Raw genomic sequence first — 55,372 nt, 5'->3', positions numbered from 1 at the left:
GGTGACGACCTTGCCGATGCCGCCGGAGCGGCGGCTGTCGAACATCACGCCGTTGCCGCGTCAGGCCTTCCTGCTGCTCTCGCTGGAGGGATTTTCGGAAGAGGAAGTCGGCTACATCCTCGGTACCGACGTGGCCGAGACGCGGCGGCTTGCAGACGCGGCAGGCCGCGAGATGGCCGCCGAGATCGCCACCGACGTGTTGATCATCGAGGACGAGACCTTCATCGCCATGGACCTCGAGAGCCTGGTCAAGAATCTCGGCCACAATGTCGTCGGCGTCGCGCGCACGCATGCCGATGCGGTGGCGCTGGCCAAGAACAAGCGGCCCGGCCTGATCCTCGCCGACATCCAGCTCGCCGACGGCTCGTCGGGTCTCGACGCCGTCAACGAGCTGCTGCGCACGTTCGAAGTGCCGGTGGTGTTCATCACCGCGTACCCGGAGCGCTTCCTGACCGGCGAGCGCCCGGAGCCGGCCTTCCTGATCTCAAAACCGTTCCAGCCCGCGATGGTTTCGGCGGTGGCGAGCCAGGCGCTGTTCTTCCAGCGCAACTCGCGCAACCGCACACCGAAGGCGCCGGCGGCTTAATAGGGCTGGCCATTTGGCGAAACGATCCGATCCGGCGTGCTGCAAGGCACGCCGGATTTTTCGTGTCGCTTGACGTGCGTCGGCTTCGCCGCTCATACCTCCTGCATTGATCTCAGCCGGAGATGTGCCCATGGACCAGCAACTCCTCGATCGCCTCGCCATCCGCGATCTCGTCGAGAACTGGGCGGTGTGGCGCGATGCCGGCGACTGGGAGCGCTTTGCCACGGTCTGGCACGAAGAGGGCTGGATGTCCGCCACCTGGTTTCAGGGGCCGGCGCGGGATTTCATGCGCGTCAGCCAGGAGGGATTTGCCAGGGGCGTTCGCATCCTGCATTTCCTCGGCGGCACCAGCATCGACCTCGCGGGCGAGCGGGCCATCGCGCAGACCAAGATGACGATTTCGCAGCGCGCCCTGGTGCATGACGTGCTGTGCGACGTCGTCTGCACCGGACGCTTCTACGATTTCCTGGAGAAGCGGCAAGACCAATCAGGAATTGGGAAGTGGGGCATCGTCCGCCGCCAGCCGATCTACGAGAAGGACCGGATCGACCCGGTCGATCCCGCCGTTACCCTCCGCCTCGACCAACAGGCGCTCGCTGCGCTCCCCGAAGGCTATCGCCACCTCGCCTACATGCAGGAGCTGATCGGCTACAAGGTCAAGCGCGACATGCCGGGCCTGATCGGCCCCGAGGTCGAGAAGCTCTATGGCGAAGGGCGGCAGTGGCTGGCGGGGAAGTGACCCCCAGAAAAAAAGTAAGGCGCGACTGGCATCACCACAGTCGCGCCCTACGTCACCGGCTTATGGGGCAGGGGGGAATAGCCGGCTGTTGAGACGACTCATTTCCGCGCGAGTCGTTCCACCACGCGCGGAATATTTTGTGCACGTTGTCGCATTTGTCGCACACGGTTAAGTGATCGTAACTGCTGAGAACCCCTGATCCTTCCCCGGCGTTGTTCCCGTGATCGCCATGGGGCGAGGGACCGACAGCCATGTCTCAGATTCATAAGGTATTTTTGAGTGCCGTCGCCGTTGCTGCGACGCTCGGTGCCGTGCAACTGGCCTCGGGCCATGATCTGGCGGACCGCTGGCAGGCGGTCGCCGACAAGGCCGACAAGCCCAGCCACAACGTCAATCGTACCGGCAAGGCCGACCGGCTCGCCGAGATCAAGCAGGCAGGAGTTCCGACCCGCACCGTCTCGATGCGGCTGAACGACCTCGCCGACACCTCGGTGCTGCTGCGGGTCCCCGCCGTGATCGAAACCGGCAATGCCAAGCCGCCGGTGCTGCTGAACCAGAAGAAAGTGCGCAACCGGCCGACGATCGCCTGCGAGCCGATGGTCAGCTCCCTGACCGAGGTCGCAAAGCTGCTCCAGCCCGGCCGCTGCGTGACCTGATCCGCCTAGGCACTGGAGAGATCGTCCTCCCGCCGGGAGGGCGATTCTTCACGTCCACTTGATCCCCCCTGCGCTCGCGTTATATCCCGGGTTTCTTCCCCTTCGTATTGACCGGGTAAACGCATGACGACGTCAGACACGGCTGTGCATACGCAGCCCTTCCAGGCCGAGGTTTCCGAGCTTCTGCACCTCATGGTGCACTCCGTCTATTCCGAGACCGACATCTTCCTGCGCGAGCTCGTCTCCAACGCCTCGGACGCGTGCGACAAGCTGCGCTATGAGGCGATCGCAACCCCTTCGCTGCTCGGCGAGGGCGACGCGCTCAAGATCCGCATCATCCCGAACAAGACAGCCGGGACGCTCACGATCGCCGACAACGGCATCGGCATGGAGCGGCAGGAGCTGATCGACCATCTCGGCACCATCGCCCGCTCCGGCACCAAGGCGTTCGTGTCGAAGCTGAAGGAGGCCAAGGACGGCCTTGGCCTGATCGGCCAGTTCGGCGTCGGCTTCTATTCCGCCTTCATGGTCGCCGATAAGATCGCCGTGATCAGCCGCCGCGCCGGCGAGAGCGACGTCTGGACCTGGACGTCCTCCGGCGGCTCCGGCTTCGAGATCGCCCGTGCCGGCGACGAGGAGGCGGGGCGACTGACGCGCGGCACGGAGATCGTCCTGCATCTGAAGGACGACGCCAAGAAATATCTCGAGACCTTTGAGATCGAGCGCATCATCGGTGCCTATTCCGACAACATCCTGTTCCCGATCGAGCTGGTGCCGGAAGAAGGCGAGCCCCGCCAGATCAATTCAGCCAGCGCGCTGTGGCAGCGCTCGAAATCCGAGCTGACCGCGGAGGACTACAAGAAGGCCTATCAGCAGATCGCCTCCGCCTTCGACGATCCCGCGATGACGCTGCATTACCGCGCCGAAGGCCGCTACTCCTACGCGGTGCTGCTGTTCGCGCCCTCGACCAAGCCGTTCGATTTGTTCGAGCCGAACCGCAAGGGCCGGGTGAAGCTCTACGTCCGCCGTGTCTTCATCACCGACGATGCCGATCTGTTGCCGGGCTATCTGCGCTTCATCCGCGGTGTCGTCGACAGCGAGGATCTCCCGCTCAACATCTCCCGCGAGATGCTGCAGAACAATCCGCAGCTGGCACAGATCCGGAAAGCCGTGGCGACCCGGGTCGTGTCGGAGCTCGAAAGCCTGGCCGAGAAGGATCCGGAGAACTTTGCGAAGATCTGGGACGCCTTCGGTGCGGTGCTCAAGGAAGGCATTTACGAGGACTTCGAGCGCCGCGAAAAGCTGCTGGCACTGTCGCGCTTCACCACGACGTCAGGCGAGAAGCGGTCGCTGAAGCAGGTTATCGCCGACTTCAAGCCGAACCAGACCGAGATCTATTATCTCGTCGGCGACAGCATCGAGCGGCTGAAATCCAATCCGCGGCTTGAGGCTGCGACCGCGCGCGGCATCGAGGTGCTGCTGCTGTCCGATCCCGTCGATGCGTTCTGGACCTCGATGCCGTCGGAGTTCGACGGCAAGCCGCTGAAGTCACTCAGCCAGGGCGATCTCAATCTCGACCTGATTCCGCGCGTCGACGACAAGGACGAGGCAAAGAAGGACGAGCCCGAGGCGGATGAAGCGGCCACCATCGCCGTGATCAAGGCCGCGCTCGGCGAACGTGTCAGCGACGTCAAGGCCTCGACGCGCCTCACCAGCTCGGCCTCCTGCCTCGTCGCCGACAGCCAGGGCCCGAGCCGCGAGCTCGAGCGCATCCTGTCGCAGCAGAACCGCGGCATGAAGACCAAGCCGATCCTGGAGATCAATCTGCGTCATCCGATGGTGGGCGCGATCGCCAAGGCGCAAGCCGGCTCGAAGGCGGTCGACGATCTCAGCCTGCTCCTGCTCGAGCAGGCGCAGATCCTGGACGGTGAACTGCCGGAGGATCCCGCCGCGTTTGCGGCGAGGCTGAACCGGCTCGTGCTGCAGGGACTCGGCGCCTAGCGCCGCAGCCCGCGGCGCTCACCTTGCCGTCATCTGTCCCTAGGAACAGTCGCCTCCGGCCTGGTGTTATGCCATACGAGGCCGTCGGCATCAGATCCGCCGACGCCGTCGATTCGAGGACTAAGTCCATGCGCCTGTCGATTTTGACCCTCACCGCGATTGCCACGCTGGTCGTCGCGGCGGATGCTAGCGCCCAGACCTATGATCCGCGCTACCCGGTGTGCATGCACGTTTACACGCCCGGCGGCGGCTTCGGCGGTGGCGGCGGCGATTATTTCGACTGCTCCTTCACCTCGCTGCCGCAGTGCCGTGCGACCGCGTCGGGCCGCTCGGCCAGCTGCGACGTCAATCCCTACTACGCCTTCGACCAGCCGCAGCCGCGCCGGCGTCACAAGAAACAGCAATAGCGATCTGCGATGCAACGCACCGGAACACAGTTTATGCGCTTCTCGTTCGGCCTGATCCTGACCGCCGGCGCACTGCTCACGCCCGCGTCCGCGAATGCGCAGACCTTTGATCCGCGTTACCCCGTCTGCATGCACGTCTATTCAGGTGCGAACGGGGGAGGTGGGGAGTGGTACGACTGCTCCTTCACCTCGTTGCCGCAGTGCCGCGCCACCGCGATGGGCCGCTCCGCAATCTGCGATCTCAACCCGTATTATCCGGTCCACGCGCCGCCGGAGCGCTTGCGCTACAGGCGTAGCGGCTAGCGTCGGGCGGACCGGCGCTTCCGCCTCGCGGGCAGTGCAGCCGTTATTCCTTCCTGGCTCCCGATAGCTCCACCACCTTGCGCCAACGGCTGGTCTCGTCCGTCAGCATGCCGCCGAACTCACTGGCGTTGCCATGCAGCGGGATGGCGCCGAGTTCGGCGATACGGGCCTTGATCCCGGAATCGGACAGCGCAGCATCGATCTCGCGATTGAGCAGGTCGACGATCTCGCGCGGCGTGTCGCGCGGAGCGCCGACGCCGTAGAACGAGCTCGTCTCAAAGCCGGGCAGCGTGTCGGAGATGGGAGGCACGTCGGGCAGGATCTCCGAGCGCTCGCGCGTGGTGATGCCGAGTGCGCGCAGCTTGCCGGCGCGCACCAGCTCGAAGGATGAGGTGACGTTGTCGAACATGCCCTGGATCTGGCCGCTCATCACATCGGTCAAGCCCGGTGCCGAGCCGCGGTAGGGCACGTGGGTGAACTGCACGCCGGCCATCGACTTGAACAATTCGCCCGAGAGGTGCAGCGAGGTGCCGATGCCGGAGGAGGCGATCGATATCTTGCCGGGGCTGGCCTTGGCATAGGCGATGAAGTCGGCGACGGTCTTGACCGGCAGGTCGTTGTTGACGACCAGCACCAGCGGAATCCGCGCGACGCCGGCGACCGGCGCGATGCTCTTGGCGAAATCATACGGCAGCGCCGGATCGAACGAGGCGTTGATCGCATTCGCGGTCGAGGTCAGCAGCAGCGTGTAACCGTCGGGTGCCGAGGTGATCACGGCCTGTGTCCCGATATTGCTGCCGGCACCCGGCTTGTTCTCGACGACGAAGGTTTGTCCAAGCCGGTCGGACAGCCGCTGGCAGAGCAGCCGCGACAGCACGTCGGTGGCGCCGCCCGGTGCATAAGGCACCACCCATTTCACGCTGTGCGAGGGATAGGAGGGGTTGCCGAGGGCAAAAGCGCGCGGCGCGGTGAGCGCGGCTGCGGCACAGGCGGCGGTCTGGAGGAAATGCCGTTTGGTGATCATGATCTGTATCCCCACTCTCGCGTTGCTATCGCAAGAATTGCGCCGCCGCGCACGCCGATCCCGCCGGCTTGGTAAAGGATCGCTAGAGTTAATCGCGTACTAACCGAGTTTTACCTTGTCTCTTAACACCTGGGCAGGGCGCGCGGGCTAAGGTGCCGGAACCAGCAGACACGTTCCGAAAGAATGAACGGCATGACGATCGGTGTCATCGAACGACCGAAAGCCGCGCGCGCGCCGTCGGCTTCGAAGATCTGGCTGAAGGCCATCGAGCTCACCGCGCGGATCGAGACGCTGCCGGGACGTCTTTTCGCCGACGTCATCGACGATTGGGCGCAGCGCCAGCCCGACCGCGTCGCGCTGATCACGGACAACGCAAGTCTCGACTACGAAGACCTGTCGAAGCGCATCAACCGCTACGCGCGCTGGGCGCGCTCGGCCGGCGTGGCCAAGGGTGACACCGTCGCGTTGATCATGCCGAACGGCATCGATTATGTCGCGGCCTGGCTCGGCATCAGCCGGATCGGCGGCGTGGCGGCGCTGCTCAACACCAAGCTGGTGGGACAGTCGCTCGCGCATTGCCTCGATGTGGCAAAGCCCTCGCATATCATCGTTGCGCATGAGCTGACAGCGCTGCTGGAGAGCGCAACGCCGCATCTGAAGACGCAGGCCAAGGTCTGGACGCATGGCGATGCCCGCTGCGAGCGCGCCATCGATGTCGCCCTCGCGGCGCTGGACGACGCTTCCCTTTCGCCGGAGGAGCGCGGTGAGGTCACCATCGACGACCGTGCGCTATTGATTTACACCTCGGGCACGACAGGCCTGCCGAAGGCCGCCAGCATCAGCCACCGCCGCATTCTCAATTGGGGCTTCTGGTTCGCCGGCCTCACCGGCGCGAGCCCGCAAGACCGGCTCTACGATTGCCTGCCGCTGTTCCACTCGGTTGGCGGCATCGTCGCGCCCTGCAGCATGCTCGCTGCCGGCGGCTCGGTGGTGATCGCGGAGAAATTCTCGGCCTCGCATTTCTGGTCCGACATCGCGCGCCACGACTGCACGCTGTTTCAATATATCGGCGAGCTCTGCCGCTATCTGCTCAAGGCGGCGCCGTCGGAATATGAGAATCGGCATCGTCTCCGCCTCGTCTGCGGCAACGGCCTGCGCGGCGACATCTGGGAGGACTTTCAGGCCCGTTTCGCCATTCCCCGTATCCTCGAATTCTATGCGGCCACGGAAGGCAATTTCTCGCTGTTCAACGTCGAGGGGCAGCCCGGCGCGATCGGGCGCATCCCGCCGCTGCTGGCGCATCGCTTCCCTGCCAATCTCGTCAAGCTCGACCCCGACAGCGGCGTGCCACTGCGCAACGCAGAGGGGTTTTGCCTCGCCTGCGCCCGCGGTGAGGCCGGCGAAGCCATCGGCCGCATCGGCACCGCCGACGAAGGCGGCGGCCGTTTCGAGGGCTACACCGACACCGGCGAGACCGAGAAGAAAGTCCTTCGCGATGTCTTTGCCCGGGGCGATGCCTGGTTCCGCACCGGCGACCTGATGCGGATCGACGACAAGGGCTTCTTCCATTTCGTTGACCGTATCGGCGACACGTTCCGCTGGAAGGGTGAGAACGTCGCGACCTCGGAGGTGAACGACGCGATGCGCGATTTCACCGGTGTGGTCGACGCCACCACCTACGGCGTCAGCGTCCCCAGCGCCGACGGCCGCGCCGGCATGAGCGCGATCGTCGTCAACGAGGGCTTTGACATTGCGGCATTGCCCGCACATCTCGCGCAGCGCCTGCCGGCCTATGCGCGCCCCGTCTTCATCCGCATCTCCGGCGAGATCGATGCGACCGAGACGTTCAAGCAGAAGAAGGGCGAGCTCGCACGGGAAGGCTTCGATCCCGCAGGGATCTCCGATCCGCTGTTCATCGCAGACCCGAAGTCCGGGGCCTATGTGGCGCTCGATACGGAGGCCCATGCGCGAATCGTGGACGGCTCGATCAGGCTGTAAATCCCATCAAAATCCGCAGATAGGTCCAATTTTATCTGAATTGTCCAAGAAGCCATTTACTTCTCTCGGGTAAACAGGCGGCCATGGGGAGGCGGCCAGCAAGAGCCGCCGCAACGCCAACGATAACAAAGCGAGCCAGCCATGTCGGTAAGGTCTAAGGTCATCGACGCGATCCAGCAGATCGCCAAAGAGCAGCACGTCACGCTTCCCGCACTCTCGGACGATCTGTCGCTGCACGAGACGGGTTTCGACTCGCTTGCCTTCGCCATCCTGGTTGCGCGTCTCGAGGATGAGACCGGCGTCGACCCCTTCACCATTTCCGAGGACGCAGCATTCCCCGCCACGGTGGGCGATTTCGTGCGGGCCTACGAAAATGTCCCCGCGTGAGATCTTTGCGCTTCGCGACCATCTCGGCGCGGAGCTGACCGGCCGTACGCTGTCGGACGCGCACAGCTGCGTGTCGCTGACCGATATCCTGACGCAGACGGTTCTGGGCGGCCGCCTGCGGGAATTGTCCGGCCGCTCCGTGCTGCTCAAATTGTCCGACCAGCTGCGGTCGGGCCTCGCCATGATCGAGCTCGACGGCATCGCCCGTCGCATGCTGCTGTGCCCGCCCGATCTCAATCCGGCGCATCTCGATGCATTGATCGCCGATGCCGGGATCGATGCCGTCGTCACCGACGAATCCGAGCGCTGGGCCGGGACTGGTGTCCCGCTCGTCGTCACCGCGCAATTGCCGCTTGAAGCCACCGCGCCGGTCAAGACCGAACGCGCGACGGAATGGCTGATGCTCACCTCCGGCACCTCGGGTGTGCCGAAGATCGCCGGCCACACGCTGGAAGCGCTGACCGGTGCGATCGTTGCCGAAGGGCCCGCGCGCGGCGCGGCGCCGGTCTGGGCGACCTTCTACGACATTCGCCGCTACGGCGGCCTGCAAATCTTCCTGCGCGCCGTCCTTTCCGGCGGCTCGATGGTGCTGTCGGATCCGCACGAGGCGCTCGGCGATCACGTCGCGCGGCTGAAGGCGCGCGGGGTTTCGCACATCTCCGGCACGCCCTCGCACTGGCGCAAGCTGCTGATGAGCGGTTCGGCCGCGCAGTTCGCCCCGGCTTACGTCCGCCTCTCCGGTGAAATCGCCGACCAGGCGGTGCTCGACGGGCTGAAGGCGGCATTCCCCAATTCCTCCGTCGGTCATGCCTATGCCTCGACCGAAGCCGGCGTCGGCTTTGCCGTCAATGACGGGCTGGAGGGCTTTCCGGCCGACTATCTCGGCAATCGCAATGGCGTCGAGATGAAAGTGGTCGACGGCTCGCTGCGTATCCGTTCGACGCGCACCGCGCATGCCTATGTCGGCCGCAATGCCGCCGCGCTCACCGACGGCGACGGATTCGTCGACAGCGGCGACATCGTCGAGCTGCGCGGCGAGCGCTATTATTTCGTCGGCCGCCGCGGCGGCATCATCAATATCGGCGGGCTGAAGGTCCACCCCGAAGAGGTCGAGGCGGTCATCAACCGCCATCCCGACGTGCGGATGTCGCGGGCCAAATCGCGCAAGAGCCCGATCACCGGTGGCATCGTGGTCGCCGACGTGATCCTCACTCAGGGCACCGATCCCGCGCGCGCGAAGGAGATCCGCGACCAGATCCTGGAGCGGTGCCGCGCGCAGCTCGCGTCCCACAAGGTGCCGGCGGTGATCCGCTTCGTCGAGGCGCTCGACGTCACCCCGGCCGGAAAACTGGCGCGCACCGATGCATAATGTCCTCGTCACCGGCGGCAGCCGCGGCATCGGCCTTGCGATCGGCAAGCGCCTCGCCGGCGCCGGATACAACGTGGTCGCGGCCGCCCGGCGTGAGAGCGAGGAGCTCAGGGCCGCGATTGCGGAGTCCGAAGGGCGCCTGCATTTCCGCGCCTGCGACCTTGCCGTGATCGACGCCATTCCGGCCTTTGCAAAGCTCGTGCGCGACGAGTTCGGCCCGACCTACGGCCTCGTCAACAATGCCGGCCTCGGCACCGAAGGCCTGCTCGCCACCATGCATAACTCGGAGATCGAGGCGCTGGTGCAGCTCAACGTGCTGTCGCCGATCATCCTCACCAAATATGTCGCGCGGCAGATGATGGCCGACGGCGCCGGCCGCATCATCAACATCTCCTCGATCATCGCGACCACCGGCTATAACGGCTTGTCCGTCTATGGCGCGACCAAGGCGGCCGCCACCGGCTTCACCCGCTCGCTGGCTCGCGAGGTCGGCAAGCTCGGCATCACCGTGAACGCGATCGCTCCGGGCTTCATCGACACCGAGCTCACGCACAACCTGTCCGACGAGGCCCGCAAGCGCATCGCCAGCCGCAGCGCGCTGCGCCGCCTGCCGGAGACGGACGACGTCGCGCGCATGGTGGAATATCTCTTGGGGGAGGGCGGCCGCAACGTCACCGGGACCGTGTTTACCGTGGACGCGGGGAATACGGCCTAAGCGGAACTCCGCCGACATGATTGCGTTGATCCGGCAATGACATCCAGCCGGATTTGGTCGTAAGATGCCCCGCAATCGATTGGGTTACGTCAATCGATCTGCCCTAATCGACAGGGAGCAGTCCATGACCACGCCCAACATGACCGCTTCAAATCCGGGCCGGACGGAGCAATCCCGCGCGAAGCCGGACGATGTCCACTGCCCGCCAATGACGCATCAGAATTCCGGCGGTCACGGCCACGAAATATACCCGCAGCAATTCGTGCGCCTGGTCGGCTGCCACGGTGCGTCTCTCGACAGCTCGAGCAAGCGTCAGGACGAGAAGCTGCACTAAAGCGCGATGCGATCAGGATGAATCGTCATCGCGCTTTATGTTGTTTGAGCATGATCTTTTCGGAAAACCACTGCGCGCTTTTCCGGATCATGCTTTAGCCATCACGGCCGGTGCTTGGGCGGGTCCTTCGGCAAGTCAATCCGTTCGTGCGAAAATTCCGGCGGGCCTTCGGTGAGGCGGCGGATGCGGCGGTCGCGTTCGTCCACCGGCAATGCCGGATCGAGCAGCGTCTCGATCTCGTGGACCGCGACCTCTTCGATCCTGGTGGCGTCCGATGCGATCGGATGCACCGGGGAGAGCACCGGCGGCGCGACCTTCAGGCCCAGCTCGATCAGCTTGCAGATTGCATCCGAGCGGGTCAGCTGATGGGCTTCAGCCCAGGCATCGACGGCTGCCGTCAGTCTTTCGGGCATCTTCACCGCGCTGATCGGGTCAATGCCCGTGCGCCGGCGGACCGGAGAGGTGGAGTCCTTGTCGCCGAAGTCGGACACCTCGATCATCCCTTGCAAGCCTTGGAGCTGAGGACGATAGCCGCTCTTCCCGGCCGGCCGCTTGATGCCGATCAATGACACGCTGCGGCATTGCAACGCGGCCTCGTGTTGTTGTCGCCGTATCTTGTTGTCCTGGCCCGTTTCGGCCAATGATTGAAAGGGGCCGCCGGGCCGGCGAACCCGGATCGATCCTGCCACGTATTTGTTTCGCATTCCAACCATCCGGCATCTCCGATGACCTCAGGCGAATCCTTCTATGGCGGCATTCCCGTCTTCCGCGGCTTCACCAGCCTGATGGACCCCGCGCTCTATGCGCCGCTGCCGGACGATTGGAGTATCGGCGTCGCCGACATCGTCGACTCCACCAAGGCGATCGCGGCGCAGCGCTACAAGGCGGTGAACATGGCCGGCGCCGCCGTGATCGCGGCGGTGACCAACGCATTGGAGGGACGCGAATTCCCCTTCGTGTTCGGCGGCGACGGCGCGAGCTTTGCGGTTGCGCCAGGCGATCTCGAACCTGCCCGAGCGGCGCTGGCGGCAACCGCGACCTGGGTGCGGGAAGATCTCGATCTGACCATGCGGGTCGCGCTGGTGCCGGTCAGCGCCATCCGCGCGCAGGGCCTCGACGTGCGCGTCGCGCGCTTCGGGCCGTCAGCCAACCTGTCCTATGCGATGTTCTCGGGTGGCGGGCTCGCCTTCGCCGACGCAGCGATGAAGCGCGGGGAGTTTGCCGTCCCGGCAGCGCCGGCGGGCACGCAGCCCGATCTCTCGGGCCTGTCCTGCCGCTTCGAGGTGATACCGGCTTCACGCGGGCTGATCCTGTCGGTTCTGGTGATGCCGGCGCGCGGCGCCGACCCGCATGCCTTCCGCAAGGTGATCGAGGACATCATCCACCTCGTCGAGCGCAGCCCGGACGGCGCCCGTCCGGTACCGCCGCAGGGACCGCCGCTGAAATGGCCGCCGCAGGGGCTGGAGTACGAAGCCCGCACCAGGCGCGGTGGTCCGCTGCTCGCGCGCCGCGCCAGCGTGCTGGCCTATACGCTGTTCGTCTATCTGATCATGCGCTTCGACCTCAACGTCGGCGGCTTCGTGCCAAATGTCTACAGGCGTCAGGTGGTCGAGAACTCGGACTTCAGGAAATTTGACGACGGCCTGCGCATGATCCTCGACTGCACGCCGCAGCTCGAACGCGCGCTGAGCGACCGTCTGGCGATTGCGGCCCGTGACGGCATCGTACGCTACGGCCTCTACCAGCAGGATGCCGCCATGATGACGTGCTTCACGCCGTCGGCGCTGCGCAGCGATCACGTCCATTTCATCGATGGTGCGCGGGGCGGCTACGCCTCGGCGGCGACGGCGCTGAAGGCGATGATGGCGTAGGACGGTCTCGTGCCCCGGACGCAGCGCAGCACGCAGTGATGCGCTGCTGAGCCGGGGCCCATGTCTCGATCGTATCGTGCTGCTTTCTGGGTCCCGGCTCTGCGAAGCAGCGTTGCACGCTGCATCGCGTCCGGGACACGAGAGCGGAGTTACCGCGACCGCGTCCAGGTCTCGCCGCCGCAGAGCGCACCGACGCAGCCTTCGACCCGCAGCGAATCCGCGCCCGTCACGGAGATGCTGCTGGCATAGGTGCTGCCGTCGTCGGCATTGTAGATCTGGCCCGACCATTTGTTCGGACCGGAGGGCTGCATGCCGCTGAACAATGGCAGGCCGATCATCGGGCGCCTGGCGAGCGCGGGATTGGGATTCTTGCTGTCGCTGGCGGGCTGGCCGGTCGCGGTGTCGTAGGGCTCGCGCAGCCAGGCGACGACGCCGCAGATGCCGCCGCCGCACTTGCTGATCTTGACGCGCGCATCGCCCGCCTGTGTGAGCCATGTCCCGTCGGCGCTCTGCGCATGTGCGGCCGTCGCGCCGAGCAGCGCGGCGAGGAGGACGATGAGAGCGGCGAATCTGGACGTCATGGAGGGGGCCTCGAAAATGGAGCGCCTCCATAGCAGCCCGGCGGGATAGTGCAACGCCGGCTGGAATCACATTCCTGCGTTCATTTGCCGGTGTTCATTGACCTGCGATCATTTGTCCCAGCGCGCGAAGGCGACCGCGGCCGCGGTCGACAGGCCGAACACCGCCATGGCACCGCCGACCAGCGCGAACAAGGTCCAGGCCGGCGCCTGTGCCGTCATCAGGCCGACGCCGCCGATCGCGACGATCAGAAGCCGCGCGGTGGAGGCCAGCACCGGGCCGCCGACGCGCGCCGCGCCTTGCGAGGAGAAGTAGAGCGAGACGCCGATGCCGAAGAACACGAAGGTGGGACCGGCCCAGTGGAAATAGCTGTGCGCGGCGGCGGTGACGCCGGGATCCCGCGTGAAGAGCGCGACCCACAGCGATGGAGCGAGCGCGACAGCGAGCCCGATCAGGCCGACCGTCAATCCGGAAGCTGCAGCGGCGGTCCAGGCCACGCGCCGTGCGCGCTTCACCTGCCCGGCGCCCATCGCCATGCCGACCATCGGCACCGAGGCGATACCGAAGGCGAACGTGATCGGGATCAGCAAGAATTCCAGCCGCGAGCCGATGCCGTAGCCGGCCAGCATCTCGGTCCCGAACGTGGCCAGGATCTTCGTGAAGATCAAGATGGTGAGCACGGTCTGGAGCGGCGACAGGCAGGCCACCGCACCAACCTTGAGGATGTCCAGGAACATCGCGCGCTCGAAATGAAACGCGCGAAGCTTCAGCGGCAGCCGGCTGCGGCCGGAGGCCAGATACCAGAGGAAGAAGATCGCGGCGCAGGTGAACGCGATCAACTGGCCGCTGGCGACGCCCGGCATGCCGAAGGGCTTCACGCCGAACAGGCCGAGCCCCAACGTGCCGCCGAGCGCGATCTGCAGCACGCTCGTCCCGATCAGAATCATCGAGGGCAGGCGCATGTCGCCGGTGCCGCGGATCACCGAGGCCAGCGTGTTGACGAGCCAGATCGCGATCGCGCCGGAGAACAGCACCTGCGAATAGCCGCTGGCCTCCTCGAGCACGCGATCGCGTCCGCCGAGCAGCGTGAAGAACGAGCGGCCGAAGACGAGCATCATCACCGTGAAGAACAGCCCGCCGCAGAGGCCGATGATGGCGGCATGCAGCGCCAGCGTCGCGGCGCGGTCACGATCCCCTGCGCCGAGTGCGCGGCTGATCGCGGAGGAAACGCCGCCGCCCATCGCGCCCGCGCTCATCATCTGCGTCAGCATCGCGAACGGAAACACCAGCGCGATCGCGGCGAGCGGAATGGTGCCGAGGCGGCCGATATAGGAGGTCTCGGCAATCGCAACCAAAGTGCTGCCGACCATTGCGATCATGTTGGGGATCGCGAGCCGCAGCAGCGTCGGCAGGATCGGGGCCGTCAGCAGGCTGGCGATCGGGGAGGCGACCGGCGCAAGCGGCGGGACGGCGTCTAAGGGGGCGTCGATCGTCATGTTCACCGGACGGAATTTTAGATGATGATCGACATATTATAGGATGGCCAAGCCCCTGCGGCAGCCCTCAGGCCACGCAGGGCTCACCACGGCAGGCCGCATAGGTCGATGGTGCCCAAGGTCGGCGCGCGGACGATGTTGAAGACGTAGGGCGCCATGTCGGTGAAGCGGATCCGCCCCTCTGGCTGTTCGCAATAGACCTCGCCCTTGAAGGGCAGCCAGCTTCGGGTCTCGTAGAACGAAAAATTGTGTGGTTCGCAGAACAGCAGCGCGAACCGAGCGGCCTCGTTGGCGCGAATGGTGTGGATCGCCGCGTCGATCGCCACGGTCGCATAGCCGCGACCGCGCCGGTCCTCGCGGGTGCAGACCCCGCCGATGCCGCCGATATGAACCTTCTGCCCGTTCCAGGTGACGGTGCGGAAGTAGATGCCGACATGGCAGACGAGACCGTCCTCGGGCGTCTCGATCAGCACGCGCAGGTCCGCATTGGCCCATTTGACGTGAGCCCAGGGCTTGTCCGCGACCATCTGCGGTCCCCAGACCGCCTGATGCAGCGGCTGCGCGATCGGCCACGAGGCGTCGCCGTTCAAAATGTCGATCTCGATGCTCATGGCTTTGTCTCTCGCAACACGCTGCGCGGTTCCTTCGTTCTGTCATAACCGGTTCAAAGGCAATGATATTCTGCGGCGACCGACGGGCCGGGGGTTGAACGCCCCTCGGTGCGGCGAAGTTGTGCAATCCGGCCAAGCCGTGGCCTCGCGCCTTTTCGTAAATTGGCGGTATTTAACGGCGGTGGAACCTTCTATAAGAGTCCCCGTTAAGCCAGTTCCCCATCAGTCGCGGACAACATCCCATGACCTTTACGCTGCCCCCACTCCCTTACGCCTATGACGCCCTCGGCCAGTTCATGTCGAAGGAGACGCTGGAATTCCACCACGACAAGCATCATCAGGCCTACGTCACCAACGGCAACAACGCGCTCAAGGGGACCGAATGGGAAGGCAAGTCCCTTGAAGAGATCGTCAAGGGCTCGTTCGGCAAGAACCCCGCGGTGTTCAACAATGCCGGCCAGCACTACAACCACATCCACTTCTGGAGCTGGATGAAGCCCAATGGCGGCGGCACCAAGCTGCCGGGCAAGATCGAGAAGAAGATCAACGAGGACCTCGGCGGCTTCGAGAAGTTCAAGACCGACTTCCAGGCGGCCGGCGTCGGCCAGTTCGGCTCCGGCTGGTGCTGGCTCCAGGTCAAGAACGGCAAGCTCGAGATCTCCAAGACACCGAACGGCGAGAATCCGCTGGTGCATGGCGCCACCCCGATCCTCGGCTGCGACGTCTGGGAGCACTCCTACTACATCGACTACCGCAACCGTCGCCCTGATTATCTCAAGGCGTTCGTCGAGAACCTCGTGAACTGGGAATACGTCGAGTCCCTGTTCGAGAAGGCCTGAGTTTTACTCCGTCATCCCGGGGCGATGCGCAGCATCGAACCCGGGATCTCGAGATTCCGGGCTCGGCGCTACGCGCCGCCCCGGAATGACAGAAACAAAAGGCGGTCGCTCGCGGCCGCCTTTTTGCTGTGCGGAATTGCCCTGCGCGGTGCGCGCACCGGTCTGTCATCACACCGTTTGCATCGCTTCAGTGGCGCCCTTAATCAGGACGGGCATCACCCTCGAGCCGACCGAGCCCGTTGTCAGAACCTTCCCCGAAGAACCCGGCGCCTGCCGAGGACGCGGAGTCCGAACCGCGGCCGGGGCGCGTACGCAAGCCGATCGGCTGGTCGACCATCATCATCGCGGCGCTGGTGGCGGTCAGCGCGGGCCTGGTCTGGCGGCGTGATGGCACAGACGGTGTCCTGGAGATTCTCACGCACGACCTCTCGCTGTTCTCAGGCATCCTGCCGCGCGTGCTCGCCGGCTGCCTGCTCGGGGCCTTCATCTCGGAGATCTTGCCGCACGAAAAGGTCTCGCGCTCGCTCGGGCCGAAATCCGGCCTGACCGGCCTTCTGATCGGCACCGCCTTCGGCGCGATCCTGCCCGGCGGTCCGTTCACCGCCTATCCCGTGGCGAGTGCGCTGCTCGCGGTCGGTGCCGATTTCGGCGCCACCATCGCCATGGTCGTGAGCTGGACGCTGATCGGCTACGGCCGGGCGGTCGCCTGGGAAATCCCGATCATGGGCACCGACTTCACGCTGTGGCGGATTCTGATCTCGCTGCCGCTGCCGGTGCTCGCAGGGGCCCTCGGCCGCTTCGTCTATGTCCGGCTCTATCCGAAGCGCGAAAGCGACGAGGACGCGGCATGAGCGCCGCGCTCCTGATCGACATCCTGCTGTGGGGCTCGGTGCTCGGCGTCGGCCTGATCGCCTTCCGCCGCGGCGCTCCGGTGTTCAGGGCGTCGCTGCGCGAAGGCTCGATGGACTTCATCAACATCGTGCCGCGCATCGCGCTCGGGGTGATCGGCTCCGGCTACATCGCCGCCATCATCCCGCAGGAGGTGATCACCGGCTGGCTCGGCCCGGACAGCGGCTGGCTCGGGGTTGCGAGCGCCGTGGTCGCCGGTGCGGCCACGCCCGGCGGCCCCGTGATCGGCTTCTCCATCGGCACGGTGGCGCTGAAGTCCGGCGGCGGGGTACCCCAGGTGGTCGCCTATGTCGTCGCCTGGGCGCTGTTTGCCTTCCAGCGGGTGATTTTGTGGGAAATCCCGTTCATGCCGGCCCGTTTCGTCTGGTTCCGCTGCGCGGTGTCGGTGCCGTTTCCCTTCGTGGCGGCGGCCATCGCGATGGTGATCGGCAAGCCGTGAGCCGCCGTCTTCGGGCCGTCATTCCGGGTTCGGCTCTCTGAGCCGCCCCGGAACGACACCCGAGCCGTGGACAGGGGTAATGTTATAATATAACGTCCCGAAATGGTTCCCGCCGCGTCCCACGCCCATCATCACGACCATTCCCATGACCATCCACATGGCCACGCGCATTCGCATGGGCACGACCACAGCCATGCTCATGTCCATGATGCGGCCTCGCCGCATCCGGCCCAGGCGGCGCCCTGGTCGATCCTGCGCATGACCATGGCCGCGCGCCTTCTGGCCGCGCTCGCGGTCTGTGCCGTGCTCTGGGGCGTGGTCTTCCTGGCGATGAGGTGACGATGGCGGCGCTGCACTTTCACAACGTGACGCTGGGCTATGACCGGCATCCGGCCGTGCACCATCTCAACGGCGAGGTCGCGCGGGGCGCGCTGGTCGCCGTGATCGGCCCGAATGGTGCGGGCAAGTCGACCCTGCTGCGCGGCGTCGTCGGCATCCTCCGGCCGCTCGATGGCAGCATCCATCTCGGCGGGCTCGACTCGCGCGATATCGCCTATCTGCCGCAGAGCGCGGAGATCGACCGCAGCTTCCCGATCTCGGTGTTCGATTTCGTCGGCACCGGACTGTGGCGCGACGCCGGCCTGTTCGGCGGCATCGGCAAGGCCGCGCGCGGGAAGATCCTCCGCGCGATCGCCTCAGTCGGCCTCAACGGTTTCGAGAACCGCCCGATCGGCACGCTCTCGGGCGGCCAGATGCAGCGCGTGCTGTTCGCGCGCGTGCTGCTGCAGGATGCGCGTCTGATCGTGCTCGACGAGCCCTTCAACGCGATCGACAGCAAGACCACGGCCGACCTGCTCGCGCTGGTGAAGCATTGGCACGGCGAGGGCCGCACCGTGCTCGCCGCGCTGCACGACATGGAGATGGTGCGCAACCATTTCAGCGAGACGCTGGTGCTGGCGCGCGGCCCCGTGGCGTGGGGACCGACGGCGGAGGTGCTGACGCCGGAAAATCTGCTGGTGGCGATGCGCATGTGCGAGGCCTTCGACGATAGCGCCGCAGCCTGCGCCGCCGACGATGCCCGCTCGCAGGCAGCGTGATCGCAGATGCTCTATGACGCGCTGATCGGTCCGTTCACCGAATTCGAGTTCATGCGGCGAGCGCTTGCCGCGGTGATCGCGCTGTCGCTGGCGGGCGCGCCGATCGGCGTGTTCCTGATGCTGCGGCGGATGAGCCTGGTCGGCGATGCCATGGCGCATGCGATCCTGCCCGGCGCGGCGGTCGGCTTCCTGCTCTCCGGGCTCAATCTGTTCGCGATGACGGCCGGCGGCCTGATCGCCGGCTTTGCGGTGGCGATCCTCGCCGGCGTCGTGGCGCGCTCGACCGGCTTGAAGGAGGACGCTTCGCTCGCGACCTTCTACCTGGCCTCGCTGGCGCTCGGCGTCACCATCGTCTCGATCAAGGGCACCAATATCGACCTGCTGCACGTCTTGTTCGGCAACATCCTCGCGATGGACGACCAGACCCTGCTGGTGGTGGCCTTCAACGCCACGGTGACGCTGCTGGTGCTCGCGGTGATCTACCGGCCGCTGGTGATCGAGAGCGTCGATCCCTTGTTCTTGCGGACAGTCAGTCGCGCCGGCGGTCCAGCGCATCTCGCCTTCCTGGCGCTGGTCGTGATCAACCTCGTCAATGGCTTTCAGGCCCTCGGCACGCTGCTTGCGGTCGGCCTCATGATCCTGCCGGCGGGTATCGCGCGGTTCTGGTCACGCGATCTCACCGTCATGATCTGCATCGCCGTGATCGCCGCCGCGGCTTCCGGCTATGCCGGCCTCGTGCTGTCGTTCCAGACCCGCGTGCCGTCGGGCCCTGCGGTCATTCTGGTGGCGACGGTGCTCTACATCGTCTCCGTGCTGTTCGGCCGCGTCGGCGGCATCGTCCGGCAGCTGTTTCCCGGCCGGCATCTGGAAGCGTGACGATGCGCTTCCTTCTGCTCCTTGCCTTGCTGCTGATCGCCTCGCCGCTGCATGCGGCGGACCGGCTCAACGTCGTCGCCAGCTTCTCGATCCTCGGGGATTTCGTCCGCACCATCGGCGGTGACCGGGTCAACGTTACGACGCTGGTCGGCCCCGATAGCGACGTCCACGTTTATACGCCCGCGCCAAGCGATGCGAAGCGGGTCGCGGAGGCAAGGCTTGTCATCGTCAATGGGCTCGGCCTCGAGGGCTGGCTGCCGCGCCTCGTGCAGTCTTCCGGCAGCAAGGCGCAGGTCGTCACCGCGAGCGCCGGCATCACGCCGCTGAAGCTCGGCTCGGCCGCAGACCCCCATGCCTGGCAGTCCGTCCCCAACGCCAAAGTCTACGCAACCGACATCGCCAATGCGCTGGCCGCGGCCGCCCCGGATGATGCGGACTTCTTCCGGGCCCAGGCAAAAGCCTATCTGGAAAAGCTCGAAACGCTCGACCGCGAGGTCCGCGGGGCCGTGGCGAAAATCCCGCCGGAGCGGCGCAAGGTGATCTCCACCCATGACGCCTTCGGCTATTTTTCCGCCGAATACGGTATCCAGTTCATCGCGCCCCTGGGAGTCTCCACCGAAACCGAGCCGAGCGCCCGGGACATCGCGGCCATCATCGGCCAGATCAAGGCCCAAAAAATACCGGCCGTGTTCCTGGAAAATATCAGCGATGACCGGTTGATCCGGCGGATCGCGGCGGAGACCGGCTCAAAAGTCGGCGGGACCCTGATTTCGGACGGTTTGACCGGCGAAAAGGGGGCTGCACCCACTTACATTGATATGGTCAGGCACAATATAAAGGCCCTGACCAGTGCGCTTGACCACTAGGGCAGGGGCCACCCCGCCTCGCGTCGCGCGAAAAAGCCCTATGCCCGGAGTTGTTATGTCTGAAGCGACCTCCCAGAAAATCCCCGTGACCGTCCTGACCGGCTATCTCGGTGCCGGCAAGACCACGCTCTTGAACCGCATCCTGTCCGAGAACCACGGCAAGAAATACGCCGTCATCGTCAACGAATTCGGCGAGATCGGCATCGACAACGACCTCATCATCGGCGCCGATGAGGAAGTGTTCGAGATGAACAATGGCTGCATCTGCTGCACCGTGCGCGGCGACCTCGTGCGCATCATGGACGGCCTGATGAAGCGCAAGGGCAAGTTCGACGCCATCATCGTCGAGACCACCGGCCTTGCCGATCCGGCGCCGGTCGCCCAGACCTTCTTCGTCGACGAGGACGTGCAGAAGAACGCCCGCCTCGATGCGGTTGTCACGGTCGCCGACGCCAAATGGCTGTCCGACCGGCTCAAGGACGCGCCCGAGGCCAAGAACCAGATCGCCTTTGCCGATGTCATCGTGCTGAACAAGACCGATCTCGTCAGCAAGGGCGAGCTTGCCGAGGTCGAGGCCCGCATCCGCGGCATCAATCCCTATGCGAAGCTTCACCGCACCGAGCGCTGCTCGGTGGCCCTGGCCGACGTGCTCGACCGCGGCGCCTTCGACCTCGACCGCATCCTCGAGATCGAGCCGGATTTCCTGGAGGCCGACGACCATGATCATGATCACCACCATCACGGCCACGATCATCACCACCATGATCACGGCCACGGCCTGAAGCACTATCACGACGAGGACATGCAGTCGCTGTCGCTCAAGACCGACAAGCCGCTCGATCCGAACGTGTTCATGCCCTGGCTCCAGAATTTGGTGCAGGTCGAGGGCGGCAAGATCCTGCGCTCCAAGGGCATCCTCGCCTTCCACGACGACGACGACCGCTACGTCTTCCAGGGCGTCCACATGATGCTGGAGGGCGACCACCAGCGGAAGTGGAAGGAGGGCGAGAAGCGCGAGAGCCGCCTCGTCTTCATCGGCCGCGAATTGCCGGAAGAGGCGATCCGCAAGGGTTTTGAGAGCTGCATCGTCTCGTGATGAAAGAGTTTTCGCCGGCCCCCGATTCCGCCTCGATCGTCTCCGTCACCGATCGCGTCAAGCCTGTCACGCTCGGCATGGGCGTGACCTCGGTGTATTTCCTTGGCCCCCGCGCCGCCTTCGTCGGCGGCGAAGAGAACGTCGCGTTCGTGGACGCCCAAGGCGAAATCACGACGGTCGCCGTGCATAGCGGCGGCATTCTCTCGACGGCCTCCGACGGCAAGCGCCTTGTCATGGGCGGCGACGACGGCAAGGTCGTCTCGCTCGACGCCAAGGGCGAGGTGACGCTGCTCGCCACCGATCCCAAGCGACGCTGGATCGATGCGGTGGCGCTGCATGCGGACGGCTCCTACGCCTGGTCGGCCGGCAAGACGGCGTTCGTCAAGAGCGGCAAGCTTGATGAGAAGTCGCTCGAGGTGCCCTCGACCGTCGGCGGGCTTGCGTTCGCGCCGAAGGGCCTGCGGCTCGCGATTGCCCATTACAACGGCGCGACACTGTGGTTTCCGAACATGGCGGGATCAGCTGAATTCCTGCCCTGGGCCGGCTCGCATCTCGGCGTCACCTTCAGCCCGGACAACAAATTCCTGGTCACCACGATGCACGAGGCGGCGCTGCATGGCTGGCGGCTTGCGGACAACAGGCATATGCGCATGACCGGCTATCCCGGCCGCGTCCGCTCGATGTCCTGGAGCGCGGGCGGCAAGGCGCTGGCGACTTCGGGCGCCGACACCATCATCCTGTGGCCGTTCGCCAGCAAGGACGGCCCGATGGGCAAGGAGCCCGCAATGCTCGCGCCGCTGCAGGCGCGGGTGTCGGTGGTCGCCTGCCATCCGAAGAACGATATCCTCGCCGCCGGCTACAGCGACGGCACCGTGCTGATGGTGCGGCTGGAGGATGGCGCGGAGATCCTGGTCCGCCGCAACGGCACCCCGCCCGTGGCCGCGATCGCCTGGAACGCCAAGGGCACGCTGCTCGCCTTCGCCGATGAAAATGGGGACGGCGGAATGCTGGAGCTTTAATCTGTCATGGTTCCGGCCGTATAGGGGACCATGCGATTTCTGACGACCTTCCAGATTGCTGATTTTGCCGACACGCTGGTCAGCCTGTTCACGGCCTTCGTGCTGGGCACGCTGATCGGCGCCGAGCGGCAATATCGCCAGCGCACCGCGGGCCTGCGCACCAACGTGCTGGTCGCGGTCGGCGCCGCCGCGTTCGTCGATCTCGCCATGCATCTGACCGGCGCCGACGGCGCGGTGCGCGTGATCTCCTACGTCGTCTCCGGCATCGGCTTCTTGGGCGCCGGCGTCATCATGAAGCAGGGCATGGACGTCCGCGGGCTGAATACCGCGGCGACGCTGTGGGCCTCGGCCGCGGTCGGCTCCTGCGCCGGCGCCGACATGATCGCGCAGGCGGCCGCGCTGACTGTGTTCGTCATCGCCGGCAACACCATGCTGCGCCCGCTGGTCAATGCCATCAACCGCATCCCGCTGAACGAGAAGGCCTCCGAGGCGACCTACTATTTCAAGCTCGCGGTTGCGGCCGACGCCCTGCCCGAGATGCGCGACCGGCTCGTCGACAAGCTCGAAGCCGCGAAATATCCGGTGGCGGGTATCGAGGTCGTCGAGATCGGCGAGGACATGCTGGAGATTGTGGCGAAGCTGGTCGCGAGCGCGGTCGATCCGAACGAGTTGAACAATGTGGCGACCGATCTCCAGCACCTGCCGGGCGTGCGCCACGCGACCTGGGAAGTCAGCACGACGGAGTGAGCGCGGCGTTTTTGGCGCGCAGGCGTGCAGTTCCGCCTTGCCGGGAGGGGAACCCTGGTCGGGCAATTTCGTTGATTCCGCGGACAAAGGCGGGTGATCGACATGACAGTCAATGACAAGCGCAGACTGAAACTCGACCTGGTGATCGCCTGTTCGCTGTTCGCAGCAGGTGTCGTGGTGTCAGGCATATCGATCGCGCAGATCCGCGCCGAGAGCCGGCTGCAGGTGGCGCAGGCAACGCCGCCGCTGCAGGGCACCCCGTCTGACGATCAGGGCAAGACGCCGGCGGAATCCAAGCCGGGCGGCGACCGGCCGACCACGCCGGCCCCCGAGCCCGCGCGACCCGATCCGCAGACGCAAGGCGCGGCGACCAAGCCGGCACTGCCGCAGGCGCCCGCCGAGAAGATCGCGCCGCCGATGGAGAAGAAGTAGGTCTCTTCGTCATTCCGGGGCGCGCATAGCGCGAACCCGGAATCCATTCATCCGCATGTACTGCCGCCCGATGGATTCCGGGCTCGACGCTACGCGCCGCCCCGGAATGACGGGCGGAGAGAGGCGCCGTTTCACCGCACCAGAATATTCCGGAACTGCCAGGGATCGCTGCTGTCGATGTCTTCCGGAAACAGTCCCGGGCGATCCGTCAGCGGCGTCCAGTCGGTGTAGAAACCCTTGACCGGGCCGAGATAGGGCAGCTGGATTTCCAGCAGGCGATCGAAATCCATCTCGTCGGCTTCGACGATGCCTTCGTTCGGGTTTTCCAGCGCCCACACCATGCCGCCGAGAACGGCGGAGGTCACCTGCAGGCCGGTCGCGTTCTGGTAGGGCGCGAGCTTGCGGGTCTCCTCGATCGAGAGCTGCGAGCCGTACCAATAGGCATTGTTGTCGTGGCCGAACAGCAGCACGCCGAGCTCGTCGATGCCGTCGACGATCTCGTTCTCGTCGAGGATGTGGTGCTTCTCCTGCATCTTCGCGGCGCGGCCGAACATTTCGTGCAGCGACAGCACGGCATCGTCGGCCGGGTGATAGGCATAGTGGCAGGTCGGCCGGTAGACCGCCGTGCCCGATGCGTCGCGCACCGTGAAGTAATCGGCGATCGAGATCGACTCGTTGTGGGTGACGAGGAAGCCATATTGCGCGCCGCGGGTCGGGCACCAGGTGCGAACGCGCGTGTTGGCGCCGGGCTGCATCAGATAGATCGCTGCGCCGCAGCCGGCTTCGTGGGTCCGCGCGTTCTCGGGCATCCATTTTTCATGGGTGCCCCAGCCGAGCTCGGAGGGCTGCACGCCTTCCGACAGAAAACCTTCCACCGACCAGGTGTTGACGAAGACGTCGGGCTCTTTCGGCTTCTTCGCGCGCTGGGTATCGCGCTCGGCGATGTGGATGCCCTTGATGCCGGCCTGCCGCATCAAATCCGCCCATTCGGCCTTGGTCTTCGGTTTGGGCGCGTTGAGCTTCAGATCGGCGGCGACATTGAGCAGCGCCTGCTTGACGAAAAAGGAGACCATGCCGGGATTGGCGCCGCAGCAGGAGACCGCCGTCGTCGAGCCCGCGGGACGCGCGCGCTTGGCGGCCAGCGTCGCTTCGCGCAGGGCGTAGTTGGAGCGCGCTTCCGGTCCCTTGGAGGAATCGAAATAGAAGCCGAGCCAGGGCTCGTTGACGGTGTCGATGTAGAGAGCGCCGAGCTCGTTGCAGAGCTCCATGATGTCGGTGGAGCCGGTATCGACCGAGAGATTGACGCAAAAGCCCTGGCCGCCGCCTTCTGTCAGCAGCGGGGTCAGCAACTCGCGATAATTGTCCTTGGTCACGGCCTTCTGGATGAAGCGCACATTCTGCTTCTCGCAATGTGCCTTGCGGCCCTCGTCCTTGGGATCGATCACGGTGACGCGCGACTTGTCGTAGTCGAGATGCCGCTCGATCAGGGGCAACGTGCCTTTGCCGATGGAGCCGAAGCCGACCATGACGATGGGGCCGGTAATCTTGGCGTAGATCTGCGAGGCGGGGCTCATCAAGTATCTCCAGGAGAGCGTCTAAGTAAACGGTCTAGGTTGGGTGTGAGTGGATCAGGCGCTGCGGCGCTTGTCAGACGCTGCGGCGCTTGGCGGTGACTTCGATCTCTACCTTCATCTCGGGCTTGGCGAGGGCGCTGACGACCAGCAAGGTCGCGGCCGGCCTGATGTCACCGAGAACCTCACCGCAGACGGCGAAGTGGGCATCGATGGTGCTGGTGTCGGTGACGTAATAGGTCGCACGGACGATATCGGCCATCTCGAATCCGCCCTCCTTCAGGGCGGCTTCGATGGTCTTGAAGCAGTTGCGTGACTGGCTCGTGACGTCGGCCGGCATCGTCATCGTGGTGTAGTCATAGCCGGTGGTTCCCGCGACGAAGGCGAAATCGCCGTCGATCACGGCGCGGCTGTAGCCGACGGACTTTTCGAGGGGAGAGCCCGTGGAGATCAGGCGACGGGACATGTTTTGGACCTCGTCTGAAAGGGGTGTTTCGCGGGGTTAAAGGGCGTTTCTGGCGCCTGCGCAACCCCGAAAGAACCGGCGTCAGGACGGGCGCAGCCGGGCGTTGCCGCTTTACGCGGCTTGGGTCGTCGCCATCATGGCAATCCCTCAGGCCGCGTGCGCATGGAGGGCGCGAACTACCCTCCGTTTGGACAGGGGCGCGCCGGTCGGGACGATCATCCCCTCGGCGCCATCGAGCGCACCCGCCTGGAATTCGATCGCGAGCAGGCGGTCGCGTTCGAACGGGCCGGGCAGCGCCAGCGCGCCGGTCTTCTCGCCCGAGAAGCCGAAGCGGGCGTAATAGGGGGCGTCGCCGAGCAGGATGACGGCGGCATGCCCGCGCGCCCGGGCGGCGGCCAGCGCTTGATGCATCAGCGCGGCGCCGATCCCGAGCTCGCGGCAGGCAGGGTCCACCGCCAGCGGTCCGAGGACCAAAGCGGGCCTGCCTCCGGCGCTGACGTGCCACAGCCGCACGGTTCCCACGAGCTGTCCCTCGCGCAGCGCCGACAGGGCGAGCCCTGCGGCAGGCGCGCGTCCATCGCGCAGGCGCTGGCAGGTGCGGCCGTGGCGGGTCTCGCCAAAGCAGGCATCGAGCAGCGCTTCGCGCACGGCGACGTCGGCAGCACGCTCGCTGCGGATCGCAAACGGAGCGGCTTTCGAGGTGAGGGCGATCTGTGGCTTCCGAGGAGCAGTCATGGCGCGTCAGTCCCCGCTTGAATCCGTGCGCCAACGGCACGCGGGCTCAAGCGTCGTCAGAATGGCAATGTCAGGGGAGGAGCCGGCAAGCCGGCTCCCGGGTTCGTCAGGCCTCAGAGAAAGAGGCGGATCAGATGTGGTACGTCCTCAGCGGCGGGATGCCGTTGAACGCCACCGACGAGTAGGTCGACGTATAGGCCCCGGTGCCTTCGATCAGCACCTTGTCGCCGATCTCGAGCGTGACGGGAAGCGGATACGGGTTCTTCTCGTACAGCACGTCGGCGCTGTCGCAGGTGGGACCCGCGAGCACGCACGGCGTCATGTCCGCGCCGTCATGGGCGGTGCGGATGGCGTAGCGGATCGACTCGTCCATCGTCTCGGCGAGACCGCCGAACTTGCCGATGTCCAGGTACACCCAGCGCACCTCGTCCTCGTCGCTCTTCTTCGAGATGAGCACGACCTCGGATTCGATGACGCCGGCGTTACCCACCATGCCGCGGCCCGGCTCGATGATGGTCTCCGGGATCTGGTTGCCGAAGTGCTTGCGCAGCGCGCGGAAGATTGAGCGGCCGTAGGTCACGACCGGCGGCACGTCCTTCAGGTATTTGGTCGGGAAGCCGCCGCCCATGTTGACCATGGTCAGGTTGATGCCGCGCTCGGCGCAGTCGCGGAACACCTGCGAGGCCATCGCCAGCGCACGGTCCCACGCCTTCACCTTGCGCTGCTGCGAGCCGACATGGAACGAGATGCCGCACGGCTCCAGGCCCAGGCGCTTGGCAACGTCGAGCACCTCGACGGCCATTTCCGGGTCGCAGCCGAACTTGCGCGACAGCGGCCACTCGGCGCCGGCGCAATCATAGAGGATGCGGCAGAACACCTTCGCGCCGGGCGCGGCACGGGCGACCTTCTCGACCTCGGCGGCGCAGTCCACGGCGAACAGCCGGATGCCGAGCGCGAAGGCGCGCGCGATGTCGCGCTCCTTCTTGATCGTGTTGCCGAAGGAGATGCGGTCCGGGGTTGCACCCGCGGCCAGCGCCATCTCGATCTCGGCGACCGTGGCGGTGTCGAAGCAGGAGCCCATGGATGCCAGCAGCGCGAGCACTTCCGGCGCCGGGTTCGCCTTGACGGCGTAGAACACGCGGCTGTCGGGCAGCGCCTTGGCAAACGTCTGGTAATTGTCGCGCACGACCTCGAGGTCGACGACGAGGCACGGCTCGATGTCGAGGCCATCCTTGCGGCGGTTGCGCAGGAATTCCTGAATACGTTCGGTCATAGCACTCTCCCAAACGGCCCAGCGACGGGGATCCGTTCAAAAAATGTCGTCGGATAAGCGCCCCGGCCAGATCACGCGATGGAGGCGTGACGAGCCAAAGACTCAAATCAGACTGTGCTGCCGTGGATTGGTTGGGAATTTCCCGCCCGCACACCTGGCAATGAAGGACAAGCCTTTTCAGTAGCCCGCGCCGGCGTTGGACTGCCGGTAGAGACCAAAAAAGCCCGATCCGTCGTTGCTTTAAGTCGCGTCCCCCGTTGAGAGCGGGGTGCGCCGGTTCGCCTCCGGCTGCCAGTCACGGTTGCAAAAAGTGAAGTCACCTTCGACAAGGCATCTCTTTGAGAGAGATGCTGGACGCTCCGGGTTTGCTTCCTCGTCCGACCTTTCGGTCTTCCGACTTCCGCACTTCCGAAGAGCCCCTCGGCTTCTTCACCCCTTGGCGGCTGTCCGGCCTCTTGTCCGGATACCTACCGACTGACACACGACCACAGGCACGTGCGAAATTGGGCAAGAGCGCACATAAGCGTTTTGACTCTGCTTCGCAAGATTTTTTTTAGGCTGAGAACAGAATTGCCTAACATCTGCTTGCGCAGTGTTGCGCGAGCGACGCGGAAGATGAACGGGCGTTAAGTTTTGGAGCCTCGTGCGCGCGTCACTCGCGCGCGAGCAGCGTCAGCCGCGCTTCGTGAAGGGCTCGACGCGCTGGGCTGCGCGGATGAAGGCGGTCATCACGAGCACGCCGAGCGCGAACAACACGGCCTGCAGGATGTGCGTGCCCTGATCGCCGAGCCCGAACAGGATCGCCAGCGCCCAGCCGCCCGCGAAGGCCGCGCCGAACACCTCGGCGCCGATGAGAATGGCGGCGCTGATGACGGTGATGACGCTGGGCCAGACGATCCGGCGGGAGGACGAGGAAGGCGCGTTCATGGGGCTCAGGGGTCCTGACTTCGAGGGCCGCAATCTCTCCGAAAAGGCGGGCGGGAGCAAGGCCAAATGGCCCAAAAAAGCCCCATCGCGTGCTATAGCTGGCCGCAACAATTGAGCCACGAAATCGGGACTTGTGATGTCAGAACCCCGCCAAATTACGGACTCCGAGACCAACCCGCTGCTGAAGGCCTGGGTCACGCCGTTTGCGACCCCGCCCTTCGACGAGATCAAGCCGGAGCACTTCCTGCCGGCCTTCGAGCAGGCCTTTGCCGACCACTCCGCCGAGATCGCGGCGATCACCAACGATCCGGCCGCGCCCGACTTCGCCAACACCATCACGGCGCTGGAGCGCTCGGGCAAGCTGCTGAGCAAGGTGGCGGCCGTGTTCTACGACCTCGTCTCGGCGCATTCCAACCCGGCCATCCTGGAGATCGACAAGGAGGTCTCTCTGCGGATGGCCCGGCACTGGAATCCGATCATGATGAACGCTGTGCTGTTCGGCCGCATCGCCCAGCTGCACGAGAACCGCGCCAATCTGGATCTGGCTCCGGAGCAGCTTCGCCTGCTTGAGCGCACCTATACTCGCTTCCACCGCGCCGGCGCCGGCCTCTCCGAGGAGGCCAAGACGCGGATGGCCGAGATCAACGAGCGGCTCGCCCAACTCGGCACCAGCTTCAGCCATCATCTGCTCGGCGACGAGCAGGACTGGGTCATGGAGCTCGGGGAGGCCGACCGCCAGGGCCTGCCGGAGAGCTTCGTCGCCAGCGCCAAGGCTGCGGCAGAAGAGCGCGGCATGGAAGGCAAGGCCATCGTCACGCTGTCGCGCTCCTCGGTCGAACAGTTCCTGAAGAGCTCAGCCCGGCGCGACCTGCGCGAGAAGGTCTACAAGGCTTTCACCGCGCGGGGCGACAACGGCAATGCCAACGACAACAATGGAACCATCGTCGAAGTCCTGAAGCTGCGCGAAGAAAGCGCCAAGCTGCTGGGCTACCCGACCTTCGCCGCTTATCGGCTGGAGGACTCCATGGCCAAGACGCCGGATGCGGTGCGGAGCCTCTTGGAGCGGGTCTGGAAGCCGGCGCGGGCGCGGGCGCTTGCCGACCGCGACGACATGCAGGCGCTGATCACGGAAGAGGGCGGCAATTTCAAGCTCGCCCCCTGGGACTGGCGCTTCTACGCCGAGAAGCTGCGCCTTCAGCGCGCCAATTTCGACGACGCCGCGATCAAGCCGTATCTTTCGCTCGACCACATGATCGCCGCCGCCTTCGACTGCGCCACGCGCCTGTTCGGCATCACCTTCGAGGAGCGCAAGGACGTTCCGGTCTGGCACCCCGACGTCCGGGTCTGGGAGGTCAGGGGCCCCGACGGCAAGCACAAGGCGCTGTTCTATGGCGACTACTTCGCCCGGCCGTCGAAGCGCTCCGGCGCCTGGATGACCTCGCTGCGCGACCAGCAGAAGCTCGACGGCGACGTCGCGCCGCTGGTTCTCAATATCTGCAATTTTGCCAAGGGCGCCGGCGGCGAGCCCGCGCTGCTGTCGCCCGACGACGCCCGCACCCTGTTCCACGAGTTCGGCCATGGCCTGCACGGCATGCTCTCCAACGTGACCTATCCGTCGCTGTCGGGCACCTCCGTGTTCACCGATTTCGTCGAGCTGCCGTCGCAGCTCTACGAGCACTGGCAGGAGCGGCCCGAGGTGCTGCAGAAGTTCGCCCGTCACTACCAGACCGGCGAGCCGCTGCCCGACGAGCTGTTGCAACGGTTCCTGGCCGCGCGAAAATTCAACCAGGGCTTTGCCACGGTCGAGTTCGTCTCCTCGGCCCTGGTCGATCTCGAATTCCATACCCAGCCTGCCGCCGCAGCCAGCGACGTGCGCGCCTTCGAGAGACGCGAGCTGGAGAAGATCGGCATGCCCGAAGAGATCGCGCTGCGTCACCGGCCCACGCAGTTCGGTCACATCTTCACCGGCGACCATTATGCCGCCGGTTATTACAGCTACATGTGGTCGGAGGTGATGGACGCCGACGCGTTCGGCGCGTTCGAGGAGGCCGGTGACATCTTCGATCCCGCCGTCGCCAAGCGCCTGCATGACGATATCTACGCCTCGGGTGGATCGGTCGATCCGGAAACCGCCTATGAAGCCTTCCGCGGCCGTCCTCCGGAGCCCGACGCGCTTCTCCGCCGCCGCGGGCTGCTCGACGACGCGAAGGCCGCCTGATGGGCATGCGCGCCCTGTTCGGATTGCTGCTCGCCGCCGGCCTGTCACTCGCGGCGGGCGCGGCGCGTGCGCATCCGCATGTCTGGATCACCGCGACCAGCGAATTGCTCTACGCCGAGGACGGCTCGATCACCGGCGTCCGCCACAGCTGGACGTTTGATGACATGTTCTCGACCTATGCGGTGCAGGGGCTCGAGAGCAAGACCAAGGGCGCCTATACGCGCGAGGAGCTCGGGCCGCTGGCGCAGACCAACGTGGAGTCGCTCAAGGAATACGCTTACTTCACCTTTGCGCGAGCCGACGGCAAGAAGGAGCGATTCCAGGAACCGGTCGACTATTTCCTCGACTACAAGGATACGGTCCTGACCCTGCACTTCACGCTGCCGCTGAAGAACCCGGTCAAGCCGAAGCAACTGGTGCTCGAAGTGTTCGACCGCTCCTTCTTCATCGACTTCCAGATGGCCAAGGAGAGCCCGGTGAAACTGGTGGGCGCGCCCGCCGGCTGCCAGATGAAGCTGGAGCGCCCGAGCGACGGCACCGCGAGCGCGCAGAAGCTCAACGAGCAGACCTTCATGAACGGCGAGAACTCGAATTTCGGCATGATGTTCGCCAACAAGATCACGGTGGATTGCCCTTGATCGGTCGTCTTCAGTCTCCGATTGCCCGCGGGCTTCTTGTCTGCGCCGCCGTTGTCCTCGTCGTGGGCGTGGCTGATGCCGCGCTTCACGATGTCTTCGCGCAAAACCCCTTTGGCGCGCCGCGGCCGGCGCAGGCGGCCCAGCCCGAGGCCGGCGGCCTCATCGGCTGGCTATTGGCCAAACAGTCGGAATTCTATCGGCAGATGTCGGCGACCATCCGCGCCGCCAAGTCCGACGGCTCGGCGGTGTGGACACTGCTGTTCATCTCGTTTGCCTACGGCATCTTCCACGCCGCCGGCCCCGGCCATGGCAAGGCAGTGATCGCCTCCTATCTCGTCGCCAACCGCGAGACCGCGCGGCGCGGCATCGCGCTGTCGTTCGCCTCGGCGCTGATGCAGTCGCTGGTCGCGATCCTCATCGTCGGCATCTCGGCCTGGGTGCTGAATGCGACGGCCAAGACCATGTGCAAGGCGGAAGGGGCGATCGAGATCGCGAGTTACGCCCTGATCGCGCTGTTCGGGCTGCGCCTCGTCTGGGTCAAGGGCAGCACGTTCATCCGGGCGCTGCAGGCGGCCCAGCCGGTGCCGGCGATCGCCGGCGTGCCGCACGATCATGATCACGGTCATCACCATTATCACGATGCCCACGATCATCACGATCACGGTCATGATCATCACCACGATCATGGTCATGCGCACGCCCAAGCCCACCACGGGCATGACCACGTCCATGACGAACATTGCGGCCATTCCCATGGCCCGACGCCGAGCGAGCTCGCCGGCCCCGGCGGCTGGCGGCGCGGGTTTGCCGCGATCCTCACTGTTGGGATCCGCCCCTGCTCGGGCGCGATCCTGGTGCTGGTGTTCGCGCTCGCCCAGGGCCTGTTCTGGGCCGGCATCGCCGCCACCTTCCTGATGGGATTGGGCACCGCGATCACGGTTGCGGCCATCGCAGTCGTCGCCGTCTCCGCCAAGGACATCGCCGCCCGCCTCAGCGCCGGGCGCGACGGCGGCGGTGCGCTGTTCATGCGCGGCATCGAATTCGCTGCCGCCGGTGTCGTGCTGCTGTTTGGCGCGGGCCTGTTGTTCGGCTACATCGCGGCCGAACGGACGACGTGTTTCTAGGCACACTCGTGCCCCGGACGCAGCGCAAAGTCCCTTCGGCGGTGCGCTGCAGAGCCGGGGCCCATCTCTCCGCGCATTAGGACGTAGCTTTCTGGATCCCGGCTCTGCGGAGCAGCGGCATAAGCGCGTTTACGCGCGTCTTCGACGCGCTATGGCGCTGCACCGCGTCCGGGACACCACAACTCACACCGGCAAAAACCGCTTCAGCGCCGGCATGAAGAAGATCCCGAGATTGATCGCAAAGCCGATGCTCCAGAGGATCGAGCGTAGCGTCGGGCGATTGCCGAGATAGGTCAGCACATAGGCGATCCGCACGATCAGGAACAGGGCCGCGAGTTCGTCGATCAGCCGCTGCGGCGAGTCCCGGTATTCGGCGAGCAGCACCGCGAAGGCGAAAAACGGGAAGGTCTCGATGCCGTTCTGGTGCGCGCCGAGCGCGCGCTGCGAGAGCGGGTCCTCGTAGAAGGCGGGGTCGCGTGGCCGGGAATTGTCGAAGCGGCGAAACCTGATCCATTTGATCGAGGCGATCGTCGACAGATAGAGCAGCAGCGCTCCAAAGACGCACCATTCCGCGAGTGTCATCTTTGCCTCCCCCGCCTGGGTGCGACCCTAGCGAAACCGGCCTCATCTTGACAAGTTCGGACCAACGCGCGACCCACAGAGCCATGACCAGTGTCGTCCCCATCGAGGCCGCGAGACCGGCCGCCCAATCCGCCCTGCCGCGCGCTGGCGTGCTCCTGATCAATCTCGGAACGCCCGACACGGCCGATGCGCCGGGCGTGCGGGTCTATCTCAAGGAGTTCCTCTCGGACGCCCGCGTCATCGAGGATCAGGGCCTGGTCTGGAAGTTCGTGCTGAACGGCATCATCCTGCGCAGCCGTCCCCGCACCAAGGCGCTCGACTACCAGAAGATCTGGAACACCGAGCAGAACGAGTCGCCGCTGAAGACCATCACGCGGTCGCAGAGCGACAAGCTGGCCGCCGCCCTGTCGGACCGCGCCAACGTCGTGGTCGATTGGGCGATGCGCTACGGCAATCCCTCGATCAAGTCGGGCATCGACGCATTGATCGCGAAGGGCTGCGAGCGCATCCTGGCGGTCCCGCTTTATCCGCAATATTCCGCCTCGACGTCTGCGACGGTCTGCGACGAAGTGTTCCGCGTGCTCGCCCGTTTGCGTAACCAGCCGACGCTGCGGGTGACGCCGCCTTATTACGAGGACGCGGCCTATATCGAGGCGCTTGCCGTCTCGATCGAGACGCATCTGGCAACCCTGTCCTTCAGGCCGGAGCTGATCGTGGCGTCGTTCCACGGCATGCCGAAATCCTATGTCGACAATGGCGATCCCTATCAGCAGCACTGCATCGCCACCACCGAGGCGCTGCGCCGCCGGCTCGGCATGGACGAGACGAAGCTGCTGCTGACCTTCCAGTCGCGCTTCGGCAATGCCGAGTGGCTCCAGCCCTACACGGACAAGACCATGGAGCGGCTCGCGAAGGAAGGCGTGCGTAGGATCGCGGTGGTGACGCCAGGGTTTTCCGCGGACTGCCTGGAGACGCTGGAGGAGATCGCGCAGGAGAATGCCGAGATCTTCAAGCACAATGGCGGCGAGCAGTTTTCCGCGATCCCCTGCCTCAACGACAGTGAGCCGGGCATGGACGTGATCCGCACCCTGGTGCTGCGCGAGCTTCAGGGCTGGATCTGATGGGCGTCCCATGAACCGCCGTGAGTGTCTGGCGCTTCTTGGGATGCTCACGGCAATGCCGTCATCAGTGCTGGCGCAGCAGCCCGCGCGCCGGCTCGGCGTGCTCTCGGTCACGGCCGCCGACGATGTGATCGGGCAGACGCGCAGCGCGATCCTGGTCGAAGCGCTCGGCCGCCACGGCTGGAAGGAGCACGACAATCTCAGGATCGACTGGCGCAGCGGCGCCGGCGACCGTACGCGGATCGCTCGCCTCGCCGATGAGCTGATCGCGCTCAACCCCGACATCCTGCTCGCGGTCGGCACGCCCTCGGTGGAGGAGCTGCGCCGGCGCACCACGACGATCCCGATCGTGTTCGCCGTGGTCACCGATCCCGTCAGCCAGGGCTTTGTCGAAAACCTTGCGCATCCCGGCGGCAACATTACCGGCTTCACCGATTACGACGGCCCGCTGGCCGGCAAATGGCTGGAAATGCTGACGCAGGTCACGCCAAAGGTGTCCCGCGTTGTCGTCGTCTACAATCCCGCCACCGCGCCGTTCGCGCCGCTGATGCTGCGCACGATCGAAGACGCGGCACGGACCCTCCATGTGACGGTCGAGCCCGCGCCGGTGAATGACGCCGCCTCCATCGCGGCGCTGGCTTCGCGGAGGGATGGCGGCTTTCTGATCCTGCCGGACTTCTTCACCATGGCCAACCGCGGCCAGCTTCTGGCGGCAATCGCGCAGGCGCGCGTGCCCGCGGTGTTCTGGAGCCGCACCTTCGTCGGTGAGGGCGGGCTGATGTCCTACAGCACCGACAGCGCCGAGCAGCTCCGCCGCGCCGCGGACTATATCGATCGCATCCTGAAGGGCGCGCGGCCAGCCGACCTGCCGGTGCAGAACCCCACCAAGTTCGAGCTCGCGGTCAACCTCAAGACGGCCAGGGAGTTCGGCGTCACACTTCCCCCGGGCCTCATCGCACTCGCGAATGACGTGATCGAATGAAGTCGTCCAACGTGCGCCTTCGGATTCGTCAATTTTCGCCGCTAGGTTTGCGCCTGCACGCTTTCAAGGGCCCGCCGCAAATACATATCGTGATCCTTGCCCGCCTCCACGGCTTGTGCAGAATTAGCCCGATACCGACGTGAATTGCGACCGCTGAACCGGTAGGGTTGCGCTCCCGACCAATGACAGCGCGGGAAAGGGCTTTTCCCTGCCTTGGAGGAAATATGAGCGGTTTCGACATTTTCGCGATTGTTCTGGTTTTGCTCGTCATCGTCACGCTGGTCGCCGGCGTGAAGACGGTGCCGCAGGGCTATGACTGGACCATCGAGCGGTTCGGCAAATACACCCAGACGCTGAGCCCCGGGCTCAATCTGATCGTGCCCTATTTCGATCGCGTCGGGCGCAAGATCAACATGATGGAGCAGGTGATCGACATTCCCGAGCAGGAGGTCATCACCAAGGACAACGCCACCGTGACGGTGGACGGCGTTGCCTTCTACCAGGTGTTCGACGCCGCCAAGGCGAGCTACGAGGTCTCCAACCTGACCCAGGCGATCACGGTCCTGACCATGACCAACATCCGCTCGGTGATGGGTGCGATGGATCTCGACCAGGTGCTGTCGCATCGCGACGAGATCAACGAGCGCCTCTTGCGCGTCGTCGATGCCGCGGTCTCGCCGTGGGGCCTGAAGGTCAACCGCATCGAGATCAAGGACATCGTGCCGCCCGCTGACCTGGTCGAGGCCATGGGCCGGCAGATGAAGGCCGAGCGCGTCAAGCGCGCCGACATTCTCGCCGCCGAAGGCCAGCGCCAGTCGGAAATCCTGCGCGCCGAAGGCGCCAAGCAGGGGCAGATCCTCCAGGCCGAAGGCCGCAAGGAAGCTGCGTTCCGCGACGCCGAAGCGCGCGAGCGGTCCGCCGAGGCCGAGGCCAAGGCAACCCAGATGGTCAGCGATGCGATTTCCAAGGGCGACGTCGCCGCGTTGAACTACTTCATCGCCGACAAATATATCAAGGCGTTCGGCCAGTTCGCCGACGCGCCGAACCAGAAGATTATCATGTTGCCGATAGAAGCCACCAGCATGCTGGGCTCGCTCGCCGGCATCGGCGAGATCGCGAAAGCAACGTTCGGCGAAAGCGCGGCGTCCGCGGCCGCCGCCGCCCGTCGCACCGGCTCGGTGCCGACGACCGGCAGCACACCGCCGGCGGTGCCGCCGCGGCAGGGATAGTCCCCGGCGCATGTCCCTTCAGGCAGGGGCATGCACCATGATAGAGGTCGTGTCATGACCGACATGCTCGTATCGCTCGGCACCTGGAACTGGCTGATCTTCGGCTTCATCCTGATGGCGCTGGAGGTGCTGGCGCCGGGCATATTCCTGTTCTGGCTCGGGCTCGCCGCGCTGCTCGTCGGCCTGATCTCGTTCACCGTCGTCCTATCGTGGCAGATCCAGCTCGTGATGTTCGCGGTGTTCGCCGCCGCCGCCGTGCCGATATGGCGCCGCCTTGCGCGGCCGAAGCCGGATGCAAGCGCCAGCCCGTTCCTCAACAAGCGCACCGAGGCACTGCTCGGCCGCGAGTTCACGCTGGAGAAGCCGATCGTCGATGGCAACGGTACCGTGCGCATCGGCGACACGGTATGGCGCGTCGCAGGTCCGGATACGCCGGCGGGGACGCGGGTGAAGGTGGTGCAGGTGGACGGTGCGAATCTGACCGTGGCGGCGGCGTGAGGATTCTTCGCCTCTCCCCGCTTGCGGGGAGAGGCCGGATTGCATCGCAGATGCAGTCCGGGTGAGGGGGACTCTCCGCGAGTCCGTCTCTCACCGTTTGCGCGGAGGCTCCCCCTCACCCCGACCCTCTCCCCGCAAGCGGGGAGAGGGGGAAGAGTCCTTCCACCGCTCCGCAAACCGGTTCAGCGGCATGAACGTCTCGCATAATTCCCGCCCCAGCGCCGTCAGCCCATAACCTCCGCCTTCGCCAAGCTCCACGAACCCCGCCTCGCGCAACTCCGTCAGGCGCGCTTGCAGCACTGTCGGCGAGGCCTCGTCGCAGGCGGTGCGTAATGCGCGGGAGGTGAGGGGCTCGCCGCGCAACTCCCACAATATTCGCAGGCTCCAGCGCCGGCCGAGCAGGTCCAGCAGCGCCATGATCGGTCGCCCGCTGCGCGAGCCTCGGATGCTTCCCGATGCTGCCTGCTTTACCATCGTCACCTTCTTGCGTTGTGCTACAGATAGTGTAGCGTATCGCTACAATAAATGTAGCGGTGGAGGCCGCCAATGTCCCAGTCCACGCCGCGCGTTGCGCCGCTCACCCAGCCTTATCCCCCGGAGATCCAGGCGCAGTTCGATCGCATCATGCGCGGCGCGCCACCGCTGATGCTGTTCCGGGTGATGGCGGGCCACGCCCGCGCCTGGGACAAGTTTCGCGCCGGCGGTCTGCTCGATCCCGGCCCGCTCTCGCTGCGCCAGCGCGAGATCGTCATCGACCGCACCTGTGCGCTGAACAAATGCGAGTATGAATGGGGCGTGCATGTCGCGGTTTTCGCCGGGCCAGCGGGAATCAACGGGGAAGAGATTCGCGCCACCGTGCAGGGCGATGCGACCTCACCGTGCTGGTCGCTGGCCGAGCAGGCGCTGATCGCGGCCGTCGACGCACTGCATCACCGCGCGACATTGAGTGATGCCGAGTTCGCTGCGCTGTCGGCGCATTACGACGAGGCGCAGATTCTGGAAATCATGCTGCTGTGCGGATTCTACCGCACGGTGTCGTATCTGGCGAACGGGCTGCGATTGCCGCTGGAGGAGAAGGCGGCGCGGTTTCCGACGTAAGTCTCTCCCCGTCATTGCGAGGAGCCCTTGCGACGAAGCAATCCAGACTGTCTCCGCGGAAAGATTCTGGATTGCTTCGCTTCCGCCTTCGCTCTTCGAGCTTCGGCGGACAAGCCGCTCGCAATGACGTGTGGAGAGAGTACACCACACTCTCGCTGTCATTCCGGGGCGCGCCACTTGGCGCGAGCCCGGAATCCATGGAGAGACAAACTCTGCGGCCCGATGGATCCCGGGTTCATCGCTTCGCGATGCCCCGGGATGACAGATCAGGCCACGCCCGCCCGCAACAGATCGTGCAGATGCACGATACCCACCACCTTGCCCGCCTCGGTCACGACCAGAGTCGTGATCTTGCTTGTGTTCAGCACCTCGATCATCTCGGTGGCGAGCATCGAGGGCGGCACGGTCTTCGGCTGCTTCGTCATGATCTCGTCGACGGTCACCGTCAGCAGGTCGGGCCGCATGTGGCGGCGCAGATCGCCGTCGGTGATGATGCCCGCGACCTCGTTTGCTTGGTTGACGATGCAGACGCAGCCGAGGCCTTTGGCCGACATCTCGACCACGGCCTCCGACATCTTGGTGCCCAGGGGCTTGACCGGGATCTCGGTGCCCGTGCGCATGTAGTCGCGGACGAATTTCAGCATCGCGCCCAGTTTGCCGCCGGGGTGGAAATGCGCGAACTCCAGCGCGGTGAAGCCGCGGCCTTCGAGCAGCGCGATCGCCAGGGCATCGCCGATCGCGGCCTGCATCAGGGTCGAGGTGGTCGGCGCCAGATTGTGCGGGCAGGCCTCGCGCGCCTTCGGCAGCTCGATCACGAGGTCGGCGGCCTGGCCCAGCGAGGAGGCCGCGTTCGACGTCACCGCGATCATGGGAATCGCAAAGCGCGCCGAATAGTTCACGAGGTTCTTCATCTCCGGCTGCTCGCCGGACCAGGACAGCGCCATGATGACGTCGTCGGTGGTGATCATGCCGAGGTCGCCGTGGCCGGCCTCGGCGGCATGCACGAAGAAGGCGGGCGTGCCGGTCGAGGCCAGCGTCGCGGCGATCTTGCGCCCCATATGGCCTGACTTGCCGAGCCCGGTGACGATGACGCGGCCCTTGGCATTGCGGATCAGGTCGACTGCTTTCGAAAATGTCGCGCCCAGCGGGCCGCGCAGGGCGGCGGCGAGCGCGTTGATGCCGCCGCTCTCCGTCTCCAGCGTGCGGAGCGCGGATTCGACGCTGTCGGGGATGGGGCCGGATGATGCGGTCATCAGCGGTTTCGAACTCGGCATGTTCTGGTCCAGGGAGGAGGGGGCGTTCGCCCGGTCGGCGCCTCATTAGCACGCCGCGGCCGTGGAGGCGACGCGCGCGCCAAAGCCCTCAACCGGTCATTAACCATAATTGTTTTAACTCCATTAACGATGGTTCCCGCCAACCGGCGGTGGCCACCGTGAAAGTGTTTGATTTCGTTGGAGTTATTCCACCGTGGGGTCGTCTCCAGGCATCGGCCGGAGCAAACGCGCGCAGTTCCTGCGCGCTGTTTTGCCATGCCTTGTGCCGGGTCTTGCGCTGACGGCCCTCACAAGCGCGCCCGCGGCCGCCCAGAGCCTCACGCCCGATCTGTTCAATCCCAACCGCGGCGGCTTCGCATCGCCCGACACGCTGCCGACCCGCCGCACGGCGGGCGTGCCGCAGGCGCCGTCCGATGCATTGCCGGCGCTGCCCGATCCCAGCGCCGATCCGCGCAAAGCCCGCGAGAAGCCGGCGGCCTCGCGCATCGGTCAGGTCCCGACTTATGGCCTATCTGCCGCCACCGGTGCGAGCAGCTCCGGCTATGATTCGCTCAACCGCAAGCGACAGCAACCCAAGCTCTATCCGGGCCAGCCGAAGCCGAAGCGCGCGGCCGGTCCCGGCTCGCCGGCGCCGACCACGGTGCCGCCGCCATCTACGCTCGGCCTGCCCAGAATCGCGCCGCCGCCATCCGCCTCCGCCAACAAGGCGCCGGTGCCGGCGGCGATGGCGGGCACCGTGCCCGGCCAGCCGCTGCGCCGCCGCCTCAAGGCGGATGACGATGCGTTTGGGGCCGTCGGCGACTACGCCGGCAGCTTCCTGATCAAGGGCGGGCTCGAGCTCTCCACCGGCTACGACACCAATCCTGCGCGTCTCAACAAGCCGGTGGGATCGCCGGTCTACGTCGTCGCACCCGATCTCGTGGTGATGTCCGACTGGGAGCGCCACGCGCTGGTCGCCGATCTGCGCGGCTCGTTCTCCGGCTACACCAACAACATGCCGGCGACGATCGACGGCTTTGCCTCGCCTTCGCCGGTCGAGATCAATCGTCCTGACTTCACCGGCCATGTCGACGGCCGCCTCGACGTCGATCGCGATCTCAAGCTGACCTCGCAGCTGCGCCTGCGGCTCGCCACCGACAATCCCGGCAGCCCGAACGTGCAGGCCGGCCTGCAGAAATATCCGGTTTACGCCGCCTTCGGCGCCACCGTCGGCTTCGACCAGACCTTCAATCGTTTCCAGGTCGCCGCGGGCGCCACCGTCGATCGCACCGCCTACACGGACTCCAAGCTCACCGACGGCTCGACCTTTGGCAACGGCGATCGCGACTTCAACCAGTATGGCGGCATCGGCCGTTTCTCCTACGACCTCAAGCCGGGCCTGAAGCCGTTCGTCGAGATCCAGGGTGACACCCGAATCCACGACCAGGCCGCCGATCGCAACGGCTATTTCCGCGATTCAAACGGCGGCTACGCCAAGGTCGGCTCGTCCTTCGAATTCTCGCGCATCCTCACCGGCGAAATCTCGGTCGGCTATTCCGCGCGCAACTACACCGACCCGCGCCTCAGCCAGCTCGCGGGCTTCCTCACCTCGGGCTCGCTGATCTGGAATGCGAGCGGCCTCACCACGGTGAAATTCTTCACCGACACGCAGATCGCCGAGACCACCATCCCCGGCTCCTCGGGCGTCCTGGTGCGCACCTATTCGGCCGAAGTCGATCACGACTTCCGCCGCTGGCTCACCGCCGTCGGCAAATTCACTTACGGCACGCTCGACTACCAGGGCCAGAACCGCAACGACAAGACCTACTCGTTCGAAAGCAATCTGATCTACAAGCTCAACCGCAACATCTGGGTCAAGGGCACGCTGCGCCACGACATCCTGGATTCGAACCAGCCGGGGTCGAGCTCGCAGGGCACGGTGGTGATGGTCGGGGTGAGGCTGCAGAATTAGTCGCGAGAGTTCGAACCAATCCTTGGCTGTTACACCTGAGAGCAAGCTTCCCTCAGAAGCCATTTACGGTCATCACGGTATTATATTGCCATAATCCTTTCATCCTTGACCTTCTGGCTCCCTCTTGGTATCAAATGATCCCAGAAGAAGCTCGCACGTGGGGTGTAAGATGGTCGCGAAATATCATTTGATGCTACGGGGGGGCCTGTATGGCCGATCTGGAGACGATACGTGCCCGGCTCGTCCGGTTGTGTGAATCAAAGCGTTCGCGTCGCGTTATCTTCACTTCTGACGCGCCCAGCCAATGGCAGCCCCGGCAATTTACGGACCCCAGAACGCGACAGGCGTTCACTGATGAAGGTGCGTGGACCTATATCAGCAGGGCTCTCAGCGACGGCGCTGCGATTGAAGAAATCGTGCTGGAGCGCCCGCCTGGCGCATCCGCCTACGTTCTGCTGCTGCCTGGCGCTAACAGCCGCAAACTCTACGTCAAGCTGCAAATCTGTGGGGATCACGTACGTGGTCGCAGCTTTCACGAATCCGAATTCTAGCGCGATGGTCGTGCCAGCTTAGCGACTGGAGGTCAAAATGTTCAACCAGCTAGTCGGAATATCAAACGCGGAAAATCAGAGGTGTGACTGCTGTGGCGCGTACGCTCTGAATTCCACTATTAGGAATGAATACTTCAATTATAAGTCGGAGAACGGCGAGGTCATTCAGCTTTCGGCGATGGTGCCAGTTTGGTCTTGCGATGCGTGCGGAGATAGTTTCACAGATTCGCGTGCTGAGGACCTTCGTCATGAGGCGGTCTGTCACTACCTAGGTCGACTAACCCCCTCCGAGTTGAGGGATCTAAGAGAAAATAATCAGTGTTCGCAGGCAGAATGGTCGCGAATTACCGGGCTCGGCATCGCCTCGATAAAGAGATGGGAGAGCGGAGCTCTCATCCAAAATTTGGCGATTGATAAGTTTCTGCGTCTTCTTCGCGATCGGCAAATTTTCCGGAATTTGCTCGCCCTAGCAACTTCCGAAACGGCCGAGAAGATCAACATTTCTGCTGGGGTATTTCGGACCGAAATATCGGCTACCGCATACGCGCGCGCTTCAACTTTTCGGCTGAGGCCAACGAGCGCGGCTGAGGTATAGGTCACCCAATGTACGTTGTTACATTCTACTCCTTCAAGGGTGGTGTTGGTCGGACGATGGCGCTTGTGAACGCAGCCGTCGAGCTAACACTTCGGGGAAAGAGGGTGCTGGTAGTTGATTTCGATCTTGAGGCGCCCGGCATTCAGACCTACGAGCCGTTCACTGAGAGCGCGTCCAGTCGTGGGGTAGTCGACTATGTGACTGACTACCTTCGTGAAGGACGCGCGCCAGATTTTCTTGGCTACGTTACTGAACATCGAATTGATGAAAATCTCATTTGGTTGATGTCTGCAGGACGCCAAGATGAGAACTATGCGCACAAACTGAACTCAATCAATTGGCTGACTCTATATCAAGAAAAGAATGGCTACCTCATGTTCGAGGACCTGAAGCAGCAATGGAAATCAAGCTTCGATTTCGATTACGTGTTTATTGATAGCCGTACAGGCCATACCGACGTGGGCGGCATTTGCACGCGCCAGCTGCCAAATTCAAATGTTTTGATGTTTTTTCCCAACGAACAGAATATCCGCGGTCTGGGGGATGTTGTACGAAATATCAAGGCTGAGATTGATGTAGGTGCCAATATCCACATTCATTTCTGTCCATCCAACGTTCCAGACTTGGATGATGAGGACCTTATTCTTCAGCGCCATTTTGATAGTGCGATGGAGAAGCTTGGCTACGAAGAGCCTGCATCGATCATTCGTCACTACAATAGTTTAGCTTTGCTCGATCAGAAGATATTTGTGCGCGATCGCAAGAAGACCCGTCTAGCAGATGAGTATAGAAGGTTGGTCGAAGCGATTGTTTCCGAGAATCTCGAAGATCGCTCCGGCGCTCTCTCTAAACTAGAGAAGATTCGAGCGTCCCTCCGAGCTGACCGTTCGGGCGCCAGCTCCGCGACCACTGAGGAATATCTCAGGACGATCTTCCAATTGCACAACGCCGATGGCGAAGTGGCTTGGTCCTTGGCTGCTGCCTATTACGGGCTAGGGAACGTGAAGGGTGAACTTGAGAGCCTCAATGCCGCTATTCATCAAGGCTTTAACGAAATGAAGGCGCGCGCGCGCCGAGCTTCCCTTCTAGGCATAAAGCAGGCCGATCTAATCAAGGAGGACCTGCGCGCAGTCATTGCATCTTCTGAATCTACAGTTCCGGCGATCGTTTCTGCAATCAGTCGGTTGCGCGAGGTTGACGCTGGTTGGCTGAGTGCGGTGGCTGCATCAGAGGCCATTCGCCAGCTAGACGAAGGCGCTCTCGAACGCGTCGCAAGTGATCTTATCGTCGATGAGGATGGAGCATTTCTCGCATCCAAGCTTCTGCTAAGTAAGTATGGTCAGAAAAGAAATCCGAATGAAACCCCAATCCACCTGTTCCTTGCGCTGATTGCTACGGGCAACTATGGGAAAGTCGTTGAGCTTTTAGGAAGCGATCGATCGATCGTGTTGAAGTCCGGAGGGATTGAACATGTATTCAATCTTGCTTGCGCCGAATGGGGGCAGACGGGAGATCCGCCCTTAGATTTGTTTCAGCGCGCCGCAGAACTCGGGACGCAAGCGCTATTTAAGACGAAGGGCGATGCAAATTTTTGGCAATGCATGTCGCTATCGAATTATCTGCTGGGAGAAGTCGGCAAGGCTCTAACGGAGCTGGAGATCGCAAAGCGAGCGTTGACCGCAGCTCCGTCGGAGATATTCAGTTGTTGGCGATATCTTTACGTCGACAAAAAGGAGTTTGCTTCTGACATAGCAAAAATGGAAGGCCAAATGGCTAGCCGCAACAAGCTTATTCCGGACTTTCTGCAGCGGCGAAGTCTGTGGCCAGACGCGCCTCTAAAGACGCAATGAGTTGCCAATTTTTTTCGGTGATAGGTCCACAACCTACCGCACGTTAAAAATCAGACGTTGCGGATGACACTCTGCCTAGCGTTCAGCTCGGAGGGAGAGCGAGGATGATATTTAAGTCTGGACGATCGGTACACCCGAAACGCCCGCTTCGCGGGCGATGGCACCTTTCGTAAAACTCGCTGCGAGCTTGTCTCACCGCGGCAGATCCGTCTTCCCCATCAGGAACGTATCAATCGACCGTGCGCACAGCCGGCCCTCGCGGATCGCCCACACCACCAGCGACTGGCCGCGGCGCATGTCGCCGGCCGTGAACACGTTCGGGCGGGAGGTCTGGTAGTCCAGCGTGTTGGCCTTGACGTTGCCGCGCGGGTCGAGCTCGACCGAGAGCAGCTTCAAGAGGCCCTCATGCACGGGGTGGACGAAGCCCATGGCGAGCAGGACGAGCTCGGCATCGAGCTCGAACTCGGTGCCGGCAATCGGCTTGAACTTGTCGTCGACGTGGACGCAGTGCAGCTTCTTGACTTGGCCGTTCTCGCCGGAAAACTTCTGGGTCAGCACGGCGAATTCGCGCACCGCGCCTTCGGCCTGGCTGGACGACGTCCGCATCTTCAGCGGCCAGTTCGGCCAGGTCAGGCCCTTGTTCTCGCGCTCGGGCGGGGCGGGCATGATCTCGAGCTGGGTCACCGACAGCGCGCCCTGGCGCAGCGAGGTGCCGATGCAGTCGGAACCGGTGTCGCCGCCGCCGATGACAACGACGTGCTTGCCGCCGGCCAGGATCTCCTGGACGCCGTTCAGGGGTTCCTCAGAGACGCGGCGGTTCTGCTGCGGCAGGAAGTCCATGGCGTAGTGGATGCCTGACAGCTCGCGGCCGGGGATCGGCAGGTCGCGCGGGGCTTCCGCGCCGCCGGTTAGCGCCACCGCGTCATACTCGTTCAGCATCTCGCGCGGATCGACATTGCCGTCAGCGCCGACATGGCTGTTGTAGTGGAAGGTGACGCCTTCGCCTTCCATCTGCTTGACGCGGCGGTCGATGACGCCCTTCTCCATCTTGAAGTCGGGGATGCCGTAACGCAGCAGGCCGCCGGCCTTGGCGTACTTCTCGAACAGATGCACGTCGTGGCCGGCGCGCGCGAGCTGCTGCGCGCAGGCCATGCCGGCCGGGCCCGAGCCGATCACCGCGACCTTCTTGCCGGTCTTGACGGACGCGACTTCCGGCTTCAGCCAGCCATTGTCCCAGGCGCGGTCGACGATCGCGCATTCGATGGTCTTGATGGTGACGGGGTTGTCGTCGATGTTGAGCGTGCAGGAGGCTTCACACGGCGCCGGACAGATGCGCCCCGTGAATTCCGGGAAATTGTTGGTCGAGTGCAGATTGCGCGAGGCTTCTTCCCAGTTGCCCTGATAGACGAGGTCGTTCCAATCCGGGATCTGGTTGTTGACCGGGCAGCCGGGCGTGCCGGGCGCGACCGAGCCGGTGCCGTGGCAATAGGGAATGCCGCAGTTCATGCAGCGCGCGGCCTGGTCGCGCGTTTCCTTCTCGGTCAAGGGAAGGACGAACTCGTTGTAATGCTTCACGCGCTCGGCGACCGGGGTGTACTTGCGGTCATGCCGTTCGATTTCGAGAAAACCCGTGATCTTGCCCATTAAACCCGAAGTCCCTGCCGCTTGAATTTCGTCTCTTTTCCAGACCTCATCCTGAGGAGCGGCGCTTGGCGCCGCGTCTCGAAGGAAAGGCCCCGCTGGTGACCTCATGGTTCGAGACGCAGCTATCGCGCTCCTCACCATGAGGGTTTATTGCCCTACGCCCCGATCGCGATTTTCGGCTCGGCGTCCGCGTTGGCGGCCATTTCGCGCAGCGCGCGCCGGTACTCCACCGGCATCACCTTGCGGAATTTGGGCAGCCATTCCTTCCAATTGGCAAGGATGTCGGCGGCGCGCTTGGAGCCGGTCGCTTTCGCGTGGCGCGTGATCAGGACGTGCAGGCGCTCGACGTCGGAGTCGAGCAGGTTTTTGAACACGTCGACCCGGCCATGCGCCTCGAGGTCACCGGAGTGATTGTAGGTGCCGGCGTTGATCAGCTCTTCCGACAGCACCGGCTCGAGCTCGACCATCGCCAGGTTGCAGAGCTTGTCGAAGTCGCCGGTCTCGTCGAGCACATAGGCGATGCCGCCCGACATGCCGGCCGCGAAGTTGCGCCCGGTCTTGCCGAGCACGACCACGATACCGCCGGTCATGTATTCGCAGCAATGATCGCCCGCACCCTCGACCACCGCAACGGCGCCCGAATTGCGCACGGCGAAGCGCTCGCCGGCGATGCCGCGGAAGTAGCACTCGCCCTGGATCGCGCCGTACATCACGGTGTTGCCGACGATGATGCTCTCTTCCGGCACGATGCTGCTGTTGGCCGGCGGCTTGACGATGATCTTGCCGCCCGAGAGGCCCTTGCCGACATAGTCGTTGGCTTCACCCTCGAGCTCGAAGGTGACGCCCTGCGCCAGCCACGCGCCGAACGCCTGGCCCGCGGTGCCCTTGAGGCCGACATGGATGGTGTCGTGCGGCAGGCCGGCATGACCGTAGATCTTGGCGACCGCACCCGACAGCATCGCACCGGCGGAACGGTTGGTGCTGTTGATATTGGCCTCGATCTTCACCGGCGCGCCGCGGTCGAGCGCAGGCTTTGCCTTCTCGATCAGCGTGCGGTCGAGCACGGCTTCCAGATGATGGTTCTGGCGCTCGGAGTGATAGATCTTCTGGCCCTTCTCTTCCTTCTGCTTCACGAACAGCTTCGAGAAGTCGAGGCCCTTGGCCTTCCAATGCGCGACCAGCTTGGTCTGGTCGAGCAGCTGAACCTGGCCGACCATCTCGTTGAAGGTGCGGAAGCCGAGCGAAGCCATGATCTCGCGGACTTCTTCCGCGACGAAGAAGAAGTAGTTGATCACGTGCTCGGGCTGGCCGGTGAAGCGCTTGCGCAGGACGGGGTCCTGGGTCGCGACGCCGACCGGGCAGGTGTTGAGATGACACTTGCGCATCATGATGCAGCCGGCCGCAATCAACGGCGCGGTGGCGAAGCCGAACTCGTCGGCGCCCAGCAGTGCGCCGATCACGACGTCACGGCCGGTGCGGAAGCCGCCGTCGACCTGGACCACGATGCGGCTGCGCAGCCGCTCGCGCACCAGGGTCTGGTGGGTTTCGGCAAGGCCGATCTCCCACGGCGAGCCGGCATGCTTGATCGAGGTCAGCGGCGAAGCGCCGGTGCCGCCTTCGAAGCCGGCGATGGTGACATGGTCGGCGCGCGCCTTGGCGACGCCCGCGGCCACCGTGCCGACGCCGATCTCGGAGACGAGCTTGACCGAGACGTCACCCGTCGGGTTGACGTTCTTGAGGTCGTAGATGAGCTGCGCCAGATCCTCGATCGAGTAGATGTCGTGGTGCGGCGGCGGCGAGATCAGGCCGACGCCCGGCGTCGAGTGCCGGACCTTGGCGATGGTCGCGTCGACCTTGTGGCCGGGCAGCTGGCCGCCTTCGCCGGGCTTGGCGCCCTGCGCCATCTTGATCTGCATCATGTCGGAGTTGACGAGATACTCCGTGGTGACGCCGAAGCGGCCCGAGGCCACCTGCTTGATCGCCGAGCGCATGGAATCGCCGTTCGGCATCGGCTTGAAGCGGTCGGCTTCCTCGCCGCCTTCGCCGGTGTTCGACTTGCCGCCGATCCGGTTCATGGCGATGGCGAGCGTGGTGTGGGCCTCACGCGAGATCGAGCCGAAGCTCATCGCGCCGGTGGCGAAACGCTTGACGATGTCCTTGGCGGGCTCGACCTGGTCGAGCGGCACCGGCTTGCGCTTCTCTTCGTCGGCGTTCTTGATCCGGAACAGGCCGCGCAGCGTCAGCAGCCGCTCCGACTGCTCGTTGAGGATCTTTGCGAAGGCGCGATAGCGCTCCTGCGAATTGCCGCGCGCGGCGTGCTGCAGCAGCGACACCGACTCGGCGGTCCAGGCATGGTCCTCGCCGCGGCTGCGATAGGCATATTCGCCGCCGACATCGAGCGCGCCCTTGTAGACCAGCGCCTCGCCGAACGCGTCGGCATGACGGCGCACCGCCTCCTCGGCGATCTCGCCAAGGCCGACGCCCTCGACGCGGGTATGCGTGCCCGCGAAGAACTTTGCGACGAAGTCGGCCTTGAGGCCGACGGCGTCGAAGATCTGCGCGCCGCAATAGGACTGGTAGGTCGAGATGCCCATCTTGGACATCACCTTCAAAAGGCCCTTGCCGATCGACTTGATGTAGCGCTTGACGATCTCGTAGTCGTCGAGCGAGCCGGGCAGGCGGTCCTTCATCGCGATGATGGTTTCGAACGCGAGATAGGGGTTGATCGCTTCGGCGCCGTAGCCGGCAAGGCAGGCGAAGTGATGCACTTCGCGCGGCTCGCCGGATTCGACGACGAGACCGACCGAAGTGCGCAGGCCGGTGCGGATCAGGTGGTGGTGCACGGCGGCGCAGGCCAGCAGCGACGGGATCGGAACCCGGTCGGTGCCGACCATGCGGTCGGACAGGATGATGATGTTGACGCCCTCGCGCACCGCGCTTTCGGCGCGCGCGCAGAGCTCGTCGAGCACCTGGTCCATGCCCGCCGCACCGAGGCCGGCGTGGAAGGTGGTGTCGAGCGTGCGCGACTTGAAGTGGGAATCGGCGACATCCGAGATCGAGCGGATCTTTTCGAGATCCGCGTCGGTCAGGATCGGCTGGCGCGCTTCGAGGCGCTTGGTGGTAGCAAGCCCCTGAAGATCGAACAGGTTCGGCCGCGGTCCGATGATGGAGACGAGGCTCATCACCAGCTCCTCGCGGATCGGGTCGATCGGCGGGTTGGTGACCTGCGCAAAGTTCTGCTTGAAGTAGGTGAACAGCGGCTTGGCCTTGTCCGACAGCGCCGAGATCGGCGTGTCGTTGCCCATCGAGCCCGCGGCTTCCTCGCCCGTGGCCGCCATCGGCGTCATCAGGATGGCGATGTCTTCCTGGCTGTAGCCGAACGCCTGCTGGCGATCGAGCAGCGACAGATTGGAGCGCACGCCGGTGGTCGGAACCTTCGGCAGCTCCTCCAGCACGATCTGGGTCCGCTCCAGCCACTCCTTGTAGGGGTGGCTCCTGGCGAGCTCGGCCTTGATCTCGTCGTCGGGGATCAGACGGCCCTGATCGAGGTCGACCAGCAACATCTTGCCGGGCTGCAGCCGCCACTTGGTGATGATCTGGTCCTCGGGGATCGTCAGCACGCCCATCTCGGACGCCATCACGATGCGGTCGTCCTTGGTGACGAGATAGCGCGCCGGCCGCAGGCCGTTGCGATCGAGCGTGGCGCCGATCTGGCGGCCGTCGGTGAAGGCGATCGCGGCGGGACCGTCCCACGGCTCCATCAGCGCGGCGTGATATTCGTAGAAGGCGCGGCGCTTCTCATCCATCAGGGGATTGCCGGCCCACGCCTCCGGAATCATCATCATGACGGCGTGAGGCAGCGAGTAGCCGCCCTGCACCAGGAATTCGAGCGCGTTGTCGAAGCAGGCGGTGTCGGACTGGCCTTCGTAAGAGATCGGCCAGAGCCGGTTGATGTCCTTGCCGTAGAGCTCGGAGCTCACCGAAGCCTGGCGCGCCGCCATCCAGTTGGTGTTGCCGCGCAGCGTGTTGATCTCGCCGTTATGCGCGATCATGCGATAGGGATGCGCCAGCGACCAGGCCGGGAAGGTGTTGGTCGAGAAGCGCTGATGCACCAGGGCGAGCGCGCTCTCGAAATCCTTCTCGTGCAGATCGGGATAGTACTTGCCGAGCTGGTCGGCGAGGAACATGCCCTTGTAGATCACGGTGCGGCAGGACATCGAGCAGGGGTAATAGCCGGCAAGTCCGCGGTCGCGGCGCTGGTAGATCGCCTGCGAGATCGACTTGCGCAGGATGTAGAGGCGGCGCTCGAACTCGTCCTCGGTCTTGGCGGTGCCGTTGCGGCCGATGAACACCTGCATGCAGGCGGGCTCGGTCGGCTTCACGGTGACACCGAGCGAGGAATTGTCGGTCGGCACGTCGCGCCAGCCGAGCAGGGTCAGGCCCTCTTCCTTGATCTGGTCGGCGATGATGCTCTTGATGACGTTGCGCCATGCGGTGTCGCGCGGCATGAACAGCGCGCCGATGGCGTATTCGCCGGGCGCCGGCAGCGCGAAGCCGAGCTCCCCGGCCTTGCGGCTGAAGAAGGCGTGCGGGATCTGCACCAGGATGCCGGCGCCGTCACCGGCGCGCGGGTCGGCGCCGACGGCACCGCGATGCTCGAGATTGCACAGGATGCTCAGCGCGTCCGCGACGATCTCGTGCGACTTCTTGCCCTTGATATTGGCGATGAAGCCGACGCCGCAGCTGTCCTTCTCCAGGCTCGGATCGTAGAGGCCAACGGCTGGCGGGCGCGAATTGTGTTCCTGGATCGGATCGGTCGTTTTCGAGGCGACCGTCGCCGACAGCTCTTCTGCCACGATGTTTGCGCTCTCGAATTGCGACCCGTTCATTGTTCCAATCCTCTCCGTGCGGCAAGCTGCCTCACCGCCATCTTCGGCGCACCTTGGGCGTTCCGCGGCACCCGCCTCTGGGTCACCGCTCGTCCGCTGCGAGCCGCATTTTCTTAGATTCAGGCCTAGGCGTTCTTCGTCCCCGAGAACGGCTTTGCCTGTTGCCTTACGGTGCTCGAGAGCACCGACTTTCGTTGCAATCCCTATGCCGGAACCGCAAGCAAAATTGAGACAGTCTTCCTGTCCTAACCGTCACCTTGCCAAATTTTTGTCTATCACACAAGCGCGTGGAAGTCCCGATTCCCGATATGTCAATCAATCGCTTTCCGAAAGTTGCGCAGCCCCTGTTTTGAAGCAAACGCGCCCTGATCCGGCCCTGCGGGCGCCGAAATCCCAAATGAAGCTTCGGATCAACCCTTCGAAAGGCGCGCCACGCCGCAAGAAGCGAAAGAGCGCGAGGCTTCGGGGGGCCTGACAGGAGCATGTCGACGATGAAGTTTTTCACAGGATGTGTGGCTGCTGCCACGCTGGCGCTCGCCATGGGCGCTTGGCATGGGCAGGTTTTGGCGCAAGTTCCCGCGAACGGTATCGCAGGAGGGGCGGCTATCGCGGTGTCGGATTTCGACGGACCCTATGCGCCCCCCGAAGCTGCCCCGCCATCGCCGCCGCGTTACGGCTACGAGGAGCGCGGTCCGGCGTTGCTGCCGTCGACCGAGGTCTACGCGGTCTTGCGCGACAACGGCTTCTCGCCGCTCGGCATCCCGCGCCTGCGCGGCAGCGTCTACACCATCGCGGTGATCGACCGTCGCGGCGATGACGGCCGGCTCGTGATCGATGCCCGCGACGGGCGGATCATCCGTTTCATGCCGGCCGCCGACGCCTACGGCATGGCGCCTGCCTATGACGAGCGCGCAGTTGCGCCTTACGGTCCGCAAAGCGCGCTGCCGCCGCCAACCGTGATCCGCAGCGGCCCGCCGCGGCCGCCGGCCTCGATCCCGCACGTGGCGAGCCGCACCGTGCCGCTGCCCAGGGCTGCCCCGCGACGCAGCGAGACGCCGGTCGCCGCCAAGCCGGCCGAGCCAGTGACGCAGCAGGCTCAAGCGCCGCAGGCACAAGCACCGCAGCAGACCGCTGCCGCCCAGGCGAAGCCGACCGAGGCCACACCGCAAACCGTCGCGCCGACCGTCGGTCAGGCCAAGCCGGCCCCAACGATCCTGCCGACCCAGGAGATGCCGGCGGCCCAGGGGCTGGATTAGCGTCGCGAGTTTGGCGCGGCAGCAGCCGGGCAAAACAAAAGGCGCCTGAGCAATTCAGGCGCCTTCCGCACTTCAGCGATCGCTTCAGCTCCGCGGATATCCCGCGGCTTCCAGGATCAAATTCGCGACCTCCTTCGGATGCGACACCAGCGAGAGGTGGCCGGCATCGAGCTCGATCGTGGTGGCGTTCATGCGCTTGGCGAGGAAGCGTTCGAGATCGGGATCGATGGTGTAGTCGTTCTTCGACACCGCGTACCAGCTCGGCTTCGAATGCCACGCAGCTTCCGTGGTGCGGCCGGCGAAGATCGACGCGGCGGTCGGCCATTGCACGGCATAAAGCTCCCTGGCCTGCTCCGGCTTCACGCCATTGGCGAAATATTTCAGGAAGGCGTCTTCCGATAGTTTTGTGTCGCCGTCGCGCTCGACGATGCCGGCGCGCACCGGGCCGGTCGGGAATTGCTTCGACAGCGCAACGAAATCCTCGTTCGCATCGGGCGCACGTGCGGCGACATAGACGAGGCCGGTGACCTTCGGATCGGTGCCGACCTGGCTGATCACGGTGCCGCCCCAGGAATGCGCGACCAGCACCGTCGGTCCATCCTGCTCGGCCAGCGCGCGCCTGGTCGCCTCGACGGAATCCGCAAGCGACGACAGCGGATTCTGCACGGCGGTGACGTGAAGGCCCGCGGCCTGGAGGATCGGGATCACCTCCGACCAGCTCGAGCCGTCGGCCCAGGCGCCGTGCACCAGCACAACGTTCTTTGCTTTCACCGTCTGCGGTGTCTGCGCGTGAGCGAGGCTGAGAGGGGCAGCCAACAGGCTCGCGGCGACGAAAAGGCTGCGCCAAAGTGACATGATCGTGCTCCGTCTTGTTTTGTGTTCGATGTCCAAAGGACGGAGCGTGAGGCAGCGGCGTTACGCTCAGTCACCTACCTGTGAGCAGCGTCTTGGTCGGGCGTGTACGGGACGCGTGGGCGAGCTTGCAGTGTGGGGTAACGTAGAACGACAGGCCCAACCTGTATTTCCATTTCAACCGAAAACTGCCGCTGGATTCTGCTGCACTGACAAGCAGCTGGCCGGTACGAAATATATCGACGGAGGAGTCGCTGCGGGGCTACTCGCGGCGTTTCGCGACACAACTGGGCAAGTAAAAAAACGCCCCGGGGCACCGGGGCGTTTTCTCAAACCTGGAAGTGGCGTGCCGTGCTTAGGCGGCGACCGAGCTCTCGATCACCTGCGCCTTCGGTGCGCTGGCGTTGATCGCGATCTGGCGCGGTTTCTTCGCCTCGGGAATCTCACGGACGAGGTCGACGTGAAGCAGCCCGTTCTCGAGCGAGGCGTCCTTCACCTGCACGAAGTCGGCGAGCTGGAAGGCGCGCTCGAAGGCACGCGCGGCGATGCCGCGGTAGAGCACTTCGTTCTTGCTGTTCTCGCCTGCGGCCTTCCCGCCCTTGATCGTCAGCGTATTTTCCTTCGCCACGATGGAGAGCTCATCCCTGGCGAAGCCCGAGACCGCAACCGTGATGCGGTAGGCGTTCTCGCCGGTACGCTCAATGTTGTAGGGGGGATAACCGGGGCTGCCGTCAGAGCTGGCCTGGTCGAGCAGGCTGAAGAGGCGGTCGAAGCCGACGGTGGAACGATAGAAGGGGGTGAGATCGTAGCTACGCATGGTCAAGTCCTCCATTGAGCGACTGTTGGGTAACCCGCCCGCCAATCGGGCCGGGCTTTAGTCTGTGTGCAGCCTGATGTTCCGGTTCCGAAACACTGGTAGCGGCCTGCACCATGGTGATATGGGTTCAAGGGAACGGCGTTCAAGAGGGCGGCAACTTGCGCCTTTTCGGCGCTCAGCCCCTTGATTTGCAGCACTTCGCGCCCAATGACGCTGGTCTCGATCCCGTCCAATCCCGTCCCCGAAGACGTCGTCAGCGGTACCATCAAGACGCCCGATGGTGCCGAGCTGCGCTTTGCGCGCTGGGCGCCGCCGGCGAACCGCAAGGGCACCGTCTGCGTCTTCACCGGACGCAGCGAGCAGATCGAGAAATATTTCGAGACCGTGCGCGATTTGCGCGACCGTGGCTTTGCGGTGGCGATGATCGACTGGCGTGGGCAGGGCCATTCCTCGCGCCGCCTGCGCGACCCCCGCAAGGGCTATGTGCGTGACTTCTCCGATTTCGAGGTCGACGTGGAGGCCTTCGTGCAGCAGGTCGTGCTGCCGGATTGCCCGCCGCCGTTCTTCGCGCTGGCCCACTCCATGGGCGGCACGGTGATGCTGCGGGTGGCGCATGCGGGCAAGCGCTGGTTCGACCGCATGGTGCTGTCGGCGCCGATGATCGACCTGCCCGGGCGCACCACCTCGCTTCCGGTGCGTGCGCTGCTCAAGACCATGCGCCTGCTCGGGCAGGGGGGCCGTTATGTCCCCGGCGGCAGCGACCGTCTCACCGGGCTCGATCCCTTCATCAACAACCCCGTGACCAGTGATCCCGTCCGCTATGCACGCAATGCCGCGATCCTGGAGGAGGACCCGACGCTCGGGCTGGCATCACCGACCGTGGCCTGGGCCGATACCGCCTTCCGCGCCATGAACACCTTCAAGGGCAAGAACTACCCCTCGCAGATCCGCCAGCCGATCCTGATGCTGGCGGCCTCCAACGACACCGTGGTCTCGACCGCGGCGATCGAGGAGTTCGCCTATCATCTGCGCGCCGGCTCCCACCTCGTGATCGCCGGCGCCAAGCACGAGATCCTCCAGGAGCAGGACCGCTACCGCTCCCAATTCTGGGCCGCCTTCGATGCCTTCGTGCCGGGCACGTCGCTGTTCAAGTGAGGGGGTCTTCTCCCTCGCCCCGCTTGCGGGGAGAGGGTTGGGGTGCGGGGGAGTCTCCGCAAGGACGGTGGGAGTTGGACTCGCGGAGAGTCCCCCTCACCCGAATTCGATCTGCGATCGAATTCGACCTCTCCCCGCAAGCGGGGAGAGGTGAAGATCAACTACAGCGTCTTCAGATACTCGATCAGATCGTAGCGCTCGGCATCGTCCTTGAACTCGCGGCCGATGACGCCAGGACGCTTGTCTTCGCCCGGCTTGCGCTCGAAGGAATGGCCGAGCACGCTGTTGCCCTGGATCGGGTCCTTCTCCGACCCCGCCGAGAACTGCGTTTCGCCCGTCTTGCACTTCTCATCCGCGGTCACTGCAAAGCCGACGGTCACGGGATCATAGTCGCGGCGGCCCATGCAGAATTTGGTCGGGCGCTCGTTCGCCGGCTTCAGCAACCAGTACAGCGAAGGCACCGAACCGTTGTGCAGGTAAGGCGCAGTAGCCCAGATGCCGTTGAGGGGCCGCGCGCGATAGCGCGGGTCCGGCGCCGGGTTGAGACAGTTCTTGCGCGCGAGATTCCACATTTTCGCCCGTTCGGCCTCCGGGACCTTCTCGTCGTCCATCCATTTGCGGGCGACGATGTCGACCACCGTCATGAGGCCGAGCGCATAGACCATCTCATTGGGCGATTT

At 64.6% G+C, this 55,372-nt stretch carries 55 protein-coding genes (2 of these 55 only partly in view); 37 read left to right on the top strand and 18 right to left on the bottom strand.

What is annotated here, in order from left to right; all coding sequences use genetic code 11:
- From AABA86_RS25495 to AABA86_RS25470, 6 genes are all read left to right on the top strand, one after another.
- Positions 1–586, top strand: partial view of a response regulator gene (locus AABA86_RS25495; protein WP_026201627.1) — the 3' portion only. 221 nt of this gene lie to the left of the window's left edge; 586 of the gene's 807 nt are visible here — the last part of the coding sequence; its start codon lies off the left edge, out of view; its stop codon occupies positions 584–586.
- A gap of 130 nt (positions 587–716) precedes the next feature.
- Positions 717–1,325 (top strand): nuclear transport factor 2 family protein, encoded by a 609-nt coding sequence (locus tag AABA86_RS25490; protein WP_338308834.1) that lies wholly within the window; start codon positions 717–719, stop codon positions 1,323–1,325.
- A 251-nt stretch (positions 1,326–1,576) separates the two neighbouring features.
- Positions 1,577–1,981 (top strand): hypothetical protein, encoded by a 405-nt coding sequence (locus tag AABA86_RS25485; protein WP_338308833.1) that lies wholly within the window; start codon positions 1,577–1,579, stop codon positions 1,979–1,981.
- A 123-nt stretch (positions 1,982–2,104) separates the two neighbouring features.
- Entirely contained in the window at positions 2,105–3,982 is a 1,878-nt protein-coding gene (gene htpG, locus AABA86_RS25480; protein ID WP_338308832.1) for a molecular chaperone HtpG, read from the top strand.
- 128 nt (positions 3,983–4,110) lie between these two features.
- The gene (locus AABA86_RS25475; protein ID WP_212252640.1) at positions 4,111–4,389 is read left to right on the top strand and encodes a DUF3551 domain-containing protein; all 279 of its coding nucleotides are present in this window, start codon (positions 4,111–4,113) and stop codon (positions 4,387–4,389) included.
- Between the two features lie 33 nt (positions 4,390–4,422).
- Entirely contained in the window at positions 4,423–4,692 is a 270-nt protein-coding gene (locus AABA86_RS25470; RefSeq protein WP_212252642.1) for a DUF3551 domain-containing protein, read from the top strand.
- 43 nt (positions 4,693–4,735) lie between these two features.
- Here AABA86_RS25470 and AABA86_RS25465 read toward each other — a convergent pair whose 3' ends face one another.
- The gene (locus AABA86_RS25465; protein WP_338308831.1) at positions 4,736–5,716 is read right to left on the bottom strand and encodes a Bug family tripartite tricarboxylate transporter substrate binding protein; all 981 of its coding nucleotides are present in this window, start codon (positions 5,714–5,716) and stop codon (positions 4,736–4,738) included.
- Between the two features lie 183 nt (positions 5,717–5,899).
- Here AABA86_RS25465 and AABA86_RS25460 point away from each other — a divergent pair, with 183 nt between their 5' ends.
- From AABA86_RS25460 to AABA86_RS25440, 5 genes are all read left to right on the top strand, one after another.
- Entirely contained in the window at positions 5,900–7,714 is a 1,815-nt protein-coding gene (locus AABA86_RS25460) for a long-chain-acyl-CoA synthetase (RefSeq protein WP_338308830.1), read from the top strand.
- A gap of 141 nt (positions 7,715–7,855) precedes the next feature.
- Positions 7,856–8,101, top strand: coding sequence for an acyl carrier protein (locus AABA86_RS25455; RefSeq protein WP_008543699.1), 246 nt, complete (start codon positions 7,856–7,858; stop codon positions 8,099–8,101).
- On the top strand, positions 8,088–9,470 hold the full coding sequence (locus tag AABA86_RS25450; RefSeq protein WP_212252648.1) for a class I adenylate-forming enzyme family protein: 1,383 nt from the start codon (positions 8,088–8,090) through the stop codon (positions 9,468–9,470). Before AABA86_RS25455 ends, AABA86_RS25450 begins: the two co-directional genes overlap by 14 nt.
- Positions 9,463–10,185 (top strand): SDR family NAD(P)-dependent oxidoreductase, encoded by a 723-nt coding sequence (locus tag AABA86_RS25445; protein WP_212252651.1) that lies wholly within the window; start codon positions 9,463–9,465, stop codon positions 10,183–10,185. The genes AABA86_RS25450 and AABA86_RS25445 overlap by 8 nt, the downstream gene beginning before the upstream one ends.
- Positions 10,186–10,309: 124 nt before the next feature.
- On the top strand, positions 10,310–10,519 hold the full coding sequence (locus AABA86_RS25440) for a hypothetical protein (protein ID WP_212252653.1): 210 nt from the start codon (positions 10,310–10,312) through the stop codon (positions 10,517–10,519).
- Positions 10,520–10,620: 101 nt separating this feature from the next.
- On the opposite strand, the gene AABA86_RS25435 is transcribed toward AABA86_RS25440, so the two are convergent.
- On the bottom strand, positions 10,621–11,019 hold the full coding sequence (locus tag AABA86_RS25435; RefSeq protein WP_212252802.1) for a hypothetical protein: 399 nt from the start codon (positions 11,017–11,019) through the stop codon (positions 10,621–10,623).
- Positions 11,020–11,244: 225 nt separating this feature from the next.
- Between AABA86_RS25435 and AABA86_RS25430 the strand changes: the two genes are divergently transcribed.
- The gene (locus AABA86_RS25430; protein WP_338308829.1) at positions 11,245–12,390 is read left to right on the top strand and encodes a DUF3095 domain-containing protein; all 1,146 of its coding nucleotides are present in this window, start codon (positions 11,245–11,247) and stop codon (positions 12,388–12,390) included.
- Positions 12,391–12,539: 149 nt separating this feature from the next.
- Here the strand turns inward: AABA86_RS25430 and AABA86_RS25425 are convergent, their stop codons facing one another.
- The 3 genes from AABA86_RS25425 to AABA86_RS25415 form a co-directional block, all read right to left on the bottom strand.
- Positions 12,540–12,971: a DUF2147 domain-containing protein gene (locus AABA86_RS25425; RefSeq protein ID WP_338308828.1), complete on the bottom strand. Its 432-nt coding sequence runs from the start codon at positions 12,969–12,971 to the stop codon at positions 12,540–12,542.
- A 108-nt stretch (positions 12,972–13,079) separates the two neighbouring features.
- Positions 13,080–14,465, bottom strand: coding sequence for an MATE family efflux transporter (locus tag AABA86_RS25420; RefSeq protein ID WP_338308827.1), 1,386 nt, complete (start codon positions 14,463–14,465; stop codon positions 13,080–13,082).
- A gap of 83 nt (positions 14,466–14,548) precedes the next feature.
- Complete coding sequence (locus AABA86_RS25415; RefSeq protein ID WP_338308826.1) at positions 14,549–15,076, bottom strand: GNAT family N-acetyltransferase; 528 nt, start codon at positions 15,074–15,076, stop codon at positions 14,549–14,551.
- A 242-nt stretch (positions 15,077–15,318) separates the two neighbouring features.
- On the opposite strand from AABA86_RS25415, the gene AABA86_RS25410 reads away from it, so the two are divergent.
- From AABA86_RS25410 to AABA86_RS25360, 11 genes are all read left to right on the top strand, one after another.
- Complete coding sequence (locus AABA86_RS25410) at positions 15,319–15,915, top strand: superoxide dismutase (RefSeq protein ID WP_028139981.1); 597 nt, start codon at positions 15,319–15,321, stop codon at positions 15,913–15,915.
- A gap of 239 nt (positions 15,916–16,154) precedes the next feature.
- The gene (locus AABA86_RS25405; protein ID WP_212252662.1) at positions 16,155–16,766 is read left to right on the top strand and encodes a permease; all 612 of its coding nucleotides are present in this window, start codon (positions 16,155–16,157) and stop codon (positions 16,764–16,766) included.
- Complete coding sequence (locus tag AABA86_RS25400) at positions 16,763–17,263, top strand: hypothetical protein (RefSeq protein ID WP_212252664.1); 501 nt, start codon at positions 16,763–16,765, stop codon at positions 17,261–17,263. Before AABA86_RS25405 ends, AABA86_RS25400 begins: the two co-directional genes overlap by 4 nt.
- A 102-nt stretch (positions 17,264–17,365) precedes the next feature.
- Positions 17,366–17,602, top strand: coding sequence for a hypothetical protein (locus AABA86_RS25395; protein WP_212252666.1), 237 nt, complete (start codon positions 17,366–17,368; stop codon positions 17,600–17,602).
- 2 nt (positions 17,603–17,604) lie between these two features.
- Positions 17,605–18,360: a metal ABC transporter ATP-binding protein gene (locus AABA86_RS25390; RefSeq protein WP_338308825.1), complete on the top strand. Its 756-nt coding sequence runs from the start codon at positions 17,605–17,607 to the stop codon at positions 18,358–18,360.
- 6 nt (positions 18,361–18,366) lie between these two features.
- Positions 18,367–19,236: a metal ABC transporter permease gene (locus tag AABA86_RS25385; RefSeq protein WP_038950611.1), complete on the top strand. Its 870-nt coding sequence runs from the start codon at positions 18,367–18,369 to the stop codon at positions 19,234–19,236.
- Positions 19,237–19,238: 2 nt separating this feature from the next.
- Positions 19,239–20,102 carry a metal ABC transporter solute-binding protein, Zn/Mn family gene (locus tag AABA86_RS25380; RefSeq protein ID WP_338308824.1) on the top strand — a complete coding sequence of 288 codons (864 nt, stop codon included), beginning with the start codon at positions 19,239–19,241 and terminating at the stop codon, positions 20,100–20,102.
- A gap of 55 nt (positions 20,103–20,157) precedes the next feature.
- On the top strand, positions 20,158–21,198 hold the full coding sequence (locus AABA86_RS25375; RefSeq protein ID WP_212252672.1) for a CobW family GTP-binding protein: 1,041 nt from the start codon (positions 20,158–20,160) through the stop codon (positions 21,196–21,198).
- Entirely contained in the window at positions 21,198–22,217 is a 1,020-nt protein-coding gene (locus AABA86_RS25370) for a WD40 repeat domain-containing protein (protein ID WP_338308823.1), read from the top strand. The genes AABA86_RS25375 and AABA86_RS25370 overlap by 1 nt, the downstream gene beginning before the upstream one ends.
- A gap of 30 nt (positions 22,218–22,247) precedes the next feature.
- Positions 22,248–22,964 (top strand): MgtC/SapB family protein, encoded by a 717-nt coding sequence (locus tag AABA86_RS25365; RefSeq protein ID WP_338308822.1) that lies wholly within the window; start codon positions 22,248–22,250, stop codon positions 22,962–22,964.
- A gap of 102 nt (positions 22,965–23,066) precedes the next feature.
- On the top strand, positions 23,067–23,396 hold the full coding sequence (locus tag AABA86_RS25360) for a hypothetical protein (RefSeq protein WP_338308821.1): 330 nt from the start codon (positions 23,067–23,069) through the stop codon (positions 23,394–23,396).
- Positions 23,397–23,527: 131 nt separating this feature from the next.
- On the opposite strand, the gene AABA86_RS25355 is transcribed toward AABA86_RS25360, so the two are convergent.
- The 5 genes from AABA86_RS25355 to AABA86_RS25335 all read right to left on the bottom strand — a co-directional run bounded on the left by AABA86_RS25355 (position 23,528) and on the right by AABA86_RS25335 (position 28,368).
- Positions 23,528–24,970 carry a homospermidine synthase gene (locus tag AABA86_RS25355; protein WP_338308820.1) on the bottom strand — a complete coding sequence of 481 codons (1,443 nt, stop codon included), beginning with the start codon at positions 24,968–24,970 and terminating at the stop codon, positions 23,528–23,530.
- A 73-nt stretch (positions 24,971–25,043) separates the two neighbouring features.
- Complete coding sequence (locus tag AABA86_RS25350) at positions 25,044–25,433, bottom strand: RidA family protein (protein WP_338308819.1); 390 nt, start codon at positions 25,431–25,433, stop codon at positions 25,044–25,046.
- Between the two features lie 147 nt (positions 25,434–25,580).
- Positions 25,581–26,168, bottom strand: coding sequence for a GNAT family N-acetyltransferase (locus tag AABA86_RS25345; protein WP_212252682.1), 588 nt, complete (start codon positions 26,166–26,168; stop codon positions 25,581–25,583).
- A gap of 130 nt (positions 26,169–26,298) precedes the next feature.
- Positions 26,299–27,441: a type III PLP-dependent enzyme gene (locus AABA86_RS25340; protein ID WP_212252684.1), complete on the bottom strand. Its 1,143-nt coding sequence runs from the start codon at positions 27,439–27,441 to the stop codon at positions 26,299–26,301.
- Between the two features lie 672 nt (positions 27,442–28,113).
- A complete protein-coding gene (locus AABA86_RS25335; protein ID WP_212252686.1) occupies positions 28,114–28,368 on the bottom strand; it encodes a hypothetical protein in 255 nt (84 codons plus the stop codon).
- Between the two features lie 136 nt (positions 28,369–28,504).
- Between AABA86_RS25335 and AABA86_RS25330 the strand changes: the two genes are divergently transcribed.
- From AABA86_RS25330 to AABA86_RS25320, 3 genes are read left to right on the top strand one after another with little or no spacing between them, the layout of a single operon-like run.
- Complete coding sequence (locus tag AABA86_RS25330; protein WP_338308818.1) at positions 28,505–30,586, top strand: M3 family metallopeptidase; 2,082 nt, start codon at positions 28,505–28,507, stop codon at positions 30,584–30,586.
- On the top strand, positions 30,586–31,224 hold the full coding sequence (locus tag AABA86_RS25325) for a DUF1007 family protein (protein WP_338308817.1): 639 nt from the start codon (positions 30,586–30,588) through the stop codon (positions 31,222–31,224). The genes AABA86_RS25330 and AABA86_RS25325 overlap by 1 nt, the downstream gene beginning before the upstream one ends.
- A complete protein-coding gene (locus AABA86_RS25320) occupies positions 31,215–32,348 on the top strand; it encodes a nickel/cobalt transporter (protein ID WP_338308816.1) in 1,134 nt (377 codons plus the stop codon). The genes AABA86_RS25325 and AABA86_RS25320 overlap by 10 nt, the downstream gene beginning before the upstream one ends.
- 183 nt (positions 32,349–32,531) lie before the next feature.
- On the opposite strand, the gene AABA86_RS25315 is transcribed toward AABA86_RS25320, so the two are convergent.
- Positions 32,532–32,930 carry an MAPEG family protein gene (locus AABA86_RS25315; RefSeq protein ID WP_338308815.1) on the bottom strand — a complete coding sequence of 133 codons (399 nt, stop codon included), beginning with the start codon at positions 32,928–32,930 and terminating at the stop codon, positions 32,532–32,534.
- Positions 32,931–33,013: 83 nt separating this feature from the next.
- On the opposite strand from AABA86_RS25315, the gene hemH reads away from it, so the two are divergent.
- The 4 genes from hemH to AABA86_RS25295 all read left to right on the top strand — a co-directional run bounded on the left by hemH (position 33,014) and on the right by AABA86_RS25295 (position 36,760).
- A complete protein-coding gene (gene hemH, locus AABA86_RS25310) occupies positions 33,014–34,051 on the top strand; it encodes a ferrochelatase (protein WP_212252696.1) in 1,038 nt (345 codons plus the stop codon).
- A 10-nt stretch (positions 34,052–34,061) separates the two neighbouring features.
- Positions 34,062–35,033 carry an ABC transporter substrate-binding protein gene (locus AABA86_RS25305; RefSeq protein ID WP_338308814.1) on the top strand — a complete coding sequence of 324 codons (972 nt, stop codon included), beginning with the start codon at positions 34,062–34,064 and terminating at the stop codon, positions 35,031–35,033.
- 224 nt (positions 35,034–35,257) lie between these two features.
- Positions 35,258–36,262 carry an SPFH domain-containing protein gene (locus tag AABA86_RS25300; protein WP_338308813.1) on the top strand — a complete coding sequence of 335 codons (1,005 nt, stop codon included), beginning with the start codon at positions 35,258–35,260 and terminating at the stop codon, positions 36,260–36,262.
- Between the two features lie 54 nt (positions 36,263–36,316).
- Positions 36,317–36,760: an NfeD family protein gene (locus tag AABA86_RS25295; protein WP_338308812.1), complete on the top strand. Its 444-nt coding sequence runs from the start codon at positions 36,317–36,319 to the stop codon at positions 36,758–36,760.
- 90 nt (positions 36,761–36,850) lie between these two features.
- Here AABA86_RS25295 and AABA86_RS25290 read toward each other — a convergent pair whose 3' ends face one another.
- Positions 36,851–37,234, bottom strand: a complete 384-nt coding sequence (locus AABA86_RS25290) for a winged helix-turn-helix transcriptional regulator (protein ID WP_212252701.1) — start codon at positions 37,232–37,234, stop codon at positions 36,851–36,853.
- Positions 37,235–37,306: 72 nt separating this feature from the next.
- Between AABA86_RS25290 and AABA86_RS25285 the strand changes: the two genes are divergently transcribed.
- Entirely contained in the window at positions 37,307–37,858 is a 552-nt protein-coding gene (locus AABA86_RS25285; protein WP_338308811.1) for a carboxymuconolactone decarboxylase family protein, read from the top strand.
- 266 nt (positions 37,859–38,124) lie between these two features.
- Here AABA86_RS25285 and AABA86_RS25280 read toward each other — a convergent pair whose 3' ends face one another.
- Positions 38,125–39,132 carry a KpsF/GutQ family sugar-phosphate isomerase gene (locus AABA86_RS25280; RefSeq protein ID WP_212252705.1) on the bottom strand — a complete coding sequence of 336 codons (1,008 nt, stop codon included), beginning with the start codon at positions 39,130–39,132 and terminating at the stop codon, positions 38,125–38,127.
- A 193-nt stretch (positions 39,133–39,325) separates the two neighbouring features.
- Between AABA86_RS25280 and AABA86_RS25275 the strand changes: the two genes are divergently transcribed.
- From AABA86_RS25275 to AABA86_RS25265, 4 genes are all read left to right on the top strand, one after another.
- Entirely contained in the window at positions 39,326–41,083 is a 1,758-nt protein-coding gene (locus AABA86_RS25275; protein WP_338308810.1) for an outer membrane beta-barrel protein, read from the top strand.
- Positions 41,084–41,292: 209 nt separating this feature from the next.
- On the top strand, positions 41,293–41,634 hold the full coding sequence (locus tag AABA86_RS25270) for a hypothetical protein (protein WP_338308809.1): 342 nt from the start codon (positions 41,293–41,295) through the stop codon (positions 41,632–41,634).
- Positions 41,635–41,671: 37 nt separating this feature from the next.
- Positions 41,672–42,229: a type II TA system antitoxin MqsA family protein gene (locus AABA86_RS34655; protein ID WP_445083489.1), complete on the top strand. Its 558-nt coding sequence runs from the start codon at positions 41,672–41,674 to the stop codon at positions 42,227–42,229.
- A gap of 8 nt (positions 42,230–42,237) precedes the next feature.
- On the top strand, positions 42,238–44,079 hold the full coding sequence (locus AABA86_RS25265) for a ParA family protein (protein WP_338308808.1): 1,842 nt from the start codon (positions 42,238–42,240) through the stop codon (positions 44,077–44,079).
- A 192-nt stretch (positions 44,080–44,271) separates the two neighbouring features.
- Here AABA86_RS25265 and AABA86_RS25260 read toward each other — a convergent pair whose 3' ends face one another.
- Together AABA86_RS25260 and gltB are read right to left on the bottom strand one after the other, a co-directional pair.
- A complete protein-coding gene (locus tag AABA86_RS25260) occupies positions 44,272–45,723 on the bottom strand; it encodes a glutamate synthase subunit beta (RefSeq protein ID WP_212252709.1) in 1,452 nt (483 codons plus the stop codon).
- A gap of 155 nt (positions 45,724–45,878) precedes the next feature.
- Positions 45,879–50,612, bottom strand: a complete 4,734-nt coding sequence (gene gltB / locus AABA86_RS25255; protein ID WP_338308807.1) for a glutamate synthase large subunit — start codon at positions 50,610–50,612, stop codon at positions 45,879–45,881.
- 491 nt (positions 50,613–51,103) lie between these two features.
- Here gltB and AABA86_RS25250 point away from each other — a divergent pair, with 491 nt between their 5' ends.
- Positions 51,104–51,868, top strand: a complete 765-nt coding sequence (locus AABA86_RS25250) for a hypothetical protein (RefSeq protein ID WP_338308806.1) — start codon at positions 51,104–51,106, stop codon at positions 51,866–51,868.
- 84 nt (positions 51,869–51,952) lie between these two features.
- Here the strand turns inward: AABA86_RS25250 and AABA86_RS25245 are convergent, their stop codons facing one another.
- On the bottom strand, positions 51,953–52,723 hold the full coding sequence (locus AABA86_RS25245) for an alpha/beta fold hydrolase (protein ID WP_338308805.1): 771 nt from the start codon (positions 52,721–52,723) through the stop codon (positions 51,953–51,955).
- 352 nt (positions 52,724–53,075) lie between these two features.
- Entirely contained in the window at positions 53,076–53,537 is a 462-nt protein-coding gene (locus AABA86_RS25240; RefSeq protein ID WP_212252717.1) for an Hsp20 family protein, read from the bottom strand.
- Between the two features lie 207 nt (positions 53,538–53,744).
- Here AABA86_RS25240 and AABA86_RS25235 point away from each other — a divergent pair, with 207 nt between their 5' ends.
- Entirely contained in the window at positions 53,745–54,692 is a 948-nt protein-coding gene (locus AABA86_RS25235; RefSeq protein WP_338308804.1) for an alpha/beta fold hydrolase, read from the top strand.
- Positions 54,693–54,853: 161 nt separating this feature from the next.
- On the opposite strand, the gene AABA86_RS25230 is transcribed toward AABA86_RS25235, so the two are convergent.
- A protein-coding gene (locus tag AABA86_RS25230) for a di-heme-cytochrome C peroxidase (protein ID WP_338308803.1) crosses the window boundary here: on the bottom strand, positions 54,854–55,372 show its end. Its footprint extends 2,244 nt past the window's final position; 519 of the gene's 2,763 nt are visible here — the last part of the coding sequence; the start codon falls outside the window, past its right edge; the stop codon is at positions 54,854–54,856.

Source organism: Bradyrhizobium sp. TM233 (genome assembly GCF_036247965.1).
In the GTDB taxonomy this organism is placed as follows: Bacteria; Pseudomonadota; Alphaproteobacteria; order Rhizobiales; family Xanthobacteraceae; genus Bradyrhizobium; species Bradyrhizobium ottawaense.
This window is presented reverse-complemented; position numbering and strand designations above follow the sequence as displayed.

Bases quoted from the DNA above. Each gene is read 5' to 3' on its own strand.
- AABA86_RS25335 (WP_212252686.1), bottom strand. From the start codon at position 28,368: ATGAACGCGCCTTCCTCGTCCTCCCGCCGGATCGTCTGGCCCAGCGTC.
- htpG (WP_338308832.1), top strand. From the start codon at position 2,105: ATGACGACGTCAGACACGGCTGTGCATACGCAGCCCTTCCAGGCCGAG.
- AABA86_RS25455 (WP_008543699.1), top strand. From the start codon at position 7,856: ATGTCGGTAAGGTCTAAGGTCATCGACGCGATCCAGCAGATCGCCAAA.
- AABA86_RS25475 (WP_212252640.1), top strand. From the start codon at position 4,111: ATGCGCCTGTCGATTTTGACCCTCACCGCGATTGCCACGCTGGTCGTC.
- AABA86_RS25280 (WP_212252705.1), bottom strand. From the start codon at position 39,132: ATGCCGAGTTCGAAACCGCTGATGACCGCATCATCCGGCCCCATCCCC.
- AABA86_RS25490 (WP_338308834.1), top strand. From the start codon at position 717: ATGGACCAGCAACTCCTCGATCGCCTCGCCATCCGCGATCTCGTCGAG.
- AABA86_RS25485 (WP_338308833.1), top strand. From the start codon at position 1,577: ATGTCTCAGATTCATAAGGTATTTTTGAGTGCCGTCGCCGTTGCTGCG.
- AABA86_RS25425 (WP_338308828.1), bottom strand. From the start codon at position 12,971: ATGACGTCCAGATTCGCCGCTCTCATCGTCCTCCTCGCCGCGCTGCTC.
- AABA86_RS25450 (WP_212252648.1), top strand. From the start codon at position 8,088: ATGTCCCCGCGTGAGATCTTTGCGCTTCGCGACCATCTCGGCGCGGAG.
- AABA86_RS25440 (WP_212252653.1), top strand. From the start codon at position 10,310: ATGACCACGCCCAACATGACCGCTTCAAATCCGGGCCGGACGGAGCAA.
- AABA86_RS25460 (WP_338308830.1), top strand. From the start codon at position 5,900: ATGAACGGCATGACGATCGGTGTCATCGAACGACCGAAAGCCGCGCGC.
- AABA86_RS25385 (WP_038950611.1), top strand. From the start codon at position 18,367: ATGCTCTATGACGCGCTGATCGGTCCGTTCACCGAATTCGAGTTCATG.
- AABA86_RS25465 (WP_338308831.1), bottom strand. From the start codon at position 5,716: ATGATCACCAAACGGCATTTCCTCCAGACCGCCGCCTGTGCCGCAGCC.
- AABA86_RS25380 (WP_338308824.1), top strand. From the start codon at position 19,239: ATGCGCTTCCTTCTGCTCCTTGCCTTGCTGCTGATCGCCTCGCCGCTG.
- AABA86_RS25295 (WP_338308812.1), top strand. From the start codon at position 36,317: ATGACCGACATGCTCGTATCGCTCGGCACCTGGAACTGGCTGATCTTC.
- AABA86_RS25240 (WP_212252717.1), bottom strand. From the start codon at position 53,537: ATGCGTAGCTACGATCTCACCCCCTTCTATCGTTCCACCGTCGGCTTC.
- AABA86_RS25290 (WP_212252701.1), bottom strand. From the start codon at position 37,234: ATGGTAAAGCAGGCAGCATCGGGAAGCATCCGAGGCTCGCGCAGCGGG.
- AABA86_RS25305 (WP_338308814.1), top strand. From the start codon at position 34,062: ATGAACCGCCGTGAGTGTCTGGCGCTTCTTGGGATGCTCACGGCAATG.
- AABA86_RS25435 (WP_212252802.1), bottom strand. From the start codon at position 11,019: ATGATCGAGGTGTCCGACTTCGGCGACAAGGACTCCACCTCTCCGGTC.
- AABA86_RS25345 (WP_212252682.1), bottom strand. From the start codon at position 26,168: ATGACTGCTCCTCGGAAGCCACAGATCGCCCTCACCTCGAAAGCCGCT.
- AABA86_RS25245 (WP_338308805.1), bottom strand. From the start codon at position 52,723: ATGTCACTTTGGCGCAGCCTTTTCGTCGCCGCGAGCCTGTTGGCTGCC.
- AABA86_RS25365 (WP_338308822.1), top strand. From the start codon at position 22,248: ATGCGATTTCTGACGACCTTCCAGATTGCTGATTTTGCCGACACGCTG.
- gltB (WP_338308807.1), bottom strand. From the start codon at position 50,612: ATGAACGGGTCGCAATTCGAGAGCGCAAACATCGTGGCAGAAGAGCTG.
- AABA86_RS25260 (WP_212252709.1), bottom strand. From the start codon at position 45,723: ATGGGCAAGATCACGGGTTTTCTCGAAATCGAACGGCATGACCGCAAG.
- AABA86_RS25270 (WP_338308809.1), top strand. From the start codon at position 41,293: ATGGCCGATCTGGAGACGATACGTGCCCGGCTCGTCCGGTTGTGTGAA.
- AABA86_RS25285 (WP_338308811.1), top strand. From the start codon at position 37,307: ATGTCCCAGTCCACGCCGCGCGTTGCGCCGCTCACCCAGCCTTATCCC.
- AABA86_RS25300 (WP_338308813.1), top strand. From the start codon at position 35,258: ATGAGCGGTTTCGACATTTTCGCGATTGTTCTGGTTTTGCTCGTCATC.
- AABA86_RS25395 (WP_212252666.1), top strand. From the start codon at position 17,366: ATGGTTCCCGCCGCGTCCCACGCCCATCATCACGACCATTCCCATGAC.
- AABA86_RS25360 (WP_338308821.1), top strand. From the start codon at position 23,067: ATGACAGTCAATGACAAGCGCAGACTGAAACTCGACCTGGTGATCGCC.
- AABA86_RS25265 (WP_338308808.1), top strand. From the start codon at position 42,238: ATGTACGTTGTTACATTCTACTCCTTCAAGGGTGGTGTTGGTCGGACG.
- AABA86_RS25315 (WP_338308815.1), bottom strand. From the start codon at position 32,930: ATGACACTCGCGGAATGGTGCGTCTTTGGAGCGCTGCTGCTCTATCTG.
- AABA86_RS25445 (WP_212252651.1), top strand. From the start codon at position 9,463: ATGCATAATGTCCTCGTCACCGGCGGCAGCCGCGGCATCGGCCTTGCG.
- hemH (WP_212252696.1), top strand. From the start codon at position 33,014: ATGACCAGTGTCGTCCCCATCGAGGCCGCGAGACCGGCCGCCCAATCC.
- AABA86_RS25375 (WP_212252672.1), top strand. From the start codon at position 20,158: ATGTCTGAAGCGACCTCCCAGAAAATCCCCGTGACCGTCCTGACCGGC.
- AABA86_RS25430 (WP_338308829.1), top strand. From the start codon at position 11,245: ATGACCTCAGGCGAATCCTTCTATGGCGGCATTCCCGTCTTCCGCGGC.
- AABA86_RS25415 (WP_338308826.1), bottom strand. From the start codon at position 15,076: ATGAGCATCGAGATCGACATTTTGAACGGCGACGCCTCGTGGCCGATC.
- AABA86_RS25410 (WP_028139981.1), top strand. From the start codon at position 15,319: ATGACCTTTACGCTGCCCCCACTCCCTTACGCCTATGACGCCCTCGGC.
- AABA86_RS25390 (WP_338308825.1), top strand. From the start codon at position 17,605: ATGGCGGCGCTGCACTTTCACAACGTGACGCTGGGCTATGACCGGCAT.
- AABA86_RS25325 (WP_338308817.1), top strand. From the start codon at position 30,586: ATGGGCATGCGCGCCCTGTTCGGATTGCTGCTCGCCGCCGGCCTGTCA.
- AABA86_RS25470 (WP_212252642.1), top strand. From the start codon at position 4,423: ATGCGCTTCTCGTTCGGCCTGATCCTGACCGCCGGCGCACTGCTCACG.
- AABA86_RS25350 (WP_338308819.1), bottom strand. From the start codon at position 25,433: ATGTCCCGTCGCCTGATCTCCACGGGCTCTCCCCTCGAAAAGTCCGTC.
- AABA86_RS25400 (WP_212252664.1), top strand. From the start codon at position 16,763: ATGAGCGCCGCGCTCCTGATCGACATCCTGCTGTGGGGCTCGGTGCTC.
- AABA86_RS25370 (WP_338308823.1), top strand. From the start codon at position 21,198: ATGAAAGAGTTTTCGCCGGCCCCCGATTCCGCCTCGATCGTCTCCGTC.
- AABA86_RS25235 (WP_338308804.1), top strand. From the start codon at position 53,745: ATGACGCTGGTCTCGATCCCGTCCAATCCCGTCCCCGAAGACGTCGTC.
- AABA86_RS25250 (WP_338308806.1), top strand. From the start codon at position 51,104: ATGAAGTTTTTCACAGGATGTGTGGCTGCTGCCACGCTGGCGCTCGCC.
- AABA86_RS25340 (WP_212252684.1), bottom strand. From the start codon at position 27,441: ATGACCGAACGTATTCAGGAATTCCTGCGCAACCGCCGCAAGGATGGC.
- AABA86_RS25330 (WP_338308818.1), top strand. From the start codon at position 28,505: ATGTCAGAACCCCGCCAAATTACGGACTCCGAGACCAACCCGCTGCTG.
- AABA86_RS34655 (WP_445083489.1), top strand. From the start codon at position 41,672: ATGTTCAACCAGCTAGTCGGAATATCAAACGCGGAAAATCAGAGGTGT.
- AABA86_RS25355 (WP_338308820.1), bottom strand. From the start codon at position 24,970: ATGAGCCCCGCCTCGCAGATCTACGCCAAGATTACCGGCCCCATCGTC.
- AABA86_RS25420 (WP_338308827.1), bottom strand. From the start codon at position 14,465: ATGACGATCGACGCCCCCTTAGACGCCGTCCCGCCGCTTGCGCCGGTC.